At 69.4% G+C, this 54,606-nt stretch carries 65 protein-coding genes (1 of these 65 only partly in view); 37 read left to right on the forward strand and 28 right to left on the reverse strand.

Annotated features, from left to right (window positions below; translation table 11 throughout):
• Positions 1–60 precede the first annotated feature (60 nt).
• The gene (locus tag ABFX50_RS40810) at positions 61–1,602 is read right to left on the reverse strand and encodes a hypothetical protein (RefSeq protein WP_346154388.1); all 1,542 of its coding nucleotides are present in this window, start codon (positions 1,600–1,602) and stop codon (positions 61–63) included.
• A 347-nt stretch (positions 1,603–1,949) separates the two neighbouring features.
• Here ABFX50_RS40810 and ABFX50_RS40815 point away from each other — a divergent pair, with 347 nt between their 5' ends.
• The 6 genes from ABFX50_RS40815 to ABFX50_RS40840 all read left to right on the forward strand — a co-directional run bounded on the left by ABFX50_RS40815 (position 1,950) and on the right by ABFX50_RS40840 (position 5,787).
• Complete coding sequence (locus tag ABFX50_RS40815) at positions 1,950–2,369, forward strand: helix-turn-helix domain-containing protein (protein ID WP_346154390.1); 420 nt, start codon at positions 1,950–1,952, stop codon at positions 2,367–2,369.
• Positions 2,370–2,606: 237 nt separating this feature from the next.
• Positions 2,607–2,978 carry a hypothetical protein gene (locus ABFX50_RS40820; RefSeq protein WP_192781514.1) on the forward strand — a complete coding sequence of 124 codons (372 nt, stop codon included), beginning with the start codon at positions 2,607–2,609 and terminating at the stop codon, positions 2,976–2,978.
• Between the two features lie 8 nt (positions 2,979–2,986).
• Complete coding sequence (locus tag ABFX50_RS40825) at positions 2,987–4,069, forward strand: MAB_1171c family putative transporter (RefSeq protein WP_346154391.1); 1,083 nt, start codon at positions 2,987–2,989, stop codon at positions 4,067–4,069.
• Positions 4,070–4,074: 5 nt separating this feature from the next.
• Entirely contained in the window at positions 4,075–4,620 is a 546-nt protein-coding gene (locus ABFX50_RS40830) for a hypothetical protein (RefSeq protein WP_346154393.1), read from the forward strand.
• Positions 4,621–4,888: 268 nt separating this feature from the next.
• Positions 4,889–5,083 (forward strand): hypothetical protein, encoded by a 195-nt coding sequence (locus ABFX50_RS40835; protein WP_346154395.1) that lies wholly within the window; start codon positions 4,889–4,891, stop codon positions 5,081–5,083.
• Positions 5,084–5,571: 488 nt separating this feature from the next.
• Positions 5,572–5,787 carry a hypothetical protein gene (locus tag ABFX50_RS40840; RefSeq protein WP_346154396.1) on the forward strand — a complete coding sequence of 72 codons (216 nt, stop codon included), beginning with the start codon at positions 5,572–5,574 and terminating at the stop codon, positions 5,785–5,787.
• 55 nt (positions 5,788–5,842) lie between these two features.
• On the opposite strand, the gene ABFX50_RS40845 is transcribed toward ABFX50_RS40840, so the two are convergent.
• The 8 genes from ABFX50_RS40845 to ABFX50_RS40880 all read right to left on the reverse strand — a co-directional run bounded on the left by ABFX50_RS40845 (position 5,843) and on the right by ABFX50_RS40880 (position 9,562).
• Positions 5,843–6,127: a hypothetical protein gene (locus tag ABFX50_RS40845; protein WP_346154398.1), complete on the reverse strand. Its 285-nt coding sequence runs from the start codon at positions 6,125–6,127 to the stop codon at positions 5,843–5,845.
• Entirely contained in the window at positions 6,124–6,369 is a 246-nt protein-coding gene (locus ABFX50_RS40850; protein WP_346154400.1) for a peptidoglycan-binding domain-containing protein, read from the reverse strand. The genes ABFX50_RS40845 and ABFX50_RS40850 overlap by 4 nt, the downstream gene beginning before the upstream one ends.
• Before the next feature lie 42 nt (positions 6,370–6,411).
• A complete protein-coding gene (locus ABFX50_RS40855) occupies positions 6,412–7,203 on the reverse strand; it encodes a peptidoglycan recognition protein family protein (RefSeq protein WP_346154402.1) in 792 nt (263 codons plus the stop codon).
• A 141-nt stretch (positions 7,204–7,344) separates the two neighbouring features.
• Complete coding sequence (locus tag ABFX50_RS40860) at positions 7,345–7,764, reverse strand: hypothetical protein (RefSeq protein WP_346154404.1); 420 nt, start codon at positions 7,762–7,764, stop codon at positions 7,345–7,347.
• A gap of 2 nt (positions 7,765–7,766) precedes the next feature.
• On the reverse strand, positions 7,767–8,027 hold the full coding sequence (locus ABFX50_RS40865; RefSeq protein WP_346154406.1) for a hypothetical protein: 261 nt from the start codon (positions 8,025–8,027) through the stop codon (positions 7,767–7,769).
• Positions 8,028–8,095: 68 nt separating this feature from the next.
• Entirely contained in the window at positions 8,096–8,779 is a 684-nt protein-coding gene (locus ABFX50_RS40870) for a hypothetical protein (protein WP_346154408.1), read from the reverse strand.
• Positions 8,780–8,930: 151 nt separating this feature from the next.
• Positions 8,931–9,191: a hypothetical protein gene (locus tag ABFX50_RS40875; RefSeq protein WP_346154410.1), complete on the reverse strand. Its 261-nt coding sequence runs from the start codon at positions 9,189–9,191 to the stop codon at positions 8,931–8,933.
• A gap of 86 nt (positions 9,192–9,277) precedes the next feature.
• A complete protein-coding gene (locus tag ABFX50_RS40880; RefSeq protein ID WP_346154412.1) occupies positions 9,278–9,562 on the reverse strand; it encodes a hypothetical protein in 285 nt (94 codons plus the stop codon).
• Between the two features lie 281 nt (positions 9,563–9,843).
• On the opposite strand from ABFX50_RS40880, the gene ABFX50_RS40885 reads away from it, so the two are divergent.
• The 4 genes from ABFX50_RS40885 to ABFX50_RS40900 all read left to right on the forward strand — a co-directional run bounded on the left by ABFX50_RS40885 (position 9,844) and on the right by ABFX50_RS40900 (position 16,974).
• On the forward strand, positions 9,844–10,746 hold the full coding sequence (locus ABFX50_RS40885) for a hypothetical protein (RefSeq protein WP_346154414.1): 903 nt from the start codon (positions 9,844–9,846) through the stop codon (positions 10,744–10,746).
• 386 nt (positions 10,747–11,132) lie between these two features.
• Positions 11,133–12,707 carry a type I restriction-modification system subunit M gene (locus ABFX50_RS40890; protein WP_346154415.1) on the forward strand — a complete coding sequence of 525 codons (1,575 nt, stop codon included), beginning with the start codon at positions 11,133–11,135 and terminating at the stop codon, positions 12,705–12,707.
• Positions 12,700–13,893: a restriction endonuclease subunit S gene (locus tag ABFX50_RS40895; RefSeq protein ID WP_346154416.1), complete on the forward strand. Its 1,194-nt coding sequence runs from the start codon at positions 12,700–12,702 to the stop codon at positions 13,891–13,893. The genes ABFX50_RS40890 and ABFX50_RS40895 overlap by 8 nt, the downstream gene beginning before the upstream one ends.
• Before the next feature lie 3 nt (positions 13,894–13,896).
• A complete protein-coding gene (locus ABFX50_RS40900) occupies positions 13,897–16,974 on the forward strand; it encodes a type I restriction endonuclease subunit R (RefSeq protein ID WP_346154418.1) in 3,078 nt (1,025 codons plus the stop codon).
• Between the two features lie 278 nt (positions 16,975–17,252).
• Here the strand turns inward: ABFX50_RS40900 and ABFX50_RS40905 are convergent, their stop codons facing one another.
• Positions 17,253–17,381 carry a hypothetical protein gene (locus ABFX50_RS40905; protein WP_346154420.1) on the reverse strand — a complete coding sequence of 43 codons (129 nt, stop codon included), beginning with the start codon at positions 17,379–17,381 and terminating at the stop codon, positions 17,253–17,255.
• A 201-nt stretch (positions 17,382–17,582) separates the two neighbouring features.
• Between ABFX50_RS40905 and ABFX50_RS40910 the strand changes: the two genes are divergently transcribed.
• The 3 genes from ABFX50_RS40910 to ABFX50_RS40920 all read left to right on the forward strand — a co-directional run bounded on the left by ABFX50_RS40910 (position 17,583) and on the right by ABFX50_RS40920 (position 19,171).
• Positions 17,583–17,909 (forward strand): hypothetical protein, encoded by a 327-nt coding sequence (locus ABFX50_RS40910; RefSeq protein ID WP_346154421.1) that lies wholly within the window; start codon positions 17,583–17,585, stop codon positions 17,907–17,909.
• A 59-nt stretch (positions 17,910–17,968) separates the two neighbouring features.
• Positions 17,969–18,799 carry a hypothetical protein gene (locus ABFX50_RS40915; RefSeq protein WP_346154423.1) on the forward strand — a complete coding sequence of 277 codons (831 nt, stop codon included), beginning with the start codon at positions 17,969–17,971 and terminating at the stop codon, positions 18,797–18,799.
• Positions 18,800–18,997: 198 nt separating this feature from the next.
• Positions 18,998–19,171 (forward strand): hypothetical protein, encoded by a 174-nt coding sequence (locus ABFX50_RS40920; RefSeq protein ID WP_346154425.1) that lies wholly within the window; start codon positions 18,998–19,000, stop codon positions 19,169–19,171.
• Here ABFX50_RS40920 and ABFX50_RS40925 read toward each other — a convergent pair.
• From ABFX50_RS40925 to ABFX50_RS40990, 14 genes are all read right to left on the reverse strand, one after another.
• Entirely contained in the window at positions 19,142–19,618 is a 477-nt protein-coding gene (locus ABFX50_RS40925; RefSeq protein WP_346154427.1) for a hypothetical protein, read from the reverse strand. The two genes, ABFX50_RS40920 and ABFX50_RS40925, sit on opposite strands and share 30 nt — an antisense overlap.
• A 25-nt stretch (positions 19,619–19,643) precedes the next feature.
• Complete coding sequence (locus ABFX50_RS40930; protein ID WP_346154429.1) at positions 19,644–20,186, reverse strand: hypothetical protein; 543 nt, start codon at positions 20,184–20,186, stop codon at positions 19,644–19,646.
• A 39-nt stretch (positions 20,187–20,225) separates the two neighbouring features.
• The gene (locus tag ABFX50_RS40935) at positions 20,226–20,861 is read right to left on the reverse strand and encodes a helix-turn-helix domain-containing protein (protein ID WP_346154430.1); all 636 of its coding nucleotides are present in this window, start codon (positions 20,859–20,861) and stop codon (positions 20,226–20,228) included.
• Positions 20,862–20,887: 26 nt separating this feature from the next.
• Positions 20,888–21,562 (reverse strand): 6-pyruvoyl trahydropterin synthase family protein, encoded by a 675-nt coding sequence (locus ABFX50_RS40940; protein WP_346154432.1) that lies wholly within the window; start codon positions 21,560–21,562, stop codon positions 20,888–20,890.
• 65 nt (positions 21,563–21,627) lie between these two features.
• Positions 21,628–21,885 carry a hypothetical protein gene (locus ABFX50_RS40945; RefSeq protein WP_346154434.1) on the reverse strand — a complete coding sequence of 86 codons (258 nt, stop codon included), beginning with the start codon at positions 21,883–21,885 and terminating at the stop codon, positions 21,628–21,630.
• The gene (locus tag ABFX50_RS40950) at positions 21,882–22,031 is read right to left on the reverse strand and encodes a hypothetical protein (protein WP_346154436.1); all 150 of its coding nucleotides are present in this window, start codon (positions 22,029–22,031) and stop codon (positions 21,882–21,884) included. The genes ABFX50_RS40945 and ABFX50_RS40950 overlap by 4 nt, the downstream gene beginning before the upstream one ends.
• 63 nt (positions 22,032–22,094) lie before the next feature.
• Entirely contained in the window at positions 22,095–22,328 is a 234-nt protein-coding gene (locus ABFX50_RS40955) for a hypothetical protein (RefSeq protein WP_346154438.1), read from the reverse strand.
• 549 nt (positions 22,329–22,877) lie between these two features.
• Positions 22,878–23,261, reverse strand: a complete 384-nt coding sequence (locus ABFX50_RS40960) for a hypothetical protein (protein WP_346154439.1) — start codon at positions 23,259–23,261, stop codon at positions 22,878–22,880.
• On the reverse strand, positions 23,254–23,826 hold the full coding sequence (locus ABFX50_RS40965; protein ID WP_346154441.1) for a hypothetical protein: 573 nt from the start codon (positions 23,824–23,826) through the stop codon (positions 23,254–23,256). The genes ABFX50_RS40960 and ABFX50_RS40965 overlap by 8 nt, the downstream gene beginning before the upstream one ends.
• 46 nt (positions 23,827–23,872) lie before the next feature.
• On the reverse strand, positions 23,873–24,226 hold the full coding sequence (locus ABFX50_RS40970; RefSeq protein WP_346154443.1) for a hypothetical protein: 354 nt from the start codon (positions 24,224–24,226) through the stop codon (positions 23,873–23,875).
• Positions 24,227–24,243: 17 nt separating this feature from the next.
• Positions 24,244–25,086: a hypothetical protein gene (locus tag ABFX50_RS40975; protein WP_346154445.1), complete on the reverse strand. Its 843-nt coding sequence runs from the start codon at positions 25,084–25,086 to the stop codon at positions 24,244–24,246.
• Positions 25,087–25,161: 75 nt separating this feature from the next.
• Positions 25,162–25,515 (reverse strand): hypothetical protein, encoded by a 354-nt coding sequence (locus tag ABFX50_RS40980; RefSeq protein ID WP_346154447.1) that lies wholly within the window; start codon positions 25,513–25,515, stop codon positions 25,162–25,164.
• 93 nt (positions 25,516–25,608) lie between these two features.
• Positions 25,609–25,941: a hypothetical protein gene (locus ABFX50_RS40985; RefSeq protein WP_346154448.1), complete on the reverse strand. Its 333-nt coding sequence runs from the start codon at positions 25,939–25,941 to the stop codon at positions 25,609–25,611.
• The gene (locus ABFX50_RS40990; RefSeq protein ID WP_346154450.1) at positions 25,938–26,108 is read right to left on the reverse strand and encodes a hypothetical protein; all 171 of its coding nucleotides are present in this window, start codon (positions 26,106–26,108) and stop codon (positions 25,938–25,940) included. Before ABFX50_RS40990 ends, ABFX50_RS40985 begins: the two co-directional genes overlap by 4 nt.
• A gap of 158 nt (positions 26,109–26,266) precedes the next feature.
• Between ABFX50_RS40990 and ABFX50_RS40995 the strand changes: the two genes are divergently transcribed.
• The 6 genes from ABFX50_RS40995 (at position 26,267) to ABFX50_RS41020 (ending at position 36,115) form a co-directional block, all read left to right on the forward strand.
• Positions 26,267–26,869 (forward strand): phage tail tube protein, encoded by a 603-nt coding sequence (locus tag ABFX50_RS40995; protein ID WP_346154452.1) that lies wholly within the window; start codon positions 26,267–26,269, stop codon positions 26,867–26,869.
• 98 nt (positions 26,870–26,967) lie between these two features.
• Positions 26,968–27,264, forward strand: coding sequence for a DUF6504 family protein (locus ABFX50_RS41000; RefSeq protein WP_346154586.1), 297 nt, complete (start codon positions 26,968–26,970; stop codon positions 27,262–27,264).
• Between the two features lie 110 nt (positions 27,265–27,374).
• Positions 27,375–27,974, forward strand: a complete 600-nt coding sequence (locus ABFX50_RS41005) for a hypothetical protein (protein WP_346154454.1) — start codon at positions 27,375–27,377, stop codon at positions 27,972–27,974.
• Positions 27,975–28,342: 368 nt separating this feature from the next.
• On the forward strand, positions 28,343–33,124 hold the full coding sequence (locus ABFX50_RS41010) for a hypothetical protein (protein ID WP_346154455.1): 4,782 nt from the start codon (positions 28,343–28,345) through the stop codon (positions 33,122–33,124).
• A gap of 10 nt (positions 33,125–33,134) precedes the next feature.
• Positions 33,135–35,396, forward strand: coding sequence for a fibronectin type III domain-containing protein (locus ABFX50_RS41015; RefSeq protein WP_346154457.1), 2,262 nt, complete (start codon positions 33,135–33,137; stop codon positions 35,394–35,396).
• A gap of 20 nt (positions 35,397–35,416) precedes the next feature.
• Positions 35,417–36,115 (forward strand): hypothetical protein, encoded by a 699-nt coding sequence (locus ABFX50_RS41020; protein ID WP_346154459.1) that lies wholly within the window; start codon positions 35,417–35,419, stop codon positions 36,113–36,115.
• Here the strand turns inward: ABFX50_RS41020 and ABFX50_RS41025 are convergent.
• The gene (locus ABFX50_RS41025; RefSeq protein WP_346154460.1) at positions 36,106–36,882 is read right to left on the reverse strand and encodes a sulfotransferase family protein; all 777 of its coding nucleotides are present in this window, start codon (positions 36,880–36,882) and stop codon (positions 36,106–36,108) included. The genes ABFX50_RS41020 and ABFX50_RS41025 overlap by 10 nt on opposite strands.
• A gap of 18 nt (positions 36,883–36,900) precedes the next feature.
• Here ABFX50_RS41025 and ABFX50_RS41030 point away from each other — a divergent pair, with 18 nt between their 5' ends.
• From ABFX50_RS41030 to ABFX50_RS41050, 5 genes are all read left to right on the forward strand, one after another.
• A complete protein-coding gene (locus tag ABFX50_RS41030; RefSeq protein ID WP_346154462.1) occupies positions 36,901–37,680 on the forward strand; it encodes a fibronectin type III domain-containing protein in 780 nt (259 codons plus the stop codon).
• A gap of 47 nt (positions 37,681–37,727) precedes the next feature.
• Complete coding sequence (locus tag ABFX50_RS41035) at positions 37,728–40,502, forward strand: fibronectin type III domain-containing protein (protein ID WP_346154463.1); 2,775 nt, start codon at positions 37,728–37,730, stop codon at positions 40,500–40,502.
• 86 nt (positions 40,503–40,588) lie between these two features.
• On the forward strand, positions 40,589–43,138 hold the full coding sequence (locus tag ABFX50_RS41040; RefSeq protein WP_346154464.1) for a fibronectin type III domain-containing protein: 2,550 nt from the start codon (positions 40,589–40,591) through the stop codon (positions 43,136–43,138).
• Between the two features lie 20 nt (positions 43,139–43,158).
• Positions 43,159–43,584, forward strand: a complete 426-nt coding sequence (locus ABFX50_RS41045) for a hypothetical protein (protein ID WP_346154466.1) — start codon at positions 43,159–43,161, stop codon at positions 43,582–43,584.
• Between the two features lie 99 nt (positions 43,585–43,683).
• Positions 43,684–44,352, forward strand: a complete 669-nt coding sequence (locus ABFX50_RS41050) for a hypothetical protein (RefSeq protein WP_346154467.1) — start codon at positions 43,684–43,686, stop codon at positions 44,350–44,352.
• Between the two features lie 37 nt (positions 44,353–44,389).
• Here ABFX50_RS41050 and ABFX50_RS41055 read toward each other — a convergent pair whose 3' ends face one another.
• Positions 44,390–45,097 (reverse strand): hypothetical protein, encoded by a 708-nt coding sequence (locus ABFX50_RS41055; RefSeq protein WP_346154469.1) that lies wholly within the window; start codon positions 45,095–45,097, stop codon positions 44,390–44,392.
• Between the two features lie 137 nt (positions 45,098–45,234).
• Here ABFX50_RS41055 and ABFX50_RS41060 point away from each other — a divergent pair, with 137 nt between their 5' ends.
• Together ABFX50_RS41060 and ABFX50_RS41065 are read left to right on the forward strand one after the other, a co-directional pair.
• Complete coding sequence (locus ABFX50_RS41060; protein WP_346154471.1) at positions 45,235–45,603, forward strand: hypothetical protein; 369 nt, start codon at positions 45,235–45,237, stop codon at positions 45,601–45,603.
• 88 nt (positions 45,604–45,691) lie between these two features.
• A complete protein-coding gene (locus ABFX50_RS41065) occupies positions 45,692–46,129 on the forward strand; it encodes a hypothetical protein (RefSeq protein ID WP_346154473.1) in 438 nt (145 codons plus the stop codon).
• A 228-nt stretch (positions 46,130–46,357) separates the two neighbouring features.
• Here the strand turns inward: ABFX50_RS41065 and ABFX50_RS41070 are convergent, their stop codons facing one another.
• Entirely contained in the window at positions 46,358–46,819 is a 462-nt protein-coding gene (locus ABFX50_RS41070) for a hypothetical protein (RefSeq protein WP_346154475.1), read from the reverse strand.
• 450 nt (positions 46,820–47,269) lie between these two features.
• On the opposite strand from ABFX50_RS41070, the gene ABFX50_RS41075 reads away from it, so the two are divergent.
• The 9 genes from ABFX50_RS41075 (at position 47,270) to ABFX50_RS41115 (ending at position 52,601) form a co-directional block, all read left to right on the forward strand.
• A complete protein-coding gene (locus ABFX50_RS41075) occupies positions 47,270–48,082 on the forward strand; it encodes a hypothetical protein (RefSeq protein WP_346154477.1) in 813 nt (270 codons plus the stop codon).
• Entirely contained in the window at positions 48,079–48,753 is a 675-nt protein-coding gene (locus ABFX50_RS41080; protein WP_346154478.1) for a hypothetical protein, read from the forward strand. The genes ABFX50_RS41075 and ABFX50_RS41080 overlap by 4 nt, the downstream gene beginning before the upstream one ends.
• Positions 48,753–49,046, forward strand: a complete 294-nt coding sequence (locus tag ABFX50_RS41085) for a WhiB family transcriptional regulator (protein WP_346154480.1) — start codon at positions 48,753–48,755, stop codon at positions 49,044–49,046. Before ABFX50_RS41080 ends, ABFX50_RS41085 begins: the two co-directional genes overlap by 1 nt.
• A gap of 233 nt (positions 49,047–49,279) precedes the next feature.
• Complete coding sequence (locus ABFX50_RS41090) at positions 49,280–49,468, forward strand: hypothetical protein (protein WP_346154482.1); 189 nt, start codon at positions 49,280–49,282, stop codon at positions 49,466–49,468.
• On the forward strand, positions 49,465–50,925 hold the full coding sequence (locus ABFX50_RS41095) for a hypothetical protein (RefSeq protein WP_346154484.1): 1,461 nt from the start codon (positions 49,465–49,467) through the stop codon (positions 50,923–50,925). The genes ABFX50_RS41090 and ABFX50_RS41095 overlap by 4 nt, the downstream gene beginning before the upstream one ends.
• Before the next feature lie 36 nt (positions 50,926–50,961).
• Entirely contained in the window at positions 50,962–51,666 is a 705-nt protein-coding gene (locus ABFX50_RS41100) for a hypothetical protein (RefSeq protein WP_346154486.1), read from the forward strand.
• Positions 51,663–51,947 (forward strand): hypothetical protein, encoded by a 285-nt coding sequence (locus ABFX50_RS41105; protein ID WP_346154487.1) that lies wholly within the window; start codon positions 51,663–51,665, stop codon positions 51,945–51,947. The genes ABFX50_RS41100 and ABFX50_RS41105 overlap by 4 nt, the downstream gene beginning before the upstream one ends.
• Positions 51,944–52,204 (forward strand): hypothetical protein, encoded by a 261-nt coding sequence (locus ABFX50_RS41110; RefSeq protein ID WP_346154489.1) that lies wholly within the window; start codon positions 51,944–51,946, stop codon positions 52,202–52,204. The genes ABFX50_RS41105 and ABFX50_RS41110 overlap by 4 nt, the downstream gene beginning before the upstream one ends.
• A gap of 211 nt (positions 52,205–52,415) precedes the next feature.
• Positions 52,416–52,601 carry a hypothetical protein gene (locus tag ABFX50_RS41115; protein WP_346154490.1) on the forward strand — a complete coding sequence of 62 codons (186 nt, stop codon included), beginning with the start codon at positions 52,416–52,418 and terminating at the stop codon, positions 52,599–52,601.
• A gap of 24 nt (positions 52,602–52,625) precedes the next feature.
• Here ABFX50_RS41115 and ABFX50_RS41120 read toward each other — a convergent pair whose 3' ends face one another.
• Entirely contained in the window at positions 52,626–53,297 is a 672-nt protein-coding gene (locus tag ABFX50_RS41120; protein ID WP_346154492.1) for a GntR family transcriptional regulator, read from the reverse strand.
• Between the two features lie 176 nt (positions 53,298–53,473).
• On the opposite strand from ABFX50_RS41120, the gene ABFX50_RS41125 reads away from it, so the two are divergent.
• Positions 53,474–53,746: a hypothetical protein gene (locus tag ABFX50_RS41125; RefSeq protein WP_346154494.1), complete on the forward strand. Its 273-nt coding sequence runs from the start codon at positions 53,474–53,476 to the stop codon at positions 53,744–53,746.
• Positions 53,743–54,606 carry the 5' portion of a hypothetical protein gene (locus ABFX50_RS41130; RefSeq protein WP_346154496.1) on the forward strand. It continues 432 nt past the right edge of the window, so only the first 864 of its 1,296 coding nucleotides appear in the window; the start codon lies at positions 53,743–53,745; the stop codon falls past the right edge of the window. Before ABFX50_RS41125 ends, ABFX50_RS41130 begins: the two co-directional genes overlap by 4 nt.

Here is a 54,606-nt window from a genome sequence, read left to right on the forward strand (position 1 = left end):
AAAGAATCGAGCGTCCCGCCGACCACACAAGGAGCACCAGCCAATCTCAAGATCGTCTCTCTAGCGCCAAAATCCGGTCCGATCCTCCCCGGAGGCCGGTGCGTCTCCACCGAGCGGCGAGTCCAGGAGCCCCAGCGGCTGGGATTCGCTGTCGGGAGGCGTCCCGCCCGAGGCGCCGTCGTCGACAGGGTCGGGCTGGGTCGGGCGGCTGGTGGGTTCCGGTGAAGGCTCGCCGGTCGGCTCCGAGCTCGGGTTCGGCTCGCTTGTGGGGGTCGTGGTCGGGGTCGGCTCGCCGGTTGAGGTCGGGGTCGGGGTCGGGGTCGGGGCAGAGGTGGGCTCGCTGCTCGGCGTGGGCGGCGGCACAGGCTTGTCGGGCGGCTCGGAAGTCGGCTCGCTAGTCGGCTGAGGCGGCTGCTCGCTCGGGATGGGCTTCGGGTCTTGCGTCGGCAGGCTCGTGGGCTGGTCTGAGGGGGCCGGCGTCGGCTCCTTCGTAGGGGCGCTCGTCGGAGTCTCCTGCGGCGTGGTCGGCTGCGGCGTCGGCTGCGTGGTCGGCAGCGCCACGCTGGTCGCGGTGGGAACCGGCTTCGTGGTGACGGTCGAGGTCGTCGTGGGCGCCGTGGTGGGCGACGACAGCCGGGTCGCCGATGCGGTCGGGACCGTCTGCGTCGGCTGGGGGGTGGCGGCGATGGGGGAAGGCGTGCTCGGCAGGGATGACGCGTCCGGCTCGGCGGGGAACCCACCAGTCGCGGTGGGGTCCGCGGTGGGGTACGACAGCGCCGGGGGTCCGGCCGGTGGCAGGTCGTCCTCGATCGGCGTGTGTGAGGACGGTTCGCCTGCCGGGGCGGTCTTGTCCTGCCAGCCGAGCGCCATGACGAGGGGCTTGGCCGCCTGGCCCACGGCGTCCTCAACGGCCAGCACGGCAGGCGCGCCGGCACCCGCGCCCACCGTGGCGATGGCGACGGTCGCGGCTGGTGCTGAGACACCGGTGGCTGCCTGGACGGTGATGACGGCGCCGCTCATGAACTTCCCGACCGCCGTGGCGACGGGGCCCGCGGCATGCGCGCTTCCGCTCCCGGCCGAGGCGGCTCCGAAGCTAGTCACGCCGACGCCACCCAGCGATTCCATGCCAGGCAGGGGCATGAGGGCGCCGTTGCTCATGAGCGCGGTCTGCACGGCCGTGGTGTAGCTGTCGACGACGGCGCGCACCGCGACGTAGGCGGGGATGGCGGCGGCAGCCGTCCCGGCGAGCCATGTGCGAAGGCGCCGGAAGACGATGGACAGGCGGGCCGCAGAATAGTGGGCCCTTCGCGCGTCTTGAGCTGCGGGGGCGAAGTCGAGGACGTTCCCGCTCGGGTCGCGCGCGTACTCCGCGACCGGCTGGTCGAGAAACGCCGTGCGGTGCTGCTCTTCGGCCGCGGCGTACATCTGGATGATGTTGTTGACGTGCTCGGCGGGCATGGTGTGCTCGTGGGCCCAGCTGCGGGACTTCTTCACGCGGACGCCGATACGGTCGAACGGCATCCGCTGCACCTTGGCCATCCGGTAGACCGCGAGGTCCTTCAGGTGCCGGTAGACCAGCATCCGCGAGTTGTGCTCCTCCATCTCGCGGTCTTCCGCTTGGCGGATGACTTCGTAGAAGGCGAGACCCTCGTTCGGCTGAGGCTCGTTCTGGATTTGCTCGAGCGCTTCCTCATACAGATCAGCCGAAAGCTTCAGGAACAGCTCGCGACTTTCGGGGGAGAGATCCTCGATCAACAGGTAGCTCCGGACATGCGTGAACTGTCGGGGTACACGGGGAAGCACGGTGGCATACGTCGGTTGCCACCTTGGAGTCCATGATCCTTGTGGTTTGCTGGGACTTCTGTCAACTGCTGGGAACCAGGTTGCACCTGGTGTGTACTCTTGGCTCCCAAATGGACGCATAGCGGTATCCGAAGGGAGGCTCAAGGGTGGCGACTCTGGCCGAGAGGCTGGCAGAGGCGTTGCAGGAAAGGGGGTATTCCGATCGCGGCGCAGCTCGGGAGTTACGTCGACGCGGAGCGTCGATCACGCACGCCTACATTGGGCAACTGCGCAAGGGCGACAAGACCAACCCGTCGCTGGAGCACCTGCAGGCGCTAGCCGATCTGCTCGGCACGAGCATCGACTGGCTGACCGGCCGGGACCCAGTCCCAGAGACGGAGGACGACGAGGGCGAACGGCAGCAGCGTGAGGACGTACGGCGGGGCCTGGAGGAACTCGGCGTGACGAACATCGCGCAGAGGATGAACGGCTTGTCACCGCTGTCGCTGTCTGCGGTTGCGCAGATGGTGGAGGCGATGCGCGCGGCCGAATCCCTTGACGAGGAAGACGATTTCGAGAACCTCTGACACGAACCTGACTGGAAGGGCGGGTAGTCTGTCCGGGCCCTGCCCCAACCTCTGACACGAACCTGACTGGAAGGGCGGGTAGTCTGTCCGGGCCCTGCCCCGGAAAGGTCATCTTGCGTGCCCTCCCCTGACCTGGTTGCCGCCTGTGAGGCTGCGCCTATCCCCCAGCCGTTCACGCTGGCCGAGTTTCTCCGGCGAATCCGTCGCTCGCGAGGACGGCCGCTCCACGTCCACCGGATGCCCGCCGAGGCATCCGGGGCGGTGACCGGGCTGTGGTTCGCCACCAGGAAGGCTGACCACCTGTTCTACGCGCCCGGCGCGGCCGGGGTCCTGCTGACCAACATCCTGTTACACGAGATCGCCCACATGCTGCTCGGCCACGGCGACGTCGGCGGCGACGCCGAACGCGCCCTGCGAATCCTGGTAGAGCCCATCGTTGAAGCCTTCGAGGCGCGGCGGTTCAAGGCGCGCGCCCGATACGACACGCTCGAGGAGCGGGAAGCCGAGAAACTGGCCACGCTGCTGCTGGTGCGGGCGAGCGAACGCCGAGACGACGGTGACGACGAGGGTCTGCGGATGCTGAGCCGCACATTCGGATACGAGAGGTAACCTCCCGAATGACCCTTGTCGATTGGATCGCGCTCATCCTGCTGTGGGGCGCCGCGATCTCCCGAATCCGCCCGGCCATGACCTCCTACTCTCAGAGGATGCTGTGGGCGGCGTTCACGGCCCTGGCCTTATCCAGGGTGTTCACCGCTGCCCCGATCGTGGCCTGGCTCGACGCGACGACCGGCATGGAGGTGGCCACCCTGGCCCGCCACATCACCGGCCTCGCATCCGCGACCTGCCTCCTCGCCTACGTGGAGGTCATCACCCGCCGCGACCTTCCCTCTCGCGCCCGCTGGATCTGGCCCACCGCCCTCATTGTGATCAGCGTCCTGACCACCATGTTCATCCTGCGAGGCGGCCGAATCTACTGGGTGGACGGCGCCCACGCCCCCGCCGGCGGCACGTCGACCGCGGGCCGCGCCTACCTTGCCGTGTTCGACGGCTGGCTCATCATCTGCCTCGCCGCGGCCGGGGTGATGTTCGCCCGGTTCCTGCGGGTCGCGCCACCGCTCCTGCGCGTCGGCCTGGCCCTGTCCACGATGGGCATGGCGGCCGGGGTCATCAACCGTGGCCAGGTGATGGTGGTGAACGTCGCCCACCTGATCAACCCGGACACCACGTGGCGGGAGTGGTCTGTGCTGGGCCGGACGACCTTCCTGCTGTGCATCGTCGGTATCACGGCGGGAACCTCCATCCCGGCCTACCGGGCGCTGAAGGCTCGCATGCGGCTTGCCCGCGATCTGTCGGAGCTGCGGCCCCTATGGCAGGCACTCGTCGACCAGTACCCCGGCATCTCGCTCGGTATGAAGGGCACCCTCGGCGCTCGCCGGGTACGGCGCGTCCTCGAAATCCGCGACGGCATGCTGTCTCTCACCTCCGTCGAGGCGCCGCCGGCCACAGAGGAGCCGCGCGAGGTGGCCGCGTGGGTCGCCGAGGCGCTGGCCGTCGCCCGTGCGGGTCGCGCCCCGGGTGTTCCTTCTGGGAAGATCCCTGGGCCCGATTTCGCCGGTGATGTGGAGAAGGAGACGGTATGGCTGCGCGCGGTGGCGGCACAGTTCAAGCTGGAGAGAGCCGCGCAGCGCGTGCGGTGACGGAGGTGTTCGCACCCGCGCATCTGGTGATCGGGTTGCCGCTCGCGGTGGGCGGGGTCTCGTCGGGCTGGTCGGGGCTCGGCTGGGGTGCTCTCGCGGCCGCCCTGTGCGGCGGCGTCCCCGCGGGGGTGATCGCTCTCGGGGTGAAGTCGGGCCGGTTCGGGAATCGGCATATCACCACCAGGTCGGAGCGGCCGAAGCTGGTGGCTGTCATCGTGGCCCTGGTGGTGGCCGCGCTCGTGCTCCTGGCCGTGCTGGGTGCCCCCAGTGTGATGGTGGCGTGTGTGGCGATCATGCTGGCGACGCTGGCGGTGGTCGGCCCGATCACCCTGGTGTGGAAGATCAGTTTCCACACGGCGGTCGCGGCCGGCTCCGTGGTGATGCTCGCCGCGGTGCTCCCGGCCGTACCGGTGTGGGTGGTCGGCGGGCTGGTGGTGGCCGCGATCGGCTGGTCGCGGGTAACGATCAACGATCACACGGTGGGCCAGGTCGTAGCGGGGAGTGTGGCGGGGGCGGCGGCCACGGCGGCGACGCTCGCGGTCCTCTTCTGAGCACCTCCAACTCGATGATCTTGGAGGCTACTATCCGCGGGCTGATCTTCTGTATCGTGGATATCGAGCAGGTCGAGGCCGCCCGAATTCGGGCGGTCGGGGGCCGTGCTCACGACCATGGCTGAGCTCGTCGAGGCCCTGGCCGTACATGCATTTCGACGCTCACCTGGACCCCGCTGTATGGGCAGACTCGCGCAGTGCGCGAGCACGCGGTTCCCGCGTGCTAAGACGGGCCAGCTCCCCTCGAGTACCCCAGAAAGGGGTCAAGGTGAGCAGCAACTCTCAGGACAGGTCCGCGCCCGTCGAGCGTCGGCAGGACCCGGCCGTCACGGTGGCCATCGCCGAGGCAGTGTCCTCGATCTTCCTCATGATCCGCTACCTCCTGCGCGTGGCGTTGACGGTGTACCTCGTCGAGCAGGGGATCGACCCGACGCTCCTGGTATCGCTGCTGACGGCCAAGTAGCGATCGACGGCGCCATCAAGCCGCTGTTGCCTACAGATTCATAGCGCACTTGTCGCTCAGGTCTGGGAGCGACACGCCCGAACGCGTAAGTGTGACGTACATCACGTGCTGCGCGTGCTCGGCAGGGCCGGGGCGATCCCCACCTACGGGAACAAGGAGAGGATAAGGAACTCTTCCCTGGTGGGCCGCCTTGTCACGCATCGCCGAGACCATGGAGCTGCATAAGGACCTGGAGAGAAGCTTCCCTGACTGCCGCCTTCACCGAAGCCGTAGAACAGGGTCGAATTCGAGCAGCTGGATCTGTCGACGGGCATCGCTACGATTGCCTAATCGAAGAAAGGCCCGAACCGTTGGCGCGGCTCGAGCCCCTTCGGTGCTCTACGCCGGGTCTGGCCCTGACATTTAAAGCACCTGTACATCCCTCTCGTGCAGCGTACCCAGGTTCAGGGACGCGTCGCAACGACCTTCAGGCCCGGCGCCATCTGCCCATGCCTGAGTTCCTGGAGGTCAACATGGCAACAGAGCCGCCCCCCGGCCCATCTGGACGGGGTCCTGACGAGTCCGATGAGGGAATCAAGATCTCGTCCAGGGCCCTTGGCATCCTGGTGAAGGGTGCCGTCGCGATCGTCATCGTGGTCGGACTGATCCAGCTGGGAGCCGATCCCATGTTCCTGCCGGGGATCCTGAAGGCGCTCAAGCTCTGAACCCGTGGCTGGTGGCCCGCTCTCCCGAGTGGGGGGCGGGCCACCAAACGGAATGTCACGCCCGGATTCCGAGCTCTCGTTCGAGCTCGGCGATCCGGGCGTCACGGGCGGCCAGCTCGGCGCGGATCTGCTTGTCCGTCTTGGGCAGGCTTCCCGTGACGAGGACGACGAGCAGCGCGAGCGGCCACACTAAGCCGAGCAAGAAGCCGATGACCTTGACCACGAAATCTCCGACACGGTCGTCGTGCTCGACCAGGTCGTCGAGGAGCATCACGGTGGCTTTGCGCGCAGTGATGATGTACCCGCTCGCGTAGACGACGGCGATGATCCAGCCGGTCACAGTTCTCCCGCCGTTCGCGCAGTGGTTTTGTCGACGGTGCCGGTGACGAGCAGCCCGCGGTCTGCCTGGAATCGGCGTGTGGCCTCCGCCGTGGTGGGCTCGTACCGGCCGTCGACGGCGACCTGGTAGCCGAGCTCGCGCAGGCGGGCCTGCCAGGCTGCGACGTCAGGGCCGCGCATGACCTGCCTGCTCTTGACGTAGACGAGGGTCCGCGACCAGGTGGCGGGGGCGCTGGTGGCCATTGTGGAGGGTTCTCCCATCGTGGGTTGAAGGCGCGAAGGGGATTAGGAGCAGATACGCCAGGTGTTGGGGCCGACGATCCCGTCAGGGACTTCGCCAGTTGCTCGCTGGAGGACGATGGTGGCGGCGCGGGTCATCTTGCCGAAGACGCCGTCGACTTCGACGGTGTAGCCCTTCCGCTTGAGCATGCGCTGCCAGTCGGCGACGTCCTGGCCGCGCATGAGGGCGTCGGGCTTGTATGCGAGGTAGCGGCCGGGCCAGGCGCCGGGCTTACCCGCGGGCTTGGTGGGCTTGGACTGACCGCCGCTGTTGCCTGCCGGCTCTCCCCCTGGGCGCGGCGCTCCGTCCTTGATCCAGTCGTAGAGCGGCTGTCCCGGACAGGTGGTGGAGAAGCCGTCGCGGTGGCCGCGGATCTCGCCTCCAGCGCGGCCGTGCTGGCGCAGGTAGTCGATCGCGTCGCGGATGCCGTGCATGACGCCGTTGTTGGGGCGGGTGAAGCCGGAGGAGCCGACGAGGGCGAGCACGCTGTAGTGCTGGCTGTTGAGGCCGGCGCCGTTGGCGGCCGTCAGCTTGTGGGGTCCGCGCCCCTCGAACACCTTGCGGTGGGGGCAGGCGGCCAGGCTGTAGGCGAAGTCCATCCAGCCGTTGCCGTCCATGTGGTGCTTCTGGAAGCCCTGGACGAGGCGGACGCACACGGCGTGGTCCTGGACGATCGAGGCGGGGACGACTCCGCCTGTGTAGTGGACTTTGACGCCTCGGGTGGAGTTGATCGGGGTGTAGGCGCCTGCGGGGCGGCGGGCGTTCCAGTCTCTGCGGGTGATCAGGTCGATGGCCATGCTGTCCCTCCCGTGCCGCTCCAGGTCGGTGGGGAGGATGCCGGGTTCCGGCGTTTACGTCGCCTCGGCCGTTTCTCGGGGCCGTGAACGCGGCGAGCGCCCGCCGTGCAGGGCGGGCGCTTGGGGGCTTCTCTGGGGCGGCTATCGCTTGGCGGCGAGGTCGGCCTTGGAGGTGAGGGGGGCGGTCCCCAGGATGGTGAGGCCGCGCTCGCGGGCGAGGGTCTCCAGCTCGGCGAGACCCTTCACGGTGTAGACGTGGCCGATCACCTCATGGTGCCCGGCCGGGTTGGCGGTGATGAGCACCCACTTGCCGCCTCCTTCCCCCGGCGCGGGGGCGGCCTCCGCGACGGCGGGCGGCTGGGCGGGGAGCAGGTCGGCGGGGCATCCGAGTGCGGCGGCGTGCGGGGCGCACAGGCCGTACCGCCAAGGCCCTGCGGGTGTGGTCTCGTTGACGGCGGCGATGACCGAGTCGCTGGTGCATGCGGTGGGGGTGGTGTGACTGCACTGCCAGCCGCCGCGCTCGTAGGGGCGGAGTGGGGCGAAGCGGGTGATGGTGGTCATGGTCAGGCTCCGATCCGTGTGCGCTTGATGTCGATGACGGTCCTGCAGGAGCAGCACATGTAGATGCCGTCCCGGTTGGTGCCGGGGGGCAGGGTGATCGTGGGCTCGTTGGGGGCGTACTCGAAGCCGGAGCCCTCGGGGGTGTTGTTGCACGGCCGGGCGCACTTCAGGGCGTCCCACTGGTCGATGACCACGGTGGGGTAGGCGCGCCGCTCGCTGATCTCGTGGACGCGTGTGGGGATGACGATCTCGGGGGTGCTCATGGTGGTCTTTCGGATGAGTTTGGGAGGGGGTGTGGGCCCCCGCCCGGTGTGGGCGGGGGTGGGGTGGTTCAGAGGCGGCGCATGGTGTCGACGAAGTCGGTGGCGGTGGGCGCGTTCGTCTTGCCGCTGGTGATCTCCAGGACGTGCAGGGTGTTCATGCGCGCCCGGTGGCGGGCCAGGCCCTCCAGCTGGACGACGTTGGCGAACCGCCAGGAGTCGGGCAGGTCGTCGGCGCGGACGAGTTCGCCGATGATGGGCGCGTCGTCGGGCTGCTGTGTAGAGCAGAAGGGGTGGCAGTCCTCGCTCTCCTGGGCTCCGCAGTCCGCGCAGCCAGCCAGGTCGGGGTAGGCGTCGGCGTAGCGGGTGCGGGCGGTGTCGAGGATGTGGGTGAAGCGGGGGTTGTTGTCGCCGTAGGCGGGGGTGGTGAGCCAGGCGCGCAGGCTGCTGACCGACACCATGGGGGTGAGGTGGGCGGGGAATCCGGCGGCGATGGCGGTGGCCACGATGCTGGTGTCGGTGAGGTAGTCGAGCCAGGCGCGGGCGATGCGGCCGAGCTCCTTGATTTCGGGCAGTTCGTGGCCGGTGGGGAGTCCGGCGAGGGTTGCGCCGGTGAGGTAGGCGTCGCGGGCGTCGCGGAGGTACTTGGCCAGCATGGGGTAGCGGGCGGCGACCATGGGGACGACTTCGGCCTTGGCCTGGTATTCGCGGCCGTTGGAGACGGCGGCGGCGATCTTGTTGAGGGTGCTGGTCATGGGGGCCTCCTGGGGCTGGTTGGTGGTGGCGGAGGGGACCGCAACCCCTCCATATAACACTTTAAACTGTATGGGTTGTTTACTTTCTTGGCAAGTGGATGGGGCTCTTCATCCCTGCCCGCGCCGCTCACGAGCGGCGCGGGCGCGAGGGTTATTCGGGGCAGTGGGGGCAGATCTCCGGCTCGTCGCCCTCGGGGCTGAGGTAGACGTTCACTCCCGCCTCGGCGCAGACGAACGCGACGGGGTCGGCCTGGCAGCAGCCGGTGTAGGCGCTCCCGTCGAGGTTCTCGTGGAGGGTCGGGTGGCGTAGGCCGCAGGTCGGGCAGGCAGGGTCGGCGTGGGGCGTGAACGGGGGCTCGCAGCGGCGCACGCGTGTCGGGAGGGTGGGGGTCTGGGGCATGGCGAGTGTCACCGGGGGGTCCTTGCTGGAGGGGATTCCTGGGGCTTGTGGTGCGCGGGGCGGGCGGCCCGCATGCTGCCCGCCCCGTGCGTTTGCGGCTAATGGGTGCCGCAGTCCTCACAGACGGCGATGACCTCGCCGCTGTAGCTGTGAGACACCGTGTCGGCGGTGACCCTGGCGTGGCACACCTCGCAGAGGCGGATCTCACCGGTGGCGATGGCCTCGTCGATCAGGAGCAGGAGTTCGCCGTCCATGGCGACGGCGGCCTCGACCCATCCGAGGTCGGCGAGCAGGTCGGCGGCGAGCTGGGCGGCGTGGCCGGTGAGGATAGCGGCGACCGTGGGGGCGACGGGGGCGGCCGGCGACTTGGCGAGGGTGAGCATGGTGTCCTCCTGGTGGTTGGGCTGGGGGACCGCAACCCCCCTGTCGCACACTTAAAAGTGTAGGGCATGTTTACTATCGCGTCTATCCAGGGGGAAACTTCCCTTGAGAGGGCGCGGTCGCGCCGATATCAGTCCGCTGACCTGCGGAGACATGTCCACGCGGCGCGCCGTTTGGATTCGGAGATCCCCCGGTTGCCATGTAAGTAAACATGCCCTACAGTTTTAGGTGTGAGTCGGGGGGTTGCGGTCCCCCCGACCACACCAACCCAGGAAGGACCACCATGGTCTCCATCAGGGCCTACGCCCTCACGGGCATCGTCGCCCTCGCGGCGCTGCTCACCCCCGCCACCGCCCACGCGGGCGACAACGGCACCATCACCTCCCCCAGCGGCGGCGACACCGTCAAGGCGGGCACGGCCATCACCGTGACCGCCGACGTGGCCAACGTCTGCGACGCCCGCGTCACCATCACCCCGCCGAGCGGCGGCAAGGTCACCGTGGCCACCGCGCCCGCCGACCCGACGTGCCAGCCGACCAGCCTCGCGGGCACCTACACGCCCACCACGGCGGGCAGCTACACGCTCACCCTCGCCGCTGGGAAGGGTGCCGAGATCGACTCGGTGACCTTCACGGCAACCGCGCCGCCCTCCCCCACGCCCACGGCGACCAGCTCGGCCCCCGAGCCGTCCCCCACCGCGTCGGCCATCCCGACCGCGAGCGACACCCCGACCCCCTCGGCCAGCGCGACCCGCACGCCGACCGTGGTCGTCACCCGGATTCCGCTCAAGAAGACCAACACGGGCAAGGCGACGGCCACCCCGACCGTCAAGCCCGTCAAGGCTCAGCCGGTGCCCACGATCACCGTGACGGCCACCGCGCCCGCTCCCGCCGTCGTGGTCGCTCCCCCCGCCCCCGCACCGGTGGTGGCCGCCCCGACCGCCGTGCCGGACACGGAGGTGAGCATGGAGCCGGTGATCGCGCCCGTGGCGAGCACCTCGCCGACCGCGTCGGCGGGCGCGTCGGTCGACCCGATCGCGATGCGGACGGTCGGTGACGCGAGCGGCACGGGTGCGGCGTTCAGCGCGATCGGGAACGTGGTTCTGCCCATCGTGGGCATCACCGCCCTGGTGGTCGCGCTGCTGGTGGCCCGCCGCCCGGCTGGACGCCACGGCGACAAGGAGTAACACCCCCTCGGGTGGCCCCGGCTCCAGAGCCGGGGCACCCTCACGCGCCTCGCGTCGCATGCCCGCACTACTTTGCCCTGGTACGACCCGGGTGGAGGGCCAAGTGGGTGGGCGGAGACAGCGCGGGGGAGCCGTCGAAGACAACCCGGATTGAAGAAGATCAACCTGCGGGGGCGTCTGGCCACTGCTGGGCGGGTGGACTGTTTGGGCCGTTTGCCGAATTCCGTGATCCTGGGGAGGGATATCGTTGGTGGGTCGCCCGCACAGGGAGTACGACGCCGCGTCGTGTGTTCACCCTGTAGGGCACGCCCGAAATTGGGTGACCAGCAGCAACACCACGGCCTTCGGGTCGCCCCCTTTTGACGAGCAAGGACACCCCCCGACTGATGGCAGTGACCCAGCAAGAGATCGAGAACCGGTTGTGGGATGCCGCCGACGAGCTGCGCGTGGCGATGCCCGAAGCGCAATACTCCTCCGTCGTCTTCCCGCTGATGTTCTGGAAGTACCTGTCGGACACCTGGGAGCACCAGCACGAGGAGTTCCTGGCCGACAACGAGGGCCTGGACGACCTGTCCGCCGAGGAAGCCCACGAGATCGAGTACCGCGACTACCAGTCGTTCGAGATCCCGTTCATCCACCCCGGTACCGTCCAGCAGCGTCGCGCCTCCTGGACGTCCATCCTCGCCACCATCACCCAGCCCGGCCTCGGCCAGCGCGTCCGCGCCTCCCTGCAGGCCATCGAGACGGCCAACCCTGACAAGTTCTCCCGCCTGTTCGGGTCCATGACCTGGACCTCCGAAGAGGTGCTGTCGGGGGAGGTGTTGGCGGCGGTCATGCAGGCGATGGACCGCACCCCGAAGATGCACGAGGGCAACATGTCCCACGACGTTCTCGGTGGGGCGTACGAGTACCTGCTGAAGCGGTTCTCCGACGGGTCCGGTACCCGAGCCGGCCAGTTCTTCACCCCGCGCGAGGTCGTCGAGCTGATCGTCGAGGTCCTGGACCCCAAGGGCTTCGAGTCGGTGTACGACCCGACCTGTGGGTCGGGCGGCATGCTCATCGCCTCCGCGAACCTTCTGAAGGCCCGCGGCGGGCGTGGCTACACACTCAGCCTGTACGGGCAGGAGGCCGTACTGGACACCGCGGGTGTGGCCCGCATGAACCTCTTCATGCACAACCTCACCCAGTTCAAGGTCGAGGTCGGCGACACCCTGAAGGACCCGCGCTTCAAGAAGCCGGACGGGTCCGTCGCGCAGTTCGATGTGATCGTCGCCAACCCGCCCTACAGCCTGAAGTGGAAGCCCTGGAGCAATGACCCGCGCGCCCTCGGTGGTGTTGCCCCGCAGTCGTCGGCTGACTGGGCGTTCGTGCAGCATATGATCGCCAGCATGGGCCCGAAGAAGGGGCGCGCCGGCGTCGTCCTGCCGCACGGCGTCCTCTTCCGTGGCGGCCAGGAAGCAGCTATCCGCCAGCGCGTCCTGGACGATGACCTGCTCGAAGCGGTCATCGGCCTGCCTGCCAACCTCTTCTACAACACCAGCATCCCCACGGCGATCCTGGTGTTCCGTGCACCCGGCACCAAGGCCCCGGAGCGGCAGGGCGGCGTGCTGGTCATCGACGCCTCCAAGCGGTTCACCAAGGCCAAGAATCGCAACATCATCACCGACGCCGACATCGCCGACGTCGTGACCGCCTACCACTCGAAATTCGACGCTGACGGCAACCCTGTGGACCCCGACGGGGAAGGCGGACTCTCGGCGCGATTCGTCCCCACCACGGAGATCGCGGCGAACGGGTACGACCTCAACATCGGCCGCTACATCAAGCAGGCTGTCGCCGAGCAGGAAGACCTCGGCACCCTCATCGCCGCCTACAACATCGCCCGAGCAGAGCGCCAGAAGACCGAACAGCGCATGCTCGCTCTCCTCTCCGCCGCAGGGATCGAGGGCTTCGATGAGTGACTGGCAGCAGATTGCCCTCGGTGATCTGCTGACCCGTGTGCGCCGCAAGGTGGCCGTGGAGGATGGCGTCGCCTACCCCGCAGTCAGTGTTCAGATGTACGGGCGCGGCCTCGGTGAGAAGGAGGCATTCGTCGGCGGTGTCTCGAAGTACACGACGCTGAACACGGTGCGAGAGAACGACGTCGTGCTCCGCACGATCACGGCGTTCGAGGCCCCTGCAGGCGTCGCGCGGGCGGAGCATGACGGCACCCACGTCTCCGGTGTGTTCATCACCTACGAGGTGGACCAGAGAGCTCTCCCGGAGTTCCTGGGGCTGTACTTCCAGACGCCAGTGTTCTGGGACGAGATGCACAACCGTGCCTCGGGAACGGTCTTGCGCCGCAAGACAATCTCTGACGCCTCGTTCTGTGCCATCCCGTTCGTTTTGCCTCCGCTGCCGACACAGGAGCGAATCGTCGAGGTGATCGGCGCGGTCGATGACCAGATCACCGCACTCGACGCCGAGGCGGGGGCGCTGACAGCGGTTCTGCGTCGCCGACGAGCCGACCTCGTCACCGACGACTCGGTTGAAGCCGTGAGGGCCGAGCATGCCTTCGACTTCTCCACCGGCGTGCGCCGGACACCCGACAGGGCGACCGGCCCGTATATGACGCCCTACCTCCGTTCCGCGAACGTCGGCTACGGGACGCTCGACCTGTCCGACGTGCTGGAGATGAACTACGACCCAGTGGAGCGCAAGAAGTTCGGCCTCCATTACGGCGACGTCGTGGTGTCCGAGGGCAGCGCAAGCGCGAATGCGGTCGGGATGCCCGCCATGTGGCGAGACGAGCTGCCAGGGCCTGTCTGCACCCAGATGACCCTGCTCCGTCTCCGGGCGCTGGAAGGGGTCTGCATTCCTGAGTTCGTCTTCCACTGGTGCATGTGGGCCTACGAGTCCAGGGCCTTCCTCGACGTCGCGGGTGGCACCAACATCAAGCACATCAGCGCCAAGCGGGCGAAGGGCATGGCTGTGCGCTTACCGTCAATCGACCGCCAACGCGAGATGGCGGTGGAACTTGACGCGATGGAGTCTGCGTTGAAGGCGACCCGCGGGGAGGCCGCCCGTCTCCGTGAAGTCCGGGCGGGGCTGCTGGCGGGGCTGCTGGACCGCACCATCGACATCGAGCCCGCCGAGTTGGAGGGCTGAGCCGTGGCGAAGGGCATTCGAGAGCGTGAGTTCCAGAACCTGATGATCCGGTGGTCCCTCCCCATGGGCTGGGACTTCACAGCGGGCAGGTCGCTGCCGCGCGAGACGACGCAGACGGTGGTCACCGACCAACTGCAGAACGCCATCGTCCGGCTCAACCCTGGAGTGATCGACGGGTTCGACGTGGACGCGGTGGTCGAAGAGATCGTCGCCACGGTCAACGCCGTCGAAGGCGGGCTGGTGCGGGCCAACGAGCAGATGCTGCGCCTGCTGCGCGGGCGCAAGGAGTTCCGGGACGCCGACGGCGCGTGGCACGCCCTGAAGGTAATCGACTTCGAGCATCCGAACGCTAACACGCTGGTCGTGTCGGACGAGGTGACCATCACCGTCCCCGGCAAGACCTCCCGCCGATTCGACCTCGTGTACTGGGTCAACGGGCTGCCCCTGGTGGTGGTCGAGGTGAAGTCACCGACCGCGAAGTCCGGGTGGGCGGACGCCGCCCGTGAGATCAACGACGTGTACGCCACCGAGTACCCGTGGTTTTTCACCCCCAACATCTTTGCCGTCGCCTCCGACGGGCTGAAGCTGCGGTTCGGTGCCGCCGGCGCACCCACGAACATGTGGCAGCCGTTCCGGTCTACCGCTGACGACGAGAACCTGTCCGGGCAGGCCGACGTGCAGCGCTCCGTCGAGCTGCTGCTCCACCCGGCCACCGTCTTGGACATGCTCGCCAACTTCGCCCTGTTCGACACCTCCGGGGGCGGGGTGGACAAGAAGTACCTGCCCCGCTACCCGCAGATGGAAGCCGCCCACCTGATCCACGAACGGGTCCTGGAGGGCGGGTCGAAGGGCCTAATCTGGCATCACCAAGGCAGCGGGAAGACGCTGCTGATGGTGTTCGCCGCCTCGCTGCTGCTGGCCGACACCCGCACCGAGTCGCCCACGATCATCCTGCTCTCGGACCGGACCCAGCTCGTCCGGCAGACCTCCGGGGTGTTCACCTCCGCGATGGGGGGCGCCTACTTCCACCAGCCCGCCACCAGCCAGGAGTTACGTTCCCTGCTGGCCGACGACGTGCGCGGCGTCATCTCCACGACCGTCCACAAGTTCGCCGACGCCGGCAAGAACCTGTCGACCCGGAGCAATATCATCGTGCTGGTCGACGAGGCACACCGCACCCAGTCCGCCAGGTCGAAGTCCCTGGCCGGCCAGATGCGCGCAGCGTTGCCGCACGCGAAGTTCTTCGGCATGACCGGCACCCCCGTCAGAAACCTCGCCACCGACACCTTCGCCCTCTTCGGCGAGGAGAGCGACCCGGGCAGAGTGCTGCACCGGTACTCAGTGTCCCGATCTCTGCTGGACGGGGCGACCGTCCCGGTCATGCTGGACCCGCACCCAGTCGCCTTCGAGGTAAACGACCAGGCGTTGCAGGCCGAGTTCGACCAGTTCGCCGACGACTTCGACCTCGACGATCCCGACCGTGAGGCCCTGTCCCGCAAGTTCGGGCGTCTCACCTCGGTGTTCGCCAACCCCGACCGCATCCACGCGGTATGCCAGGACATCGTGGACCACTACCTGGCCGGCGCCTACCGCAACGGCCTCAAGGCCCAGGTCGTCGCCTACAACCGTGAGCTGGCCGTGACATACACGGACAAGATCAACGAGCTGCTGGCCGGCTTCGAGGCGTCACAGGTGCTCGCCGAGGTCGGCAAGCATGACCGGATCACCGCCGAGGTGAACATCTCTGTCTCCGACTCCAAGGACGAAGACCCGGCCATGCGGCCGTTCCAGCTCTCGGAGGCCGAGGAGGAGGAGCAGAAGCGGCGGTTCCTCGCCCCGGACGACCCGTTGTGCTTCCTGGTGGTGACCGCCAAGCTGATGACTGGTTTCGACGCCCCCAACGAGGGCGTCCTCTACCTGGACAAGCCGCTGAAGGCCCACACCTTGTTCCAGACGATCACCCGCCCGAACCGCACCTGGGTGTCCCCGACCGGGTTCGTGAAGACCTCCGGCGTGGTCGTGGACTACATCGGCCTGGCCGAAGAGGTCCAGCGGGCCGTCGTCGACCCCGCCTCGCCAGGGGCCGGCAAGGGTGGCGGGTTCGTCACCGACCTGTCCGAGCTGGTCACCGAGTTTCGCACCACCTTCGCCCGCATCGAAGACCTTCTCGCGGACGTGGACGACCTGGACCTCACGGTTCACGGATACGAGTCCGTGCGAGCCATCAACGTCTTCCTGGACGCCAACCCCGGCGCCGCCGAGGTGTTCACCAAGGACTACCGGCTCCTGGCCCGCCTGTACCCGCTCATCAACACCGACAAGCGGGTCGCCAAGTACCGAGACGGCTTCGGGCTGTTCGGGTCCGTGTACACGACCCTGTTCAAGAAGTCCTCCGATGAGGAGAGGAAGGAGCGGCTGAGCGAGCTCGGGCCGATGGTCCTGGAGATCATCAATGCCCACGTCCACTCCTTCTCCGCGGTCGCCTCCCAGGAGGAGGCCCTTGTCCTGGACGCCCAGGGCATCGCCATCCTCAAGGAACTGCTGGCACTTGTCCGCCCCAATCCCGACAAGAGCGACGGCGAGGACAAGACGCCGCCGTCCGCGGCGGAGATCCTGGACCACATCAAGGCCAGCCTCGAAAAGGGCGTCGAACCGGGCTCCGCGAAGTACACCGCTCTCGCGGAGCGGATCAAGCTGCTGCGGGACCGGATTATCCAAAACGCCCAGGACGCCTTGGAGTTCTTGTCCGAAGCACTCCGGATCGCTCGCGCCATCGTGGACGCCGAGAAGCACCCCTATGAAGCCGTCGTCGTGCTGGACGACGACCACGTGGGTGTCCTGTCGCGGATCATCCATGACCACGCACCGCCCGGACTGACAGTCACGGAGAGGAATCTCGCTGAGGAGATCGACCAGGTGGTCACCCGCACCCTCGCCCGGTCATGGGACAACGCCGACGCTCGCAACCGAGGCGTCCGTCGCGCCACCGCCGCGGTCTTCCGCCGGTACGTGTTGAAGCCGGTGGGAGAGCCGTATGACTCCACCGTCGCCTACATCGAAGCCCACTACCTAGTTGACTGACGAACGGAGGCCCGGCAGCCGGTGGCGACTGCCGGGCCTCGTCGCGCTGCTCGGACCCTGATCTATCCCCTGATCAACACCTGCCGGCGAGCCAGCACTCCAGTGCGGCTTTGTGATCTATCCAGTGGGTTCGTCGGCGGACCGTTGTCGGTGGTACTGCGGCGGGCTGTCGCCTACCGCTGTCGGCGCCAGTTGAACCAGCGCAGCAGCCTGACCGCGGTCACGAGCGGGGGGTGAATACGGCGGTGAGCAGGAGGCGGATCTGCCGCTCCTGCGGATCACTCCACCGCGCCGAAGTGCTGGAACAAGTCGCTACATAGCAGCGCGGCCGTCTCCACAAGGGCGACGCCTCCATCGGCGAGGTCCTCCAGCAGTAGTGCGCTACCCGTCCTCGGAGTGCTCGGCACGCAGTGTCTCCCAGGAACGGAAAACTTTCTCTCACAACCAGAAGGTTCTGCGAGGCGGCGCTCACGCAGAGCCGCTTTGCTCCTGGCGACGCCGACCCGAAGTGGAGGGCCCACTTGCCGGGAAAGTAAACAAGCCCTACACTTTTAAGTGTGAGGCAGGGGGTTGCGGTCCCCCAGCCCCGGAAGCCCCAGGAGGCACACATGATCACCAGCCGGATGCAGGCCCAAGAGCTCGCCGAAGACCTGCACATCGCCGTCGCCCTCGGCGAGTACTCCGCCGAGAACGCGCTCCGCGCCCTCGACATCCTCACCGCCTTCGACGACGTCGAGCAGATCCGCATCTACCGGGCCGCCGACCCCATGGGGCAGGCCAACTCGTGGACCCGCCTGGAGGACGGCACCATCCGCCCCTCCTGGGGCACCGCCCGCCAGATCTGGGACTACCAGCACGGGACCAAGAAGGGCGCCAAGGTCCTGCCCGACCTGATCGCCAAGTGGGGCTACACCCTCGCCCACTTCGCCCAGTAGCCACCCCACGGCCCGCCCCGACCGGGGCGGGCCACCCTCCCCCTGAAACGGACCTTCTGATGGACTACCGCATTGACCCCGCTCTGAGCCCCGAGCAGTTCCGGGCGGCCTATCGCCGCGCCGAGCAGGCCGACCGTCTCGGCTGGACCACCCAGCAGGCCCATGCCATCCGGCTCGCGGCCACCGGCGACCTCCACCGCGACGCGCGCGGCTTCTACCAGACCGGCGTTCGCGCCCCACGCGGCCGAGCAGTCGCCCGCGACCGCGTCCGCGCCCTGGCCGCCGCCGGGTTCCTGACCGAGTCAGAGTCGGGTGTGACCTTGACCGAGGACGGGAAGACCGCGCTGGCCGTGTGGGAGGAGTTCCAGCCCGCCCCGGCCGTCGAGGAGGCCGAGCAGGTGGCCCCGCTGTACGGCGGGCACGAAGCACGCCGCCGCCGCCAGACATGGGAGACGGCCATGGAGCGCAACCAGGCCGACCTCCGAGCGCGCACGGAGACGACGCTGGCGCGGCTGGAAGCCACTGAGAAGGCCGAGCGGGAACGGCGGCAGCAGCAGTACGCGAGCAGGTCCACGAGCGTCTGGGACGCGATCAACAGGCCTGCCCCCGCCTACACCTACGAGAGCGACGGCACCGTCACCCTCGACGGCATGGACGTCACCCGGTACGACGCCAAGACCGTGAGCAAAGCCGCGCCCGCCGAGCTTGTCCCGGCCACCCCGCACGTCGCCCCGCGCCGTCTCCCCCTGAGGCCAGCCCGCCGCGTCGCCGAGCACGGCCCCGCGCCCCGCCGCCCCAGATGGCCCCGCCCGGTGGGCACACGTGCGGCCATCCAGCGGCTCGACCGCGCCCGGCGCGGCCGCCCTCCCCGCTCGGCCTTGACCCACTGACCGACAGGGTGCGGGACTGAGCCGCACGGCTGTACCGGCCAATGGCCCGAACCCACCAAGGTTCGGGCCTTTCTCGCGTTCTCAGGCGGATCCGCCACTGCCGGGTCTAACATGGGCGCCTTCCACCAAGAACGGCAAGCACTCATATCCGCGAAGAGAAAGGCACACCGTCAGTGTTTCGCCAAGAGTGGTGGATGCATGTCTCCTGAACGCGGCGCCCTGATCGCCCTCTCCGTCGTCACGGCCACCAGCATCGCGACCGCGCTTCTACTCGCGGACGGCTCGACGTGGCCCGGCGCGCTCCTCGGCGGACTCGCCGCTGGCGGCTGCACCCTGTGGGGGCTACTCGGCTGGTTCGGCCGGCACCCATGAACACCGATCAGCCGTGGGACTGGCGTCCGGCATGTCGAAGGTGCGCACGTGCCCGTCGAAGGTGCGCACCTCCACCTCGCCCGACAGGCGCCGCTCCACCACGGCCAGGCGCTGCTCCATCGCGGCCAGCTGCGCCTCGACCAGCTCCGCGCGCTCCAGCGCCCGAACGGCGAACTTCTCGACGCGCGCCCGCGCGCTGCTCGGCGTCGCCTCCTCCGGGGCGGGGGCGTCGAGCCACGGATGCGACTGCGTGAACCGGCCCGCGAGGCGACGGCCCGAGGGGTGCCGGCGCATGGCTGCCCGGCGTTCCGACTCCGGGTGCACGAAATCCGCTGTCGGCTCAAACGGCGGGTTCGCCGCCTGATCCGCAGCAGGCGCCCCGCCGTACGGCCAGCGCGCGCCGTACGGGCCCGACTCGACCACCCGCCCGTCACGTTCCGTGCCCACCTCTCCCGAACCGCCCGGCCCATGACTACCCACCGTGCTCCTCCCCCGAATCCGGCTGAGCCCCGGCATGGGCAGCAGCCTCAGCGGCCCGACGCTCCCGAGCCTTCCGCACCCGCTCCATCACGCTCTCCACCACATCGTTCTGATGGGACAACTCCACCGGCCGCCCCTCCGGACCCGACAGCTCGATCGCCTTCACCGGCCGCCACTCCTCCGGCTCCATCCGCGCCATCAGCTCCAACGCCACCTTCCCGTTCGGCGGCGTCACCTGCGTCTCCTCCGACCCGTCAGGCCGGACCGTCCGCTTGACCTCCACCCCGCCCACCGCATCCTGAAACGCGGCGTTGAACAGGTCCCCGATCACCTTCGTACGCGCGCGCGTACACCTGTCCGAAAAGTCCGCGAAGAGGTCGGGGGCGTCGTCGGCTTCTCCTTGGGCGATCCAGTCGTGGAGGGCTGTGCGGCTGACTCCGCAGAGGGCGGCTGTTCGGCGTACGGAGTTGCCTGCTTCGAAGGCTTGGACGATCTTGTCTGCGAGTTCGGGGGTGAGTTTGGTTCGGCGTCCCATGGGGTTCTCTCCCCTCTCTGTGTGCGGGTGCTTGGGCGGCTACTGGGCTGGGGTGCCGATGGCCTGGATGTGGTCGAGGAGTGCCTTGCGGTGGATGATGAAGGCACGTCCTACGGTGCGGCCTGCGAGCTGCTTGGCCTTGATCATGTCGCGGATGCGCTGCTCGGGGACGTTGAGGATGGCGGCGGCTTCGCTGACGGTGAGGTCGTGGGTGGGGACTCGGCGGCGCATGGTGTTGATGAGTGCGGTCCGGTTGCTGTCGCTGTACCAGCGGTGGGTGGGGCTGCCGCTGGTGGTTGTGCGGAAGATTCGGTGGGCGGCTTCGAGGTCTTGGAGTGCGCGTCGGGTGCGGTAGGCGTTGTGGCCGGTGATGGCGGCGAGGTCGCTCACGGTGGTGCCGGCCGCTCCGGCGCTGTTGATCTGGTTGTAGATGTGCTCGCTGTCGTTAGCGATCTGTGTGGGGGCGCGGTGGATGCGCTGCTCGGCGGTGAGGGGGTTCAGTTCTGTCTGGATGCCTGTCCGGGTGGCGGTGTCGGCCGGAGGGATAGCGGCGAGGCCGTGGGCGGCGTTGCGGGCGGCTTGGCCGAGTTGGTCGGCGAGGGTGGCGATGCTGGTGAGGGCGTCTTTGGCGGTGATGAGCTCGTTGACGGAGGACATGGAGGTCATGCCGGTCATGGGTGTCTCTTCCTCTGTTCGGGGGGCTACTTGGGGGTGCTGCCGATGAGGGCGGCGTACTCCTGGTCGAGGTGGGCGTCGACCGCGGTGATGACTCGCTCGGTCTGGTTGGCGAGCAGGAGCGCCATGTCGGCGTATCCGGGCGCGGGGTGCGGGTCGGTGTTGTGCCAGGTGGCTGAGGAGCGGTCGGTTTCGTGGACGGTCACAGAGGCGACGTAGACGTCGGCGCGTGAGCTCGCTTCGGTGAGCCAGCCGTGCGCCTTGTGGGCCAGGAGCTGGGCGACGCCTTCGACGGTTGGCCATGCGACGTCGGGGAAGTCGCGGCCGAACACGAACAGGCGCTGGCCTCGCTCGGCGAAAGCGGCGGCCAGAGGAGTGAAGGCGTAGGCGCCGGGGGCTCCGTCCACCTCCTTGCCGCCGAGCAGGGGCGCCGTTGACGGGGCGCCGTCGAGGTCGAGGAGAGGGATGAGGTTGTCGCCGGCGCCGAGCATGAGGGCGTGGTCGAGGTTGTTGTCGATCCAGGTGGTCATGGGCTTCTTGAGGGCGGCGAAGTCGACGAGGATGCCGTCCGCGCTGAGGGAGGGCGCGGCGATGGTGATGGAGACGCGCCAGGTGTGGCCGTGCAGGCTGGAGCACTTCCCTCCGAGGTGGGGGAGGGAGTGGGCGGCGTGCCAGGTGTGGTTGATGGTCTGGGTGAACACGGCCTTGTCGTCGTCCTCTGGAGTGCGTTGGGGTGTCGGGCGGCAGAGTGTGGCAGGTTCGTCCGTTAACGTCTTGCGACGCGGGTGTGGGGGTGCTGCCTGCTGGTGTGCGGGGCTGGCGGCCGGTCTGCGAGGAGGACGCCGTCTGCGCTGTGGAAGAGGATGCGCAGGATGAACAGGGCGGCGAGCGTCCACGCGGAGATGGCGAGGGCGAGGCTGCTGGTGGTGAGCGCGGCCCAGGCGAGGACGGCGATGGTGAGGACGCGGCCGGTCTGCTGGACGAGGACGGCGCAGCCTCGCATGCCGGGGTCGGTGTTGTTCATGCGCGCGGCTCGGCGGCGTCGGCCGGCTGCTCGAGGGTCGGCTCGACGGTGGTGGGGGTGAACCAGCGTCCGGCCGCGGCGGCGGGCTCGGCGTGCGCGGTGGAGCGGTCGACGACCAGTTGGTCGTAGATCGGGGTGGCGTTCATGCCGGGCTGAGTACCACGCCCGTTTGTTAACGTCGCGTTGCCCTGGTCAGGGGTGCGGCGTGCCTAGTCGACGGGGGTTTTGCGGGGGCGGCCGCGCTTGGCCTGGCCGTCGTGGTGGCCGTCGATGGGGCAGTCGCAGGGGAGCCAGATGTCGTCCGGGTCGCAGTCGGGGTCGGGGTTGAGTCTGCGGCCGCGGCATGCGTCGTGCTGGCCGGTGGCGCAGGCGTATGACCAGGCGGCGAGGGCTTCGCTGGTGTACCCGGGGGGCGGGACGATGGAGGCGTTCGCGGAGACCATGGGACCAGGATCGCATGGAGACGCACATTAGACCGTCATTAGAACTTAGTTTCGATTTCTCTTAGGCGGTCTTGCGAGCACTCACTACGGCTAGCAATATAAGCATCGATATCTTTATCTATATCTTTTCCGCAGGCAGTGGCCCTATCTTCCCTCCAGCATTTGCGCTTTCAATAAGAGGGTGGATTTAGAAGTGTTTCGCTAAGGCGGCTTAGCGAACCCCCTGTCGCGTAATACGTTGCGCAATGCGTCTTACGGTTCCCGCAGGTCACAGGGGGGATTTCTGCCGTTCTGGTTGCGCGGGCGGCGGGGGGCGCTACGCTTCTATCTCACCAGCGAAAGGGCCCGATCTGCTGGCCGGCAGATCGGGCCCCAACTGGATATCAGCCCGGCGAATGACCAGGGCGGACAGCCAGCGAGCAAGGCATCTTGCTCGACATTCCTAGGGCGAGTGTATCGCTTCGCTGGTGAAGTCTCCCAGGTCACGGGCCTATTCATCCGATTCGGGCGTGATCTACAGAGAGGAACTTCCTCGTGGAGCCTTGCGTATCAGTGTCCTTCCGCGCGCCACGCGCGGTGGGGGTCGTGGTGCTCATCCTGATCGTGGTCGTCGTGCTCGTGCAGCACGGCGCCACCTTCACCTTGAGCATCTAGCGTCACCGGCGAGGCGGTCGCGTAGACCGCCTCGCCGAGCATGTCGATCTGGCCGGGCACGTCCTGGCGGCGGGGGCGGCCGAGCCGTACCGGGTGGCCGGTACGGCTCGGCCACCCTTTGCCGCACTTGCCCCCCGCACGTAGACGAAGCGAGGCCGGGTCCCAGATGCGGCGCCCGCACATGGTGCAACGCGCCCACGGGCGGCGCCTGGCCGGCTCCTCCTCGACGGGCTCCTGGTCCAGGAGGAGGAACTCGCCCTCGGTCTCGGGCTCAGTCACGGGCGGCCGTCCTCGCAGCGGGGAGGGGCTCGTTGATGCGTCGGGCCATGGTCAGGGCGGCGGACCAGTCGTGGCGGATCCGGTCGTGGTCGTCGGCCACGACGCGGCGGCGGTCGGGTCCGGTGAGGCCAGTTCCGGCGTACCGCTCGAACGCGCCGTGGTCTTCCATGTCGTCGGCGGCTTGGTCGAGCCATTCGGCTATGGGTTCGGCCATGTCGGGGCTGGTGAGGACGATCCACGCGGCCGCGCGGGAGTCGAGCATCCCGGTGAAGAAGTTCGCCTCGTACATGGCGTCTTCGTGGGTGTGGGTGAGCTGGTCGTGGGCGACGGCTGCCTCTCCGGTCCCGATGTAGGCGGGGCCGGTCATCGACCCCCATGGGCTGTCGGTGGCGACAGGCGGCCGGGTGGGGTCGGGCTTCTTGTTGGGGACGAGGTACCAGGGGTCCCACTCGTCTCCGCGGCCGGTCATGGTGGCGGCGCGGGCGGCGGCGGCGCGCTCGCGCCAGGTGGTGATGGCGGCGCGCACCTCGTCGGCCGGGCTGAGGGGGATGGTCGGTGTGGTCACGGTGTCTCCTCGGGTGGGCCCCGCCCGAGGGGCGGGGCGGCCGGGTTCAGGCGGATGCGTGGGCGCGGAGTGCCTTGTGGGCGACCTGGAGGGCGGCGCGGTCGGCGAGGGCCTGCACGAGCGGGGTGGAGGCGAGCCAGGTGAGCGGGTCGGCCACGATCGCGTCGGCCTCGTGCGAGGCGGAGGCGAGGACATCGTCGTAGGCCGAGGTGTGGCGGGAGGGCAGAGGGACCTTGGTGAGGGTCTTGGCGGCGGCCAGGGCGATGCCTTCTGCGTGCCGCTCCAGGAAGACGAGGGCGTTGCGGGCGTATCGGGGCTCCATGCCCGCGATCTCGATCCTGTGGTTGTGGTGGTCGATCCAGACCCGGTCCTGCTGAAGGCGGCTGTACCAGGTGTCCATGGGGTGTCCTTCTGGGGTCAGGCGTAAGCGCGGAAGAGGGCTTTGGCGAGCGGGGTGGAGGTGATCCAGGCGCGTGGGTCGGGCAGGGCGCGGGCGGCTTCCTGGAGCGGCGTCGGCCGGGCAGGCTCGGCGGCGAGGGCGGTGTCCGGGGTGCCGAAGATGTGCTGGATCACGTCGTTGGTGATGACGTCGGCGTTGATCTCCAGCCACGCCCGCGCCATGCACGTGTCGTAGATCTCCATGTTGCGGAGGGGCTGGGCGCGGCCGTACGGGTCGATCCACGTCTCTGTCTGGTGGAGGTGGGTCAGCCAGTCCACGGGCCGGATCGGCACGGCCGGTTGGGCGGCACGTCGGGGGTGGAGCGGCCACAGGACGTGGACGGTGTCTCTGTGCCAGGCGTCGTCAGCCCACACGCCGAAGTGGTCGTCGCCGTCCGGGTCGTAGTAGCGGTGGTCCATGACGGGGTCGATCGGCGAGTACAGGCCGTCGTCGTCGATGCGGTCGGTGGGGATGACGACCGGCAGGGTGGCGTCGACCAGTCCGGCGTAGGCCAGGCTCTTGGCGAGTTGGGCGGTCGTGGGGGCCTTACGGATGTCGCTGGCGGTGGGGTCGGTGTCAGGGTTGGCCATCGTGAGGGCGGCGACGGCCGGGCCGTCGCTCGGGTCGCGGGTGAGGCTGCCCACCGGCACGAGGTGGTCGTCGGACTCGATGGTCTTGAAGTGGCCGAAGCGGATGGTCGAGGCGAGCGGGCGGGCCCATGCATCGGTGGGGGACGACACCATGACGGGCAGGGGTGTGTGCCAGTCGTAGGCGTTGAGCGCGGCCAGGGCGGCGCGCAGCAGCGCGACGGTAACGATCACAGGGGTTGCACTCCAGGCGTGGGGAGGGTGCCCCGCCCGGGAGTAGTCGGGCGGGGCCGGGGTGAGGTTCGGGGGTTAGGCGATGGCGGCGTACAGGCGGTCGGTGTCGAGGCCGACCTTGTGCGCGGCGGTGATGGCGGCCATGACGATCTCGGTGGGCCACTCGACCGTGAACGTGGTCTCGGCGATGCTGCCGTGGTGGTAGGTCTCCTGGCCGTCGCGGATCTCGCCGGGGCCGAAGTTGCGCAGGGTGACGTCGCCGCTGCCTTCGTGGATCTCGACCTGGATGCCGTGGGCGCGGTAGACGCGGGTGTAGACCGCGTCGTAGGTGCCCATCTCCTCGGGGTCGATGCCGTGGTCGATGAAGTTGAGGGCGGTCAGCTCGGCGGCGAGGTGACCGGCGTAGGGGCGCATCGGGTTGGCGCTCATGGGGTGCCTTTCGTTCCTGGGGCTTGTGGTGTGAGGTCGGGGCCGCATCCCCTCACTCACGCTTAAAAGCGTAGGGGTTATTTACTTACCTGTCTAGTGGGGCGGGCCGAGACGATGGAAAAGCGCCTCAAGCTCGACCAGCCGCTCGCAGTCCTCTCCCGGCTCATCCACCAGGAGCGCCAGCACCGCCACGTCATGAGGCGTCAGGCGCGCCCCCGGCTTCCCCGCCCGCGCGGCTGCCGCGACCGGCCTCAAGATCGTGGTGAACGTCTCCAACCGCGCCGCGAGCCGGGCCCGCTCCCGCTCCCCCGCCCTGCGCCCGCACCGCATCCCCGCCAGACATGCGAGGTACGCGGCCGCCGCCACCACCGGTGCCACCGCCACGAACCAGCGCAGCCCCTCCTCCACCAGGTCGCTCCCGCTCACGGCCGCTCCCAGTGCAGATCGAGGTAGTGCCGGTGCTGGCCAGCACGCGCGGCCTGGCCGGTGGCGGCCGGCTGCCACTGGCCGCGCGTCGGGCAGGGCCGCAGTGCGCACCGCCACCGAGGAGCGGGCGCGGCCGCGGGGGCGGTGCGGGGTGTGGTCTGGGTCATGGCGGGACGTGTATCTCAATCACACGCTTACGTCCTGCCGTGCTGGTCAACGCGACGTAAGCCCGATTGGCCCCTACTGTCCGCCCGGGTCCCCAACCTGACACGCCCGCAGCCGCTGACGGCTGCTGCGGGTGCCGAGTGGCTTAGGGGGGACCCGCATGGGTGCCGAGAACGTCTTTATCCCGCAGCAGGCCCGGCTGTGGCTCGCCCCGGTCGGCACGGGCGCCCCGGACGGGCCCGCGGCGACGATGCCGGACAACTGGTACGACATCGGCCTGTTCACGCCCGACTCCTACAACTGGAAGACCGACCCCAAGTTCGAGGAGACCCGCGCGCACCAGAGCAACTACGCGGTGCGGCGTTGGCAGACCGAGGACGCGGCGACGATCGAGGTCAACCTTTTGGAGTGGACCCTGAAGTCGTTTCAGGCCGTCTACGGCGGTGGCACGATCGAGAAGGTCACCCCCAGCGGCGGCGGGGCGGCCTACTACAAGTTCACCCCTCCGGCGATCGGCACCAGGGTCGAGGTCGCCGCGTGCATCGAGCTGATGGACGGCACGCGCAAGATTCGCCGCATGGTGCCGCGCGCGCAGCAGGTGGAGGGCGTCGAGCAGTCGTTTGAGAAGACCAGCGCCAGCACGCTGCCGCTGCGCATGTCCGTTCTGGGCGGCGACATCGGCGCGCCCTACTACGACATGATGAACGGCGAGTGGGCGGCGTTCACGCCTCCCACCACCCCTCCGCCGCCCGAGACTCCGTAAAGCACCGTCTGAAGGGGCCCATCGCGTCTGCGGCGGGCCCTTCTGCCGTCTCCGGGCCGGGCCTGGCGGGGAGGGCTACATTGGCTGAGGTGAAGGCGATGGACCAGCCCGTCGACGTCGTGACCGAGCCCGACGACGACACCCCGTACCCGCTCGGCAGGCCCGTCTCTTTCGCGTGGGACCGCCCGGACGGGCGACGCGTCTACAAGGTGCGGGAGATCCTCCGCAGCTGGGCCACCGCCCGCCAGTGGTGGACCGACACCCTGCTGTACGAAGCGCCGCTCGACGTCTGGCACTACCAGCTCGAAGCTCAGTCCGCTCAGGGCGCCGGCGTGCTCCTGCTCACCCTCGACGTGGCGCGCGAGAAGTGGGTCCTGGCGGGGTTCGAAGACTGATCGGAGCTTCCCATATGGGAGGCCCTTCGAGTTCTCCTGGCAGGACGCTAGGCGCGGCTTGCTCTACCGTCCGCCCCGACCAGCCCGCCCGATGATGGAGGACTACGGGGATGCTCGAGCTCGACCTTGACTCCGCCCGCGCCGAACGCGGCGCGGCCGCGGCTGCCTTCTTCCCACTCCGCTTCCGCGGAGAGCAGATCTGCATGCTGCCGACCGAGCTGCCGCTCGATGTGCTCGAACCGCTTACCGAGATCGCCGTCGACATCCCTCTAGTCGTCCGTACGGCGATCGACGCCGCCAAGGGCCAGTCGCCCGAGCAGGCGACCATGTCCGTGCTCGACATGATTGTGGACCAGCTCATCATGAATAAGCGGCTGCCCGACCAGCTGATGGTCGCCGCCAAGAACATGGCCAGGCGGCTGCTCGGCGAGGACGGCTACACCCGGTTCCTGGCCGCCCGCCCTTCCGTCCCCGACGTGGTCGCCCTCGTCCAGGGGCTGATGAGGATCTACAGGCTGCGCCTGGGGGAATCCTCGCCGTCCTCCGGCTCCTCGAACGGTGGGACGATCTCGACGCCGACCTCGCCCACCACTATCCCGGCTTCGACTCCCGCGGAGCTTGGCGGCGCCCCGGCGAGCCCGGCTTCTTCGGAGTCCGTCGCCTCCTCGCCCGAGCTGACCGGCTTCCCCCCGATGCCCTCTTCCGCCTGACGGCAGAGCAGCGGGCTGATCCGTGGCCGCGCGAGCACGAGATCCTCACCCAAATCTTGGAGGAGCTCGCGGTGCTGGCGGCCGAGCATCGCAGGCCGAAGCCTCGCGAGGTGGCCCGCCCAGACTGGGTTACGGGCGGCGGTAAACGAGGTATGGATCGGGCTTTCGCGGTGATGGCTGCGACAACGCACGTCATTACGTGAGCACAGGGCGGTGCGGGGTTTCTCCCCGCACCGCCCTGTCGTCTATGAGGCCAGGAGCGCTGCGCTGTCGCGGATGCTGCCAACCGTCTGCGCTTGCGTCCCGCTCGTGCGACGTAAGGGGCCGAACCCGGCATTCTCCCACCCGGCTTTCGGGGGGAGGCTCGGGTGGACGAGCTGGGCGAGGGGATCGACGGCGGCCGGATCGACATCAAGGTCGTCGCCGATCTGTCAGAGGTCAACGAGGGGCGTCTTCAGCGCGACGTTGATCGGCGGGTGCGCCGGGTCAAGGCGAAGCTGCAGGCCGAGATTGACGCGCGCCGGGTCCAGGCGGAGGCGGAGGCGGCCGCGCGGGCCGCCGAGCGGCAGACGTCTGTCCGGTTGCGGACGTCCGTCGACCGGGCCGGGCTGCAGCGTGACCTCGACGAGGTCGGTCGCGGCGAGGTCCGGGTCCGGGTCACCGCCGACGTGGACGGCGGACAACTGCGTGACGACGTCGAGGCTGCCTCGCGTGACGCGGCCACCTCCGTGACGATCGACGCCGACACCTCGCCCGCCCGCGACGAACTTGACGGATTCCGCACCACCGCCCAGTCACCGATCACGCTGCCGTTCCGCATCGACATGCCCGACATGTCGCGGATCGGCGACTGGGCGGCGAAGCTCGCCATCGCCCCGGCCGTCGCTGCCGGGGTCGGGTTCCTGGTCGGCACGGTCGGCCAACTGACGGGCGGCTTGTTCGCGCTGGTGTCGGCTGCCGGGCAGGCGGGCGGCTCGCTGGCGATCCTGCCGGCTGCTGCCGGTGCGGCCGCGCAGGGCCTGGCCGGTCTGCTCGTCGGCCTGGCCGGGGTGGGCGGGGCGCTGGGTGCGCTGTCGCAGGCCGACCAGACGGCGGGCGCGTCGGCTGGGGCGGCGGCCGCCGCCCGGGAGGCGGCCGCGGCGCGGGTTGAGCAGGCGGCCGAGCGGATCAAGCAGGCCGAACGCCGGGTGCGTGACACGCGCGAGGGCCTGATCGACTCCAACCGGGCGGTGCGTGACGCGGAGGAGCGCGTCCGCGAGGCCATCGAGTCGGTGCAGGAGGCGCGCGAGAACTCGGGCCGGGTCGCTCAGGCGGTCGCCGATGCGGCCGAGCGGTCCTCGCGCCGGATCGCTGATGCCGAGCGCGGCTACGCCACGGCGGTAAAGGCGTCGCAGAAGGCGCAGGAGGGGCTGAACGAGGCACGCCGGGCGGCGAAGGAGCGGCTCGAAGATCTCGCGCTGGCGGTCAAGGGCGGGGCGCTGGATGAGGAGTCGGCGCAGATCGGGATCGAGCGCGCCAAGGAGCGCCTCGAGAAGGTGATGAAAGACCCTTTCGCGTCCGATCTGGACAAGCGCGAAGCGGATCTTGCTTTCCGGCAGGCGTTGCAGCGGCTGGAGGAGGTCAAGGAGCGCAACGGCGACCTGGCCGAGGAGAAGGCCGACGCCGACGCCCGCGGCGTCGAGGGGTCGAAGGAAGTACAGGCCGCGCAGGAGCAGCTCGCCGCTGCCCAAGAGCGGATCTTGGAGGCTGAGCGCGGCATCACCGAGGCGCGCAAGGACGCGGCGCGGCAGGCGGAGGACGGGGCGCGGCGGATCGCCGCCGCTGACGAGGCGATCATCGACGCCAAGCGGCGTGTCCGCGATGCGGAGGAGGCGCTGGAGCGGGCCCGCCGCTCGCGCCGCAACGCGGGCGAAGCCGCCGCCGACGCGCGGGCCGAGTTGGAGAAGGCGAAGAAGGCCAAGCATGCGGCGGAGAAGGCGGCCGCCCAACCTGCCTCCAGCGGCGGCGGCGGGGCGGATCCGGTCGCGATCGCGATGGCCAAGCTGTCGCCCGCGATGCGGTCGTTCGTCCTCTACCTGCACAACGTGGTTCGGCCGGAGTTGTCGCGGGTGCGGGAGGCGACGCAGGAGGCGCTCGCGCCCGGCCTGCAGGCTGGCGTGCGGGCCGCGCTGCCCTTGCTGGCCACGCTGCGCGGCAACCTGGCGATCACCGGGTCGACGCTCGGCGACATCGCCCGCGACTTCGGCAACTTCTTCGGCAGCAAGACGTTCAACGCGGACCTGTCGCAGATCATGGGCCGCAACAACCAGGCACTCAGCCTGTTCGGTAAGGCCGGCGTTTCGGCCTTCCGCGGCCTCACCGACGTGTTCGTGGTGCTGTCGCCGTTCGTCGTGAAGTTCGCCGACCTGGTCGCCGAAGGGGCCGACCGGTTCGCCGATCTGATGGCTGCCAACCGCGCGGACGGCAGCATGGAGGACTTCTTCGAGCGGGCGTGGGAGGCCGCCTCGAAGCTGTGGCGGATCGTCTCCAACCTCTTCGAGGGCATCGTGTCTCTCGCGGAGGCGGCCGCGCCGTCCGGGGGCACGCTGCTGGAGGACCTGGCGCAGGGCGCGGAACGGTTCGCGCAGTGGGCGGCTGATCCGGCGACGCAGGAGAAGGCGCGCGCCTTCTTTGACGGGCTCATCCCGGTGATGCGGGAGCTCGGTGGGCTGCTCAGCGATCTGGGCGGGCTGGCCAAGACGTTCACGCTCGGCCTCGACCCGGCCGCGTTGGAGTCGGTGCTCGGCGTCCTGCGGCTGATCGTCCAGGGTTTCGAGTCGCTGGCCGGGACCGAGATCGGCGCCGCCCTGGTCACCATCATCGGCCCGCTGGCGGCGCTGTTCCTGATCATCGCCAAGTTCGCCGGCCTCGGTAACGCGGTCAAGATGCTCGGCTTGGCCGCGAAGGGCATCGGGCTGCTGGCCAGGGCGCCGATCGGCGCGGTGAAGGCCGGGATGGGCGCGGCGGACTTCGTCGGCGGGTTGGGCGGCGGCGGCCGTGACGGCAAGGACGGGCAGCCGACCGGGGCGTCGAAGGCCGGTCGCGCGGTGGCATCCGGTGCGAAGGCGGCCGGGGGCGCGGTCGCCAAGGGCGGGGCTGCCATCGCGGGCGCGTTCGCTTCGCTGGCCCAGTCCAGCGCGCTGGACGTGGTGGCCGGGAGCCTGGCGACCAAGGTCAAGGGCGCGCTGTCCAAGCTGAATCCGACCAGCATGTTCCAGAAGATCAACCCGAAGGACCTGGTCGGCACCGTCACCAGCAAGATCAACCCTTCCGGGTGGTTCTCCAAGATCGACCCGAAGAGTCTGCTGTCGGCGGCGGGTGGCGCGGCCGCGTCGGGCGCGAAGGCGGGCGGCGGGGTCGCGGCCAGCGTGGGCGGCGCGATCGCCTCCGGCGCGGGCAAGGCCGCCGACTTCGCCAAGGACGGCGGCGCGAAGCTCGCCCAGTACGGCAAGGCGGCCGCGACCGCCGCGGCGGACGTCGGCAAGCTGGCCCTCTCCTACGGCGCTGTCGCCCTGCAGGCCGGGCTGGCGCAGGGCAAGCAGCTGCTCGTCGCTGCGGCGTCGGGTGTGGTCAAGGCCGCCACGGTGGCGTGGACGGGCGTGCAGTGGTTGCTGAACGCGGCGTTGAACGCCAACCCGATCGGCATCATCGTGCTGGCGATCGCCGCGCTGGTGGCGGGCGCCATCTGGGCCTACAACAACATCGAGTGGTTCCGCAACGCGGTCGACGCCGCGTGGAAGGCCATCTCGACGGCCGTGCAGTGGGCGTGGAATAACGTCATCAAGCCCGCCTTGGCCGCCTTGTGGGGCTACATCAAGAACACGCTGTGGCCGGTCATTCAGCAGTTGTGGACGGCGCTGATCAAGCCGACGTGGGAGAACATCTCCAAAGCGATCAAGTCGGCGTGGGACGGCGTCATCAAGCCCGCCCTGTCGGCCCTGTGGGGGTTCATCAAGAACACCCTCGGCCCGGCCATGGCGTGGCTGTGGAACAACGCCATCAAGCCCGCCTGGGACGGCATCGGTAAGGCCATCGACTTCGTGTGGACGAAGGTCATCAAGCCTGGTCTGTCGGCTTTTTGGCTGTTTATCAGCGAGACCCTGCCGGGCGCCTTCAAGAAGGCCGTCGCCTTCATCGACAAGGTGTGGCAGGGCTTGAAGGAGATCGCGAAGGCGCCGATCAAGTTCATCGTCGAGACCGTCTACAACCAGGGCATCGTCAAGGCCTGGAACTGGATCGCCGAGAAGGTCGGGCTCGGCAAGCTGCCAACCGTCAACCTCGGGTTCGCGCGTGGCGGCATCGTCCCGGGGGGCTCCTACGGCGTGCTGCCGGGCTACGCGCCGGGCCGCGACACCATGCTCGCCGCCGTCTCTCCCGGCGAGGCGTGGCTACGGCCGGAGGCGGCCCGCTGGCTCGGCTCCGGCTGGATCGGCGCGGTCAACGATGCTGCCCGCAGGGGCAGGCTGCAGCGCTTCGCGAAGGGCGGCACCGTCAAGAAGGAAGGCGGCGGCAACTCCTGGACTGACTGGTTCAAGAAGGGCGCGGTCTACTTCGCTGAGAAGGCGCTGTCGCCGCTGAAGGCGTTGGCCTTGTCGGGGGCGGGCTCGAAGACCGGCTGGCAGCAGATGGTCGGCCGTATCCCGGTGTCGCTGATCGACGGGTTCATCGGCTGGCTGCGCTCCAACGCCCCCGCCAGCGGCGGCAAGCAGCAGAAGGCGTACGCGCGCGGCGGCATCGTCCCCGGGGGGTCCTACGGCGTGCTGCCGGGCTACGCGCCCGGCCGCGACACCATGCTCGCCGCTGTCTCTCCCGGCGAGGCGTGGCTACGGCCGGAGGCGGCCCGCTGGCTCGGGTCGGGCTGGATCGGTGCGGTCAACGATGCCGCCCGCAGGGGCCGACTCGACCACTACGCCAACGGCGGCGTCGTCGGCACCAGCTCCGCGGACCTGTATCGGGCTTCCCGGTCGACGAGCCGGGCGCGGCCGGTCGACCAGCAGCAGGGCGGCGCCGGTGGCGGCAACGCGACGGTGATCATCCATCCGCAGCCCGGCCAGGACGAGATCTCGATCGGCAATCAGGCCGCGCGCCGCCTCGGCGCCCTGGTCAAGTAAGGAGTCCACGTTGGGTGTCATCCACCAGGCCTACACATTCGGGCACTCGTCCTCGACGACGACGAGTCTCACCTTCCCCGCGGTCCAGGCAGGGCACCGCATCGTGGTCATGGTCGCCGCCTTCAACACGCCCTCGATGCTCACTTCCGGGTACGTCAGGCACGCGGCCGCGGACGGCTACGACCACGCCCACATCTACTCACGGGTCGCGACCGGTGGCGAAACCCGCGTCGACGTGTCGGTGAGCGCGGGCGGCGACGGCGTGATCCTTTTCCTGCAGGTCCGCGACGACTGCCGCGACGTGCTTTTCGCCACCAGCGGCAACGCGGACTCAGCAGCCACCACCATCAGCTGCGACCCGGTCAACGTGCCCGCAGGCGTCGGCGCCGTGTTCGGCGTCTTCGAACGGACGGGCACCGGCGCTGTCACCCCGAATAGGTGGACGCCGGCCATGACCGAGAACACCGCCAGTCCAGGCGGGTTCTCCTCCACGCAGAACACCGCGCAGTTCTACATCAGCCCGATGCCCCCACCGGGCATGACGACGATCACCAACGAGATGAACGGCGCAGGGCGGGCACAGGCGGCGTTCGTCGGGTTCGGCGTCACCGACGTGGTCGCCCCCACTTCGCCGCCGAACCTGCGCGCCACCAACGTGACCGACACCGCGGTGACGATCGCGTGGGATGCAGCCAGCGACGACAAGGCCGTCACCGGGTACGGCCTCTACCTGGACGGAGCGAAGAAGGGCGGCGACCAGAGCGCGCTCACCTACACCTTCACCGGCCTGACCAAGGGGCAGACGTACGCGCTCAGCGTGGACGCCCGCGACGCTGCCGGAAACAGGTCGGCCAAGAGCACGATCAGCGTGCTCGCGGTCACCGACACCACCCCGCCGACCACGCCCGCGAACCTGCGGGTGGCCGCGCTGGCCCACACCAGCGCCACCATCGTGTGGGAGCCCTCCCTCGATGACGTGGGCCTGTCGGGGTACGGCATCTACCTGAACGGAGCGAAGAAGGGCGGCGACCAGCCCGACCTGGAGCACACCTTCACCGGCCTGGCGCGCGGCAGCAGCCACACGGCGGGGGTGGACGCGGTCGACGCCAGCGGCAACCGGTCGCCTATCGCGGCCGTCGACTTCGTCACGCTGGCCGACACGCTGCCCTCGGCGCCGCCCGGCCTGACCGCCACACCCGGCGTCGACCAGATCACCCTGGCGTGGCAGGCCGCCACCGACGATCTGGGGATCGCCCGCTACGAGATCCTCCTCGACGGTGAGGTGACCGCCGCCACCAGCACGCTCGGCCACGTCATCGAGGGCCTGGACCCGGCCAGCTTCTACCAGGTCGGGGTGCGGGCGGTCGACGACGGCGGCGGCCGCGGCCCGCTCGCCGAAACTGAAGCGTTCACGCTGTCGGCCGACTGGGTGCCGCTCGCGACGCCCGTCTACCGGCTGGAGGGGTGGACCGGGAACGCCCGCGACGCTCACGGCGTCGACTGGGTGGTCGAGCGGGAAGAGGGTTGGTCTTCCTCCGCCGACGTCCTGGCACTGGATGCCGAGTCGGACTCGAGCGACGGCGGCTTCTCCGGGCCCGGCACCTACGGCGGGAGGCTGATCACGTTGGAGGGGACGGCGGTCGCCGCCTCGCGGCGGGAGATGCTCGCGGCGCAGGAGCGGATGACGTCGGTGCTGTATCCCCGCCAGCTGGGCACGCTGCGGGTCCAGGAGCGCGAGCGGACCCGGCAGGCTCGGGTACGGCTCGACAGCGCCGTGGAGATCGTCGACCGCGGCTCGGTCGCGTTCGGGTGGGTGTTGACGGTGAAAGCGCCGGACCCGCGCCGTACGGCGGTGCGGCCGATCTACCGCGAGGTGGCGGTGCCGGTGCTGCCGGGCTCAGCGTCCGGTGAGGTGTTCCTGGCGGGCGACTACCCGTGGATTCCGGCGCGGATCCAGGTGTGGGGGCCGATCAAGGACTTCACGATCACGCACGAGCAGACCGGCCTGGTGATCCGGTCGAAGCCTGGCGTGAGCTTGCCCGCAGACTCGAGGTACAGCCTCGACATCGACCTGGCCACGCGGCAGGTGTGGGCGTTCGTGCCTCCGGATGTGTGGCCGGAGCCTCGGCCGGGGCGGGGCATGCTCGGCTCGTTCCCGGCGCGGTTCGCGCTGCAGAACGGGCCGAACACGATCGTGTTGGCTGGTCAGCCGGTGGCGGGCCAGACGGGGACGCCGCGCATGGTGGTCCAGGCGTGGGACGCATGGCGGTGACCAGCGGCGGGGATGGCGGGGTGAGTGTGCTGCTGGCGTCGCGGCGGCCGCACCTGGCGGTCGGCGCGCTCGCCCAGATCGCCGGGCAGGTCGGCGTGCAGGTGGAGGTGGTGCTCGCCGCGCACGGCTGGGCGGACCGGGCAGCGGGCATGGTGTCGGGCGCGGGCGTGCCGGTGACGGTCGTCGACGTCGACGAGGCGGTGCCGTACGGCGGTGTGGTGCAGGCCGCGGCGGGGCGCGCGTCCGGGTCTTTGGTCAGCGTGTGGGATGACGACGACTGGTATGCGCCCACCTACCTGGCTGGCCTGCTCGCCGAGCGGCAGCGGGTCGGCGCGGATGTGGTGGGCGTGACGCTGCGCGAGTGGGTGTACGCCGCCGAGCATGACCGCACCTACTGGAGGCCGGGTCTGGTCGGCTGGTTTTGGCACGTGGCGGGCGGGTCGATCACGCTGCCTCGCGCACTGCTGGCCGAGGTGGGTGGCTTCCCCATGGTGGGGTCCGGCGTCGACGGGCTGGTGCTGGCCCGCCTGCGCGAGATGGGGGCGGGCATCTACCGGGCGGACGGGCGCAACTACCTGCGCAGGAGGATGCGGCCCGAGTGGCACACCTGCCAGACGCCCACAGCAGGCTGGATCAGCGGTGCCGCTCTGTCGTGGCCGGGGGTGCGGCCGGGCTGGACCGTGCCGGAGGAGGAGCTCGCCCAGGCCGTTCAGGCGTAGCCCCACGCTTCGCAGACGGGGCGCAGCACGTGGGGGATGCGGCTCGGCGGCGGGAGCGGGCGGCCGGTCTGGATGCGGCCGCTGTTGATGTTGTCGCTCCAGTCGCCGAACCCGCGACGGAACGGGCCGTGCCCGTGCTGGCCGTAGTTGAGCATGGCCGGCTCGAAGGGTTCGCCGAGGTGGTCGCAGACGCGGGCGACATGCGCGGCGGGGTCGGCGACGAGCTGTTCGTAGCGGACGGTGATGCCGGGCAGGGCGGCCCGTGCGGCGTCGAGGGCGGTCATGAATGTGAGCAGGTGAGCGGCGGAGGCGTCCGGGCCGTGGTCGGTGGCGTCGACCCACGATTGCAGGATGTTGGCCGGGTGGCGCAGCAGGAACACCCATCGGGCGTCCGGCCAGCAGGCGGCGAGCCGCTCCCACGCCAGCACGTCGCCGGGGCTCTTGTGCACGATGCGCGGCTTGCCGGAGCGCTGGAGTTCGGCGTGCAGGACCCGATCCCACAGCAGATGCTCCAGGTCCTGCCGGGTGCGGACCTGGCGGAGCTGCCCTTCGACTACGCCGAATGGCACGTCCACGGTGATCTTGTTGAGGGTGATTTCGTGCGGGGCGTGGAGTCGGCTGTGACTTCCCAAGACGGCGCGCAGCAGGGTGGAGCCCGACCTGGGGGCCGACAGCAGCATGGTCGGCGCGGCCAGCAGGCGCGGCAGGCCGGAAGCGACGGTAACCGCATCCGTCCGTAGCATGCCCGGCTGCTGATCATCATCCATGCCGGGAGGGTACTGACAGTGGCAGTTAGTGTTTCGGGAGCGAGCCCGCCCATGGTGACCGGCTCCTACGGGATGGCGGCCACGCAGCCGTTCGACGCGCCCGCGGGCGCTCTGCTGGTGGCAGGCTACGCGGGCTCCGGCGGCGACATCCCCGTGGCCTCTGGCATCACGTGGACGCTCCGCAAGGAGTCAGTGAACAAGCGGGCGAAGCTGTGGACGGCGCCCGTCCCGACAGCCAAGCCGGGCCTGCAGGTGACGCTCACGGGCAGCAACCCGATCGGCGGATTCAAGGTGTGGCTGGTGACCGGCCACGAGCCAGGAACGTACGTGGGCCGCTCCGGCGCCAACACGTCCACCACCAACAACGCGACCGTCACCGGGTATGCCGCCACCCGTTTGGGCAGTCTCGGCTTTTGCGTCGCCAACGAGCACAACACCACGGGGAGCGCGACCGCCCGGCCGTCGTCGACGGACGTCGCCGAGGGCTACACCATGGCGGAAATCTTCTCGGGCGCGGGCAATGGCCTGTTCGTGCGTAAAGCCGCAGCCGCGGCCGCCGCCGAGCAGGCCGTGACGTTCAACCTGGACGCGCCCGGCACCGCGGCCGCGAACTGGGAGTGGGCGGCGCTGGAGATCCTCGGCCCCGCAGACGCCGAGCCGCCGAGCACGCCGCCGAACCTGCGGGTTGTCGAGGTCACCGGTACTTCGCTCACCGTGGGCTGGGATCCCTCCACCGACAATCTCGGCGTCTCCGGCTACGGCGTGTGGCTGGACGGGGCCAAGGTCGCCGGGCCCTGACCGGTGCACGAAGACGAGAAAGCAGTCAGTGAGAAGGGGGCGCAGGGATGGCAACAATCGTTGAGGGCTTTGAGTCGCCCACGCCAGCGGTGGCCAGGTCGGGAACCTGGGTGCGGGACACCAGCCAGAAGTTCGCGGGCTCATACGCGCTGAAGTCCGAAGACATCGGAGACAGTGGGACCTCCGACTGCGTGATGACCCTCCCGGCGGGCGCGAGCACCATCCGCTTCCACTACAAGGTGTCCAGCGAGGGCAACTACGACTTCTTCCGCTTCTTCGTGAGCGGGGACCCGAACGAGAAGTTCTCCGCCGCGGGCGAGGTCGCATGGACGCAGAGCGGCGTCTACAACGTGTCGAACGCCAGCACCGTCACCTTCCGCTTCAGCAAAGACGGCAGTAGCTCGGTCGGCGCTGATGCTGCGTGGATCGACAACGTCACGATCGAGTACACCCCGCCTGACCCGGCGCCACCCACCGCGCCGACCGGGCTGCGAGTCACCTCGATGTCGGCGACCGACGTCGTGCTGGCGTGGGAGGCCTCCACCGACAACGTCGGCGTCGCCGGGTACGGCGTGTATCTCGGCGGGGTCAAGCAGGGCGGGGACCTGGCCGGGCTGACGCGCGCCGTGACCGGGCTCGCGGCGGGTACCAGCTACACGCTGGCAGTCGATGCGGTCGACGCGGCAGGCAACCGATCGCCGAAGGCCGAGCTCGTGCAGGCCACGCCGGGCGCGCCTGCGGGCGGCAGCTTGTCGCGGACGTTCCTCGGCCTGGTGCCGGGACGCACCTACAAGGTGGAGGTCGACGCCGTCGACACGGTCGGCAACCGGTCGGCGAAGGCCGTCTTGAACGCCTCCACCGACTCCGAGCCGCCCACCGTCCCGCCGAACCTGCGGGTCACGGCCGTGTCGGGCACCCAGGTGTCGGTGGCGTGGGACGCCTCGACCGACGCGGTGACCGGCGTGGCCGGGTACGGCGTGTGGCTCGACGGCGTGCAGGCCGCCACAACCCACGCGGGGCTCGGCTGGACCTTCGACGGGCTCACCCCCGGCGCCACCTATCTGGTGGAGGTCGACGCGGTCGACGGCGCCGGGCACCGCTCGGCGAAGGCGTCGCTGACGGTGCAGGCGGAGATCGACGAAGAGCCGCCGCAGGCGCCGCCCGCGCTGCGGGTGGCCAGCGCAGGCCCGTACACGCTCACCGTCGCCTGGGAAGCCGCCTCCGACAACGTCGGCGTCGCCGGGTACGGCGTGTATCTCGACGGCGTGCTCGCCCAGCAAGTCGTCGGGCTGTCCTTCTCCTTCTCCGACCTGACCCCGCAGACCACCTACCAGGTGGCGGTCGACGCGGTCGACGCCACTGGCAACCGGTCGCTGCGGGCGCAGCTCACCCACGTGTCGCCTGCCGACGCGCCGCCCGAGCCGCCGCCGAACCTGCGCGTGACCGCCGTGTCCTACACCGCGTGGTCGGTGGCGTGGGACGCCGCCACCGACGACGTCGGGGTCGTCGGCTACGACCTGGCGGTGGACGGCCAGATCGTGTTCTCCAACGAGAACGTGCTCGAGTACGCGAAGGCGGGGCCGCTGCCGGATGACACCGCCTACGCGGTGCAGGTGTGGGCGGTGGACCGGATCGGGCAGCGCTCGAACCCGGCCGTGCTGACGGTGCGGACCCTCAACGACGAGGACCCGACTGCCCCGCCGTTCACGTTCTCGGTGGGCGAGGACTGGGTGGATGTGGCGTGGGGGCCCTCCAGCGACGACTTCGGCGTGGTCGGCTTCGAGGTGATGGTCGACGGGGAGGTGGTGCATTCCACTCCCGGCACGGACTACACGGTGGATGGGCCTGTCACTCGCCGCCGCCGCGTCACTGGCCTGTCGCCCGGCCTCGACTACGCGCTGCGGGTCGCGTCGGTCGACACCATCGGGCAGCGGTCGCTGGACAACTCGGTGACCGTGCGAACGGTGGCTGTGCCGTACCTGCCGCTCGACACGCCGGTGTACCGGCTCGGCGGCTGGGCGGGCAACGTCCGCGACGCGCACGGCGTGGACTGGGTGGTGGAGAAGGCAACTGGGTGGGCGTCCGCGCCTCCGGTGCGGCCGGTCTCGGCCACGCTCGGCGGCGTGGATGGCGCCTGGTCGGGCGCCGGGCAGTACGGCAGCCGCGTGATCACGCTCGAAGGGGTGGCGGTCGCCGACTCGCCGGCTGCGATGGAGGCGGCCAAACAGCGGATGGTCGGCATGCTTCATCCGCGCGAGGCGGGGCTACTGCGGGTCGAGGACGCGTTGCGGGTCAGGCAGGCGCGGGTACGGCTGGCCGGCCAGATCGAGGCCGTCGACGACGGCCCGCTCGCGTTCCGCTGGTCGTTCACGGTTAAGGCGTCCGACCCGCGCCGCTACGCCACCCACCCGGTGTCGGCGTCCGCGCTGGTCGCCTCTCTGCCCGGGGAGTCCTCGCTTACGTTGACGATGGCGGGCACCTATCCGCAGATCCCTGCCCGGATGCGCCTGTACGGGCCCGTGAAGGACTGGACGATCACCCACGAGGAGTCCGGGACGGTGATGCGGGCCATGACCGGCTCCAGCCTGCCCGCCGACCCGCGCTACAGCCTCGAGTTCGACCTGGCCACCCGGCAGGTCCTGGCGCATGTGCCGCCCGAGGTGTGGCCGGTGCCGCGGCCAGGCAGGAGCGCGGTGGCGCATCTGCCCGCGTGGTTCATGCTGCTGCCCGGCATCAACACGCTCACCCTGGCCGGTCAGCCGCTCGCCGGCGCCTCGGGCGGCCCCCGCCTGGTCGTGGCGGCGTACGACGCCTGGGTGTAGCCCGGACCTGGGCGAAGCGACCTAAGCCCCGCATCTCGGCATCCTCCCCTGCGGCACATCGCTCAAGGGATATCCGGGGGGATCCTGTGGGGCTGGTCAGGTTCATCACGCCGTACACCACGACGTCACCGGCAACATCGCACACCTACTTCTACGGCAGCATCAGCCCTGGCAACAGGATCGTCCTGTTCGTCCAGTCGTATGCGGGCGTGTCCAGCATCTCGGGCGGGTTCACGGAGCATGAGTGGGCGTCCAACACGCTCGGCATCCGGATGCTGTCCAAGGTGTCCTACGGCGGGGACTCGTCCGTCACCGTGTACACCACGGACTCGACCGACCGGATCTTCATCTGGGGCTACGAGCTGGACGACGCCGAGGTGTACTACGGCTCGGCCAGCGCCAAGGAAGGCGTCTCCTCCGCGTACTGGTCAGAGTCCGGGCTGCCGGACGGGTGCGTCGCCCTGATGGGCGTGTCGATGTACATCGCGGGGACCGACAACACCAGCGCCTCGTGGCCGTCCGGGTTCAGTAACAAGGGCTACACCTACCGGGACTGGTCCGATGGCGGCGGCTCTAAGCGGGTGTGGGGCGCCACCGCGGTCAACGAGTACGTGTCCGGCTCCATCTCGGTGTCCAAGCAGCTGATCAACAATCAGCCGATCGGGACGTCGTATGCGTGGGCGGGCGGCGTGTGGGGCCCGAACCCGGACAACACGCCGCCGACCGACCCGACCAACCTGCGGCTGACCGGGATGACTCCGACGTCGGTGACGGTGGCGTGGGACGCCTCCTCCGATAGCGGATCTGGGGTGTCGGGGTACACCACGTATCTGAACGGTGTGGCGAAGGGGTCGACGAGCAGCCGAACGGCGACGTTCTCGGGGCTGACCTCCGGGGTGTCGGTCACCATTCAGGTCGACGCCTACGACGGCAAGGGCAACCGGTCGGCCAAGGCCGAACTCGTGGTGACGCCGATCAACGACACCACGCCGCCCATCGTCCCGACCGTCCGGGTGACCGCCCTGGACGCGGGCAAGATCACCGTGGGCTGGGACACCCCCTATGACGAATCGGTGGTCGTCGGGTACGGCGTTTATCTGAACGGCACGAAGCAGGGCGCCGACCAGACCGCCCGCAGCAAGGCCTTCGCCGGCCTGTCCGCGGGGGCGCTGTACACGATCAGCGTCGACGCCATCGATCTGCTCGGCAACCGGTCGGCCAAGGGGACGCGGACGGTGCGGGCGCAGGCCGACCGGAACCCGCCGACGCTGCCCGGCAGCGTGTCCGTGGTCGCCACCTCCAAGACCGCCATCACTCTGGCGTGGAACCCCAGCAGCGACGACAACGTTGGCGTCGCCGGATACGGTCTGTACCTGGGCAGCCTGCGCGTCGCCGAGATCCCGTCCCGGGTGTACACCTTCACCGGGCTCACGCCCGGCGTCTCCTACACAGTGGGCGTCGACGCCGTTGACGAGCTCGGCAACCGCTCCAACCGGGTCATGCAGTCGGCCACCACGCTGGAAGACACCTCAGGCGACGCCCCGCCGTACGAATACGTCCTCTACGACTGGGACACCCACCTGCCGCTCGACAGCCTGCCACTCCAAAATGTGTCTTTCGAGATCACGTTGAACGGCAGTGGCCAGCTCACCGCCGACATCCCGCTCTACGACTCCGCGTACACGGTCGGCCGTATCACCGCAGCCACCCGCCCCGAACGGACCATGCTGCTCGTCTATCGAGGCGAGCAACTGGTGTGGGGCGGCCGCATCGTCGACCCCCAGGACTACGACTCCGGCTCCGGCGTCCTGAAGATCACCGCCGAGGAGTCCGTGGCGATCTATGGCAAACGGTACGTGGCCTTCACCGGCCCCCGCGCCGGCACTGTCCCTCACACGGAGGTGACGTGGCTGCTGGAGCACGCCGCCTCCCCCGCGGACCTGCGGTGGCTCACCTACGACGGCGTGGCAGGCACCGGCACCGTCGACCGCGAGTACCGCGCCGACGACTTCGTGCGCATCCTGGACACGGTCTCGGATGTGGCGGCCGCGCCGGGAGGGTTCGACTGGTACGTCAAGCCCGGGTGGGACGCCGTCAACGACCGGCCGCGGTTCGTGCTGCGCCGGGTCTCTCGCATCGAGCCGCCCGACACGGGGCTGACGCTGGAGTATCCGGGCAACGTGCGCGGCTTCTCCCGGTCGACGCGGCGCGGCCTGGCGACCAGGACGTGGGGGCAGCTGCGCCGCCCGGACGGCGGCGTGATGCTGTCCAGCGTCACCCGCAATGACCTGCTGTCGGACGGGTGGCCGCTGATCGAGGAGACGTGGCAGTTCGACGGGCTCACCTCGCAGGCGGCGCTCGACGCCGAAACACAGCGCGCGTCGGACGCGTCGGCCGGGGCGAAGCAGGTGTTCGAGTTCGTGCTGGCGATCAGCCCGGACGTGCGGTGGTGGCAGTGGGAGCTGGGCGGCATGGCTCGCGTCGTCATCACCGACCATCTGTATCCGGCGCAGCCGGACGGCGCTCCCGGCCTGGACCGGCCGATGAAGATCGTGTCGCTGAAGGTGCAGCCCGACAGCAATGACGGCGAGCTGGTGACGGTGACGACGGGCGAGCACACCGTCGCCGTCGACTAGCAGCGGAAGGAGGATCCGGCGTGGCGAAGATCAGTCCTGGGGACCTGCAGCAGACGGACCTGGTGCGCATCATCTCTGACCTGATGGCGCGAGTGAAGGCGCTGGAGTTGCAGGCGGGGGTGCGGTCGGTGACGTTCGTCGCCGACTCCACCAGCACGTCGTCGACGACGCTGACGCGAATGGCGTGGACGACGTTCCCGCGTTCGGGGTCGTCGGTGACGGTCGACGTTTCGGTCACGCTGTCGGGTGCGACGTCGTGCGAGGTGGCGGTGCGCGCGGATGGGACGCAGATCGGCTCTCGGACGGTGACCGGGTCGGGGGTGGTGACGGTGTCGGGGTTCCTGCCTCCGGCGTGGGCGTTCGGCGCGCGCAAGGTGGTGGACGTGCAGGTGAAGGTCAACAGCGGGTCGGCGGCGGTGGCAGTGGTGGGTGGCTGGCATCGGTGATCGCTGGCCGCAACTATCAAACACCTGTATACATCGCGGCGAAGGGCCGGTAGAGCAGCCCGTCCAGGGCTGTTCGCCTCGACCATTCCGGGGGACATCATGAGTCAGATCTCGATCAACCAGGCCTGCGGCGATGGGTGCGCCGACCAAGTGACGATCAACGTGAACTGCACGTGCAAGCCGCCTTCGCCGGGGCCAGCCTCTTCCCGCCTGGCGGAGGCATCGCTGTACGGCTACGCAGCTTCCACGGGACTGCCGCCGCACGCCACCTACAAGCTGCACTACCCGACCGGCCCATTCCTGCTGGGTGCTACCGCGATTCTCCCTGCGGGCGTGTCTCTCGCCTCGATCGGCATCGGCGTCCTCGAATCCGGCGAGGGCGAGATGACCGGCCTGTCGCGGCTGGCCGTCTACATCGGCGGCGTCGCGGAGAAGGCGGGCCAAACTGAGCACCTACCCAACCTGTTCGCGGCGGGGACGACAGGCTGGAGGTGGGCCAATCTGGAGGCGCCGGTACCTGCCGCGGACGCGGACCGGGAGGTGTGGCTGGTGGCCCAGGTGCCGTCCTTCGCCACCCGCATGCCTACGTTCCTGTCTTCGGCCCCGCACATCGTGCCAGGGTTCGTCAACGGACTGCGCGCCCGCAGTGTCATGGTTCAAGGCCTTTCCCAGCTTCCGCCGATCTTCGACGGTGACGCGGTCCAGTTCACGCCTCGCTCGGAGATTCCGCTGATGGCTGGCCTCTCCACCCCAATCGCCCAGCCGTAGCGTCGCCGGTCGGAGCTTCCCATATGGGAAGCTCTGATCAAGGGGCGAGTCGGTGCATGTCGCGGCGGGCGCGGTGGGGCTGCTCGTGCACGTCGTCGGCGTAGTCGACGGCCGCCTTCAGGACGCGGTCCACGCTGCGCCTGGCTACACGGTCGATGGCCATGCGGGCGATGACGCCGCCCGTGATCCTGGCCGGCCCCGGGGGAAGGCCCTCCTTGGCGAGCTGCATCCAGACGAACAGCGCGCGCGCCTTCTTCTTGCCGGGCTCCTCGTCGGGGTACTCCTCGAGGGCGCGCTCCTTGAGCTCCTGAATGAACTTGATCATGGCCCGGTAGGTGTCGCGCCGTAGCCGCTCGTAGTGGTCGGCGAGGTCCTGCGGCAGGTAGAAGCTGACCGGCTGGTGGATGGCGGCGTGCTCGGTGACGTCGCCCTGCCCCGCCCGCTTCTGGGCCTGGACGGCGCGGTAGTGGTAGCGGGCGATGTCCAGCTCGGCGGGCGGCGCCTGGTCGAGCAGATCCTTCACCACGGAGGCGATCACGTCGGAGCAGGAGGCGGGCGGCCTGTCGTCGATGCCGAGCATGCGGAGCACCGGCCCCTTGGGGCGCAGGCCGGGCAGCGGCTTGTCTTGCTGCAGGCGGGCCCGCCATCGAGCGATGGTCGCGGCTTGGGCGGCGGTGAGGCGGCCGGTCGAGTAGTGCGCCAGCGGCGCACCCGCCTCCGGCTCGTCCTGGCTGAAGCTTTCCATATGGGAAGCTCAATGGAAGTGCAGGCCTGCTGCAAGCGGAATCGCCGGATTGCCGCCCCTCGGCGACGACGTAAGCCCGATTCGTCCCTATCGTGCCGCCTCGACATGGAGGACTGGCCTACGTATGGGGGTGCGGGATGGCCGAGCCGGACCAGAGCGAGCAGCAACAGACATGGCTCGTGGGGCAGGTGGCCGACACGCGGCGGATCGCCGAGCTCGGGTTCACCGAGACCAAGGGGCAACTCGCGCTGATCCTGCAGCGGATGGAGCAGGGCGAGCGGCGGCACGACGAGCTCGCGTCCACCGTGGCCGAGAACCATCGGATGGTCTCGGAGCAGCTGAACGAGCACGCCAAGAGCATCCAGGACGCGGCCCAGGACAGGGCGGCCGAGCGTTCCCGCCTCCAGACGGTGGCCGACAGCTCCAAGCGGTTCTCCACCTGGATGGCGATCGGCGTCTCCGCACTGTTCGGTGTGCTCGGCATCCTCCTGAAGACGTGGGCCTGACCCTGCTGACCTGGCACGGGCGACGTTAACCCCCCGCTCGTGCACCATCCGCGCTCGGACAGTCCAATCCCCTGCCGAAGGAGCCGACATGGTTCATCGAATCCCGGGCATCTCCGACGCCTTCCTACGCGCGGCCCGCTCTCTCCTGCAGAACATCGTGTCGGTCGCGGTCGTGGCCGGCGGCGCCGCCGTGGTGACTGCGGGCGATGCGACCGACGCGGGCACGCTGGGTGTGGTCGGCGGCCAGGCGGCGCTCGCCGCGGTGCTGTCGTACGTCTTCAACTGGGCGAAGCCGGCGTGGTTCCCGAACATCGGCGAGGTGAAGGTCCGATCCGGTCTGACGCTGGTGCAGAACCTGGTGTCGGGTGCGATCGTGGCGGGCGGCGCCGCGGTGGTCCAGGTGGGCGGCGGTGATCTGAAGACCCTCGCGCTGGCGGCGGGTCAGGCGGCGTTCGCCGCGGTGGTCGCCGCGCTCTACAACTGGAAGCGCCCGCTGGGGGCGGTTTCGCAGTCGTCGAGTGTGTGAACGGGCGTATGCCTGTTTATGATGAGCGCGCACATGGTCGCCGCCTTCGGGTGGGTGGCCGGGTCCTTCCTGGGGCTCAGTGCTTGTGCGCGGCGTCCTTCTAGGGGACCGCAGGGCGGCCTTTCGGGGTAGCTCCCTCTGTCGGGTGTCGCGCACCCTCAAAGCGCGAAGGGCCCTCCCCGGCCGTCTGGTTCGGGGTGGGCCCTATTCGCGTTGCGCCGCGGTTGGTTAGAGACCTGCGGAGACGGGGTGTGGTGACGGGGGTACGACTTCGCGGTGGTCGACGTGGCGGAGCATCCACTCGTCGAGGGCGTGGGCGGCCGTGGCCGGGTCTTCGGAGCAGGTGTCGTGGATGAAGGCCGGGCAGTTCGGGCGTAGTTCGGCCCACACCGCCTGTGGGTCGTCGGCGAGGTGGGTGATGTCGAGGTTGCCGTACCTGGCGGCCCAGCTGAAGACGTCCATGCGGAAGGCGTCGGCGAGGTCCTCGTCGGTGGCGCCGCGCATCTTGTCGGTCATGATGGCGCGGGCGACGACCTTGTTGACGGTCTTGAGGATGTCGAGAGCTTCGCGGGTGAGGCCAGTGGTGTCGCGGCGGTCGTCGTCGATGGTGGAGACGATGCTGAGCAGGCGGTCGACGGTGGCGGCGGCAGCGTTGGAGAGGCCGAGTCGGGCTACTTGGTCTCCGGTCATGTCGGCCGTGGTGAAGCTTAGGTCGAACCAATCGTTCGGCGGCTCATGGTGAGACATGGGGAAGGTGGTCTCCTGTGGCGGTGGCGGCGGGGTGGGGCCGCCGGCGGCTGCTACCGGGAAGCTGCGGATTCACGGTGGGCTGGGTGGTGTCTGCGTTTATGGGAAGCCTAGAGATCTTCGGGCCAGTTTTTAAGTGGCTGCTGCGCAGCTAGTTGAACCTGCATGAAGGTGAAGCGGCTCAGGTTGCAGGTGGGGTAGGCGGGGTGTATTGACGTGCGGTCGTGTGGGGCGATACGGTGATCTAGTAAATAACCCCTACACTTTGAGCGGTTAACGGGGGTGTCGCCTACGCTGCGCGACGCCCTAGGGATCTGCTCGAAGCCACGCCTCTCGCGGCGGGAACCTGCGGTCCCGGCGCGTGGGGTATAGCCCCAGGAACGGAGCTTTACGTTGACCAGCCCCACCCCGCCGACGTCGGTCGTCATGACGGCCGAGGTCGCTGCCGCGCTTCGCGCGCCCTTCCCGCCCGAGAAGATCGGGAAGCTGCCTCGCGTCACCTGCCGGAACTGCTCCAAGAACTACGGATCATGCTCCGAGCACGACAAGAAGTGGTGCGACGAGTGCAACGGCATGATCTCGCCGAAGCACATCCACCTCGACTACGTCGGCCACGCCGACACCACCGACCGGTTCCTCGAAGTCGACCCGGGGTGGAACTGGGAGCCGGTCGCGTTCGACCAGCGCGGCCTGCCCGCCTTCGACGAGCACGGCGGCCTGTGGATTCGCCTGACGATCGCCGGAGTCACTCGGCTCGGCTACGGCGACTCCCAGGGCAAGACCGGCCCCAACGCGGTCAAGGAAGCGATCGGCGACGCGTTCCGCAACGCGGGCATGCGCTTCGGTGTGGCCCTCGACCTGTGGCGCAAGGACTTCCCCGAGGCCGAGGAGGGGCCCCGCAAGGGCGGCCGCGCCGCCCCTGCGGCCGCCCTTGCCCCTCAGGTGGGTCCCGACCCCGCTTGGATCGTGGCCATCACGGCGGAGATCCACGCCGCGCAGACGTACGAAGAGATGCTGCAGATCGGCAACCGCATCGACGACGAGTTCCGCGCCGGTCGCCTCACCCAGGGCGACGACGTCGCCAACGCCATCGGCGCGATCTTCATGCCGAAGCGCGAACTGCTGCTCGCCGAGCGGAACGCCGCCCACCAGGCGCACCGCGAGGCCGTGGAGACGGAGACCGTCATGGGGGCGCTGACCTCATGAGCGCCAACGACGTCCAGGCGGCGGGCACCGTGCCCGCCGCCCCCGCGGCCCCCACCAGCCGGGCCATTGCCACGGAACTGGCCCTGGCCCGCTTCCTGGAGAAGCACAGGATCGGCACCGTCATCACCGACCGCATCAAGACCTTGAAGACCAACTCCGACGATGGAATGCCTCTGCTCGCCCCCGGGGGAACCGAGATCGCGCACATCGCCGGGCGGACATTCGCCATGGTCACGCAGCCGAAGATCGGCTACCAGCTCAAGGTCACCGACCCGGCCGCCCTCCAGGAGTGGGTGGAGCAGAAGGCCCCCACAGAGGTCGCACGCACCATCACCGTGGAAGTGAAGGCGGACGAGGCCGAACGTGTGATGGCCGCGCTCGGCGAACTGCTCGGCCCCGACCGCGCCAACCTCACCGTGGAGGTACGGCCCGCGTTTCTAGACCTGCTCGGCGAGGCCGCAGCCAAGAACGGCGTGACCGTCGACCCGCGCACAGGCGAGTTCGTGGACCTGCCCGGCGTGAAGATCGTCCCGACCAACCCCTCCCCCACCGTCAGGTTCACCCCGGACGCCGCCCAGGTGATCGAAGACGCCTACCGGGCGAACCTGTTCAGCGGTGCGCGCCTGGCCGCGATGCTCGCGCTCCCCGCCGCAGAGAAGGGTGACCAGTGATGGCCCGCAAGATCCGACGCGCCCGCGTCACCCCCGGATGGCACGAGCAGGCCGCGTGCAAGGGCGTCGACCACTGGGTGTTCTGCAACGACGAGGCGGAGCAGCGCGACGGCGAGCCGCGCCCGCCGTACAGCGACGAGGACGCCAAGTCCTACTGCGCGGGCTGCCCCGTGATCAGCGAGTGCCGCGAGGAAGCGCTGAGGATGCGGGACTTCTTCATGACGCGCGGCGGCATGAACGAGGACGAGCTGCGGGCCGAGCATCACCGCCGCCAGCGGACCAGCGCGGCCTAGCCGACCACTCGGCGAGGGCGACAGCCGCACGCTGCCGCCCTCGCCCTACACCCGCACACTCCCGCGACACGCCCGGGATGCACGAATACCCCTGCATCTACCTGGGCAAACGCGCCGCTGATCATCCCGACTGGACGCAAGCATCGCGAAGTGTTTTCGTCCGCGCGCACGCCCGTCACCCCGGTGCCGAGCGCGCACATCGGTCCCCCACCGACCAGAAAGACCCCCGCAGCATGCTGTTCGACTTCCGGAAGCGCCGCCGCGCCGACGCGGCTACGCCCGCCGAGCTGGCCAACTGGCGCCACTCCGACCAGGAGCTCGCCGACTGGCACGCCCTGCTCTCCACCCCTGACACCTTCACGCCCGAGGCCGGCCTCGCGTCCGCCCGGCGTCACCCTTACTCCACTGCGAGCGCCCGATGAGCGACTACTCCGATGGCGGCCGCATCGAGATCGACGGCCCTGACGGATTCCGGATGATCCCGGACACCCTCATCTTCAACTCCGTCATCAAGGACCTGGACGTGCGCCTGTACAGCGTCCTGCTCTGGCACGGCCGCTCCGGCAACGGCATCTTCCCCGGCCGCAAGCTGCTCGCCCAGGAGCTCAGCAAGAACAGCGTCCGCACCATCGACGGCTCCTTCGACCGGCTGCAGGAGCAGGGTTACCTGACCATCACGCCGCAGTTCGACGAGACCGGTGGGCAGGACCGCAACCGCTACCGGCTCTACTTCACCCCGCTGCCGCCCGAGCAGCGTCAGGCCACGGTGATCCAGCCCGCCATCGACACCCGCACCGTAAAAGCCCAGCTCAGCACCCCCGTGCAGAAAATTGCACGGGGGGTCGAGCAGGCGGCGGAGTCTGAGGGAGGGGGCGCAAAAAACTGCACGGGCCCCCGTGCAACGAATTGCGCGCCCCCCGTGCAGGAAACTGCGCACCTCAAGGGAAAGGAACTTAAGAGAAACAAAGATCAAGAGAAAGAAGACCTTCCTCCCGCCGCAGGCGGTCTACCTACAGGTGGTAGGGGCGCGGAGGCCGCGGCCGTTCCGGCCGGAATCGAAACCCCGGCAGCGACGAAGACCGAGCAGCCCGCAGCGAGCAGCGCGCCGAGGGTCGCCCCCGCCGCCGCGGTGTACGAGACGCTTCCCGAAGACCTGCGCCGCCGCATCAGCCGCAGCGCCTCCGGCAAGGTCCTGTCGGCGATCCAGCGGGAACTGGCCAACCGCAGCGTGCCCGAGCTCGCCGAGCGTGTAGAGCGCCGCTGGACCTGGTGGCTGCACACCGGCCAGCGAGTCAACGACCCGGTCGCCACCGCCATCACCCTGATCCGCGCCAGGCACTGCCCCAACCAGCGGTGCGAAGACGGCCAGGACCTCGACCAGGGCGACGCCTGCACCGCCTGCAAGGGCCAACCCGGCACCAGCAACACACCCCCACCGTCCCCGGCCGCTCCCGCCGCCATCCCTGCCGCCACTCCCGCTGCAGCGGGCGCCGTGGCGCCGACCGCCGCCGTGACCGCGACGCCGATCCCGCCCACCTGGAGCGACCGGCTCAGCGAGCTGAACAAGCTCGTCGCCGCCACCCCCGACGATGAGGACCTCCGCCCTCAGCCCCAGACGGCTCCCGTACAGCGCGGAGATCGCGCCCAGAAGGCGATCGAGGCCGCCAGAGCAGCGATGATCGCCAGGAAGCTCTCAGGCCAGGAGAGGGCGCTCCAGGCCGCCAAGCAGGTCCACTGCGAGAAGTGCGGCGCCGAGGAAGGCTTCTGGTGCGTCAGCGACGGCGTGGAGACGCCCGGCCTGGTCCACTCCGACCGCGTCGTCCGCTCCCGGACCGGCCAGCCCTCCGCCCACCCCGAGGACGAAGGGATGGTCGCCTGACCATGACCGCCACGACACGGACGGTGGGGGTGTGCGATGGATGACGTCCAACTCGCCCTCGGCGCGAACGGCCTCGTCCTGCTCGTGGTCACCCGCGACAAGGACACCCCCGCCGCGATCCTGGAGCGGGCCCACGAGTTCGCCAACGGCGACGACCTCGTCATACACCCGCCTTTCACGGGTGCTCCGCGGATCATCCGCTGGATGCGTCCCGCCGAACACAGCGACGACTGCCTGGCCTGCTACGGAGCAGACGGCCTCCACTACCAGGCCGCTCGCCCCAACCAGGGCGACGCGTTCCTCGCCGTACTCATCCCCTGCTCGGTGCTGGAGCGCACCGGCAGTACCGAACATCCCCCGCCACCACTGGAGGAGCGCGTGACCATCTGGCAGACCACCGGGTTCCAAGCGAACTCGGATGGGTGGCAGGCCGCCCACCTCGACGACTCGGCGCCGCGCGGCTTCTATCTGCGCCATGTGCCCGGCTGGCTCGTTCAGGAGGCCACCGAGTTTGACCGGGCTATCGGCGCGGCGGCTTCCAAGACGCGCATTGTCGCTGCCTACGCTCGGGGTGCCGAGCTTGTGCCCGTCGACGAGGCGGAGGACGCGTTCTGGATGCTCGTTCCGCCTGGGACGGACGAAGAGCTGCTGGAGGTGGCATACGCGAGTGAGCACGAGCCCCGCCCATCGAAGGTCGTCACCCGGCTCGTCCCCCGTCATCCGTCGCTGGGGGCGCTGTGAACGGCGAGCACGCGAGCGCCTCGGGCTGCGAGGTCGAGATGTCGTTCTTCGGGATCGACCTGGGCCGCTGCCACTGGAACGCCAAGCATCGGATCACGTTCACGTGCGCTCGCGGGTGCGAGCGGGATCCGCTGCTCGTCTGCGACTTGCATCACGAGGCGGCCTCCGACCTCGAGCTGAACGAGGTCTCCGTCTGCCGTACATGCGAGGCGGCGGGCCGGGCCGACGTCCCCATCAGCCTCCAGTCCTCCGAACCTCTCCAGGAAGGTGCCAGCCAGTGATCGTTACCGCAGACGTCGAGCAGCCGCGCGAGACGCCGAGTGAGGACGAGCGGGTGGCGGGCTATGTCGTCGTCGACGCCGCCCAGGCGGGCGACCAGTCAGGGTGGATGACGCCGCGCATGCGCGCCACCGCCAAGCAGGCCCATGACGACCTCGTGTTCTGGCGCGGTACGGCCAGGTCGGGGTCAAGCATGGACCTGCACGTGGCGAAGATCGTGCTCCTCGATCCGGGATCAGGTTCATCCGGTGTCCAGTAGAGGGCTTCGATCTTGGCGCGGCGGCAGTAGAGATCACTGGCGTGGCGCCGCGCGACACATCCAGCGCCGCGCGCGTCAGGAAGGCCTCGGCGCAGGCCCCATCCACACAACTCCCTGAGACCTTGCGGCCAGACCTGCCGCCCGGCATCGTGGACGCCTGAACAGGGCCCAGTCGGGGGGCAGGCTCACAAGGTCGACGGCAGGGAGCAGCATGGCCCCACGAGAGTCCTGGTTCGATCGGGTCATGCCCTGGGCGCTGTTCATCCTGCCCGCGATCACAGGCTGCATCTTGTGGATCAAGAGCGACAAGTATCCGCCAGAATTCGCTTACCTGTGCTGGTTGTGCGCCGTGCCGTGGGCGCTGATCCTGCTGTTCAACCACTACCGGCGCCCCTGACGCGCGCCGAGAGGCTCAGTACCCTCAGTGGGCGAGCTCGACGTCCAGGGTATGCCGGTCGCCGGCGTAGACCTCGACCCGGACCGCCGCGACGGCTCCCTCGCCGTCGACGAGCGCGGTCACCTGCTCCAGCACTGGCGTGCCCGGCGCGAGGCTGAGAAGCCGCTCCTCCTCGCTCGACGGCATCCGCGCGATCACCCTCGCCCGCTGCCGCACCTCAAGGCCCGCCCGCTCGATCAGGATCGCATCCGGGCTCTCGAGCTGGTGGGGCTCCTTCAACTCTGGGATCGCCTCGCTCACCCGGCCCGCGTAGTAGGTGTCATGCAGAGCGGCGCCGAGCGCGCGGCGCCGCACCACGACCCGCTCCCCCGGCATCAGGTGGGCGACGCTCGGGGGCGGCTCCACGATGCCGACGGTGATCCGCGCGCCGACCTCCCGGCCGCCAGCGCTCATGCTCGTGTCGACCGGCTGCCGGTCGTAGACGCGGACGAACACGCCCCGCCGCCGCTTGGGCTCCGCCACTCCCCGGTCGATCAACACCCTCAGCGCACGCTGAGCGGTGTTGCGGCCAACGCGGTAGCGGGCAGTCAGATCATGCTCGCTGGGCAGCTGATCGCCGGGCTGGTAGTCGCCCGCCTCGATCGCGCCGAGTAGCTCGGCCGCGATCTCTTCGAAGGCGTACCCCTCGGCGCTCATGCCACCCATCACTCCCTGCAGTCGTCGCTGGTGTGTTGCGACACCAAGAGTGCCAGCACATAGAGCAACGGAAGTACCGGCTGGAGCCATCAACGTCAACATCTCCCCTTGCACGTCTACACCCATCAAGTTACCTTGATGGGTGTAGACAGCCAATAGGCAACCGGAAGGCAGTGATGATGCACAACGCACTGATCCCTCCCCGGGAGCGCTGCCCCCAGTGCCTCGGGAGGGGATCCACCACCTACGGCGGATACGCCATCCACCGCTGCTGGGGCTGCTCCGGCAAGGGTCACCTCCGCGACTGGCACGCCCTCCAGCTCGCCGCTCTCCAGGCGGGCGCGCTCCTGTCCGCCTCAGCGGCCGGCGCCGCGGTCGTCGCGTGGGCGCACGGCGACATGGACGTCCTCTTCGCGACCGTGTCGGCGTTCTTCGAGGTGACGCCGTGACCTACGTCCAGATCGAGCGGCCCGAGCAGGCCGTCCAGCCCGACGACGACCTGGCCGAGCACGAGACGTCGGCCGCCGTCCCCGTCGAGGTCGACGAACCGGCAAGCGAGAGCACTCGGACAGAGTCCGATCGCCGCCCTGGCCGCGCCTCCGCCATGACCCGGGAGAAGGTCATAGGTGGCCTGTCCATCGCGGCCATCGCCGTTGGCGGGCTCCACCATGCGGCCGGGATCCCCGGCCTGATCGCCGGAGGAGCCGCGGCCACGGCGGGCGGCGTCGCCTTCGTCGCCCACCGCTACGGCAAAACCCGGTCCGGCCGATCGCGGGCCGAAAACCGTACCGGCACGGCCAGCCACGCCACCTCGGGCGGCCGCGCCAGCCGTCGCGGGAAGAACGCCAGCACCGCCAGCGCCTTCCCCTCCCTCGCCGGTGGCCGCGCCAGCCGATCCGGCAAGCGAGGCAAGGGCCTGTCCTTCGGGGGCGGTTCGGACCGGCCAGCCAAGTCCCGTCGAGACCGCACCAAGAACAGCACAGGCAACACGGGCAACGGGGGCACGGGCGGCGGGCCGAAGGCTCGAGGCGCCCGCAACCGCAGCGGCCAGTTCGCGGGCGCGGCCCGCAGGGCTGCCCGGTGGGCCGACAACCGCACCAACCACCGCCTCTCCCGCGCATGGGCGGCCCGCCCCCGCCTCGCTCAGCTGCGTGAGCGGGCCCGCGCCCGAGACGAGGAGATGGCCTCCGGCCTGCGCGCCCTCCTCACGAAGATCCGCCACTGGCTGCGCCTGCCCGCCCGCCCCACCGACAACGCCCCCGCCTCCGACAACAGCCAGACCACCGACAAGCCCACCCCCGACACGCCC

The organism is Nonomuraea recticatena (assembly GCF_039533245.1).
GTDB classification, from domain to species: domain Bacteria; phylum Actinomycetota; class Actinomycetes; order Streptosporangiales; family Streptosporangiaceae; genus Nonomuraea; species Nonomuraea roseola.

Bases quoted from the DNA above. Each gene is read 5' to 3' on its own strand.
- ABFX50_RS41125 (WP_346154494.1), top strand. From the start codon at position 53,474: ATGATGCACAACGCACTGATCCCTCCCCGGGAGCGCTGCCCCCAGTGC.
- ABFX50_RS40910 (WP_346154421.1), top strand. From the start codon at position 17,583: ATGATCACCAGCCGGATGCAGGCCCAAGAGCTCGCCGAAGACCTGCAC.
- ABFX50_RS40825 (WP_346154391.1), top strand. From the start codon at position 2,987: ATGACCCTTGTCGATTGGATCGCGCTCATCCTGCTGTGGGGCGCCGCG.
- ABFX50_RS41060 (WP_346154471.1), top strand. From the start codon at position 45,235: ATGGCCGAGCCGGACCAGAGCGAGCAGCAACAGACATGGCTCGTGGGG.
- ABFX50_RS41070 (WP_346154475.1), bottom strand. From the start codon at position 46,819: ATGACCGGAGACCAAGTAGCCCGACTCGGCCTCTCCAACGCTGCCGCC.
- ABFX50_RS41115 (WP_346154490.1), top strand. From the start codon at position 52,416: ATGGCCCCACGAGAGTCCTGGTTCGATCGGGTCATGCCCTGGGCGCTG.
- ABFX50_RS40870 (WP_346154408.1), bottom strand. From the start codon at position 8,779: ATGACCAGCACCCTCAACAAGATCGCCGCCGCCGTCTCCAACGGCCGC.
- ABFX50_RS40915 (WP_346154423.1), top strand. From the start codon at position 17,969: ATGGACTACCGCATTGACCCCGCTCTGAGCCCCGAGCAGTTCCGGGCG.
- ABFX50_RS40820 (WP_192781514.1), top strand. From the start codon at position 2,607: ATGCCCGCCGAGGCATCCGGGGCGGTGACCGGGCTGTGGTTCGCCACC.
- ABFX50_RS40865 (WP_346154406.1), bottom strand. From the start codon at position 8,027: ATGAGCACCCCCGAGATCGTCATCCCCACACGCGTCCACGAGATCAGC.
- ABFX50_RS40840 (WP_346154396.1), top strand. From the start codon at position 5,572: ATGCCTGAGTTCCTGGAGGTCAACATGGCAACAGAGCCGCCCCCCGGC.
- ABFX50_RS40980 (WP_346154447.1), bottom strand. From the start codon at position 25,515: ATGAGCGCCAACCCGATGCGCCCCTACGCCGGTCACCTCGCCGCCGAG.
- ABFX50_RS41055 (WP_346154469.1), bottom strand. From the start codon at position 45,097: ATGGAAAGCTTCAGCCAGGACGAGCCGGAGGCGGGTGCGCCGCTGGCG.
- ABFX50_RS41085 (WP_346154480.1), top strand. From the start codon at position 48,753: ATGGCCCGCAAGATCCGACGCGCCCGCGTCACCCCCGGATGGCACGAG.
- ABFX50_RS40955 (WP_346154438.1), bottom strand. From the start codon at position 22,328: ATGGTCTCCGCGAACGCCTCCATCGTCCCGCCCCCCGGGTACACCAGC.
- ABFX50_RS41000 (WP_346154586.1), top strand. From the start codon at position 26,968: ATGGACCAGCCCGTCGACGTCGTGACCGAGCCCGACGACGACACCCCG.
- ABFX50_RS40860 (WP_346154404.1), bottom strand. From the start codon at position 7,764: ATGACCACCATCACCCGCTTCGCCCCACTCCGCCCCTACGAGCGCGGC.
- ABFX50_RS41065 (WP_346154473.1), top strand. From the start codon at position 45,692: ATGGTTCATCGAATCCCGGGCATCTCCGACGCCTTCCTACGCGCGGCC.
- ABFX50_RS40995 (WP_346154452.1), top strand. From the start codon at position 26,267: ATGGGTGCCGAGAACGTCTTTATCCCGCAGCAGGCCCGGCTGTGGCTC.
- ABFX50_RS41120 (WP_346154492.1), bottom strand. From the start codon at position 53,297: ATGAGCGCCGAGGGGTACGCCTTCGAAGAGATCGCGGCCGAGCTACTC.
- ABFX50_RS41025 (WP_346154460.1), bottom strand. From the start codon at position 36,882: ATGGATGATGATCAGCAGCCGGGCATGCTACGGACGGATGCGGTTACC.
- ABFX50_RS40945 (WP_346154434.1), bottom strand. From the start codon at position 21,885: ATGAACAACACCGACCCCGGCATGCGAGGCTGCGCCGTCCTCGTCCAG.
- ABFX50_RS40990 (WP_346154450.1), bottom strand. From the start codon at position 26,108: ATGACCCAGACCACACCCCGCACCGCCCCCGCGGCCGCGCCCGCTCCT.
- ABFX50_RS41095 (WP_346154484.1), top strand. From the start codon at position 49,465: ATGAGCGACTACTCCGATGGCGGCCGCATCGAGATCGACGGCCCTGAC.
- ABFX50_RS41005 (WP_346154454.1), top strand. From the start codon at position 27,375: ATGCTCGAGCTCGACCTTGACTCCGCCCGCGCCGAACGCGGCGCGGCC.
- ABFX50_RS40810 (WP_346154388.1), bottom strand. From the start codon at position 1,602: ATGGAGGAGCACAACTCGCGGATGCTGGTCTACCGGCACCTGAAGGAC.
- ABFX50_RS40850 (WP_346154400.1), bottom strand. From the start codon at position 6,369: ATGGCCACCAGCGCCCCCGCCACCTGGTCGCGGACCCTCGTCTACGTC.
- ABFX50_RS40935 (WP_346154430.1), bottom strand. From the start codon at position 20,861: ATGACCGGCATGACCTCCATGTCCTCCGTCAACGAGCTCATCACCGCC.
- ABFX50_RS41050 (WP_346154467.1), top strand. From the start codon at position 43,684: ATGAGTCAGATCTCGATCAACCAGGCCTGCGGCGATGGGTGCGCCGAC.
- ABFX50_RS41080 (WP_346154478.1), top strand. From the start codon at position 48,079: ATGAGCGCCAACGACGTCCAGGCGGCGGGCACCGTGCCCGCCGCCCCC.
- ABFX50_RS40885 (WP_346154414.1), top strand. From the start codon at position 9,844: ATGGTCTCCATCAGGGCCTACGCCCTCACGGGCATCGTCGCCCTCGCG.
- ABFX50_RS40950 (WP_346154436.1), bottom strand. From the start codon at position 22,031: ATGAACGCCACCCCGATCTACGACCAACTGGTCGTCGACCGCTCCACC.
- ABFX50_RS40880 (WP_346154412.1), bottom strand. From the start codon at position 9,562: ATGCTCACCCTCGCCAAGTCGCCGGCCGCCCCCGTCGCCCCCACGGTC.
- ABFX50_RS40970 (WP_346154443.1), bottom strand. From the start codon at position 24,226: ATGGACACCTGGTACAGCCGCCTTCAGCAGGACCGGGTCTGGATCGAC.
- ABFX50_RS40895 (WP_346154416.1), top strand. From the start codon at position 12,700: ATGAGTGACTGGCAGCAGATTGCCCTCGGTGATCTGCTGACCCGTGTG.
- ABFX50_RS40930 (WP_346154429.1), bottom strand. From the start codon at position 20,186: ATGGGACGCCGAACCAAACTCACCCCCGAACTCGCAGACAAGATCGTC.
- ABFX50_RS40890 (WP_346154415.1), top strand. From the start codon at position 11,133: ATGGCAGTGACCCAGCAAGAGATCGAGAACCGGTTGTGGGATGCCGCC.
- ABFX50_RS41090 (WP_346154482.1), top strand. From the start codon at position 49,280: ATGCTGTTCGACTTCCGGAAGCGCCGCCGCGCCGACGCGGCTACGCCC.
- ABFX50_RS41100 (WP_346154486.1), top strand. From the start codon at position 50,962: ATGGATGACGTCCAACTCGCCCTCGGCGCGAACGGCCTCGTCCTGCTC.
- ABFX50_RS41035 (WP_346154463.1), top strand. From the start codon at position 37,728: ATGGCAACAATCGTTGAGGGCTTTGAGTCGCCCACGCCAGCGGTGGCC.
- ABFX50_RS40920 (WP_346154425.1), top strand. From the start codon at position 18,998: ATGTCTCCTGAACGCGGCGCCCTGATCGCCCTCTCCGTCGTCACGGCC.
- ABFX50_RS40855 (WP_346154402.1), bottom strand. From the start codon at position 7,203: ATGGCCATCGACCTGATCACCCGCAGAGACTGGAACGCCCGCCGCCCC.